Annotated in this window: 41 protein-coding genes (1 of these 41 running past the window's edge); 18 read left to right on the forward strand and 23 right to left on the reverse strand. The window is 46.4% G+C overall.

Going from position 1 to position 57671, the window contains the following annotated elements; all coding sequences use genetic code 11:
* Nucleotides 1-183: ATP-binding protein (locus tag QUA78_RS12100; RefSeq protein WP_333398817.1), on the forward strand; the 183-nt coding region annotated here is incomplete at its 5' end.
* A gap of 932 nt (nucleotides 184-1115) precedes the next feature.
* Here QUA78_RS12100 and QUA78_RS12105 read toward each other — a convergent pair.
* A complete protein-coding gene (locus QUA78_RS12105; protein ID WP_333301952.1) occupies nucleotides 1116-1646 on the reverse strand; it encodes a hypothetical protein in 531 nt (176 codons plus the stop codon).
* An 81-nt stretch (nucleotides 1647-1727) separates the two neighbouring features.
* Nucleotides 1728-4442, reverse strand: a complete 2715-nt coding sequence (locus QUA78_RS12110) for a cation-transporting P-type ATPase (RefSeq protein ID WP_333301951.1) — start codon at nucleotides 4440-4442, stop codon at nucleotides 1728-1730.
* Between the two features lie 438 nt (nucleotides 4443-4880).
* On the opposite strand from QUA78_RS12110, the gene QUA78_RS12115 reads away from it, so the two are divergent.
* Complete coding sequence (locus QUA78_RS12115) at nucleotides 4881-5285, forward strand: BON domain-containing protein (RefSeq protein WP_333301950.1); 405 nt, start codon at nucleotides 4881-4883, stop codon at nucleotides 5283-5285.
* A 130-nt stretch (nucleotides 5286-5415) separates the two neighbouring features.
* On the opposite strand, the gene QUA78_RS12120 is transcribed toward QUA78_RS12115, so the two are convergent.
* The 8 genes from QUA78_RS12120 to QUA78_RS12155 form a co-directional block, all read right to left on the reverse strand.
* Nucleotides 5416-5802: a hypothetical protein gene (locus QUA78_RS12120; RefSeq protein ID WP_333301949.1), complete on the reverse strand. Its 387-nt coding sequence runs from the start codon at nucleotides 5800-5802 to the stop codon at nucleotides 5416-5418.
* A gap of 206 nt (nucleotides 5803-6008) precedes the next feature.
* A complete protein-coding gene (locus QUA78_RS12125) occupies nucleotides 6009-6842 on the reverse strand; it encodes a sulfotransferase family protein (RefSeq protein WP_333301948.1) in 834 nt (277 codons plus the stop codon).
* On the reverse strand, nucleotides 6811-7722 hold the full coding sequence (locus QUA78_RS12130; protein WP_333301947.1) for a glycosyltransferase: 912 nt from the start codon (nucleotides 7720-7722) through the stop codon (nucleotides 6811-6813). Before QUA78_RS12130 ends, QUA78_RS12125 begins: the two co-directional genes overlap by 32 nt.
* A gap of 12 nt (nucleotides 7723-7734) precedes the next feature.
* Nucleotides 7735-8616, reverse strand: a complete 882-nt coding sequence (locus QUA78_RS12135; protein WP_333301946.1) for a glycosyltransferase family 2 protein — start codon at nucleotides 8614-8616, stop codon at nucleotides 7735-7737.
* Nucleotides 8617-8632: 16 nt separating this feature from the next.
* Complete coding sequence (locus QUA78_RS12140; RefSeq protein WP_333301945.1) at nucleotides 8633-9418, reverse strand: hypothetical protein; 786 nt, start codon at nucleotides 9416-9418, stop codon at nucleotides 8633-8635.
* 141 nt (nucleotides 9419-9559) lie between these two features.
* Nucleotides 9560-10666, reverse strand: a complete 1107-nt coding sequence (locus QUA78_RS12145; protein WP_333301944.1) for an inositol-3-phosphate synthase — start codon at nucleotides 10664-10666, stop codon at nucleotides 9560-9562.
* 31 nt (nucleotides 10667-10697) lie between these two features.
* Nucleotides 10698-11531, reverse strand: coding sequence for a DUF5672 family protein (locus QUA78_RS12150; protein WP_333301943.1), 834 nt, complete (start codon nucleotides 11529-11531; stop codon nucleotides 10698-10700).
* Between the two features lie 250 nt (nucleotides 11532-11781).
* Nucleotides 11782-13503, reverse strand: coding sequence for a carbamoyltransferase C-terminal domain-containing protein (locus QUA78_RS12155; protein WP_333301942.1), 1722 nt, complete (start codon nucleotides 13501-13503; stop codon nucleotides 11782-11784).
* A 714-nt stretch (nucleotides 13504-14217) separates the two neighbouring features.
* Between QUA78_RS12155 and rppA the strand changes: the two genes are divergently transcribed.
* From rppA to QUA78_RS12170, 3 genes are all read left to right on the forward strand, one after another.
* Nucleotides 14218-14895, forward strand: a complete 678-nt coding sequence (gene rppA / locus QUA78_RS12160; RefSeq protein WP_333301940.1) for a two-component system response regulator RppA — start codon at nucleotides 14218-14220, stop codon at nucleotides 14893-14895.
* 18 nt (nucleotides 14896-14913) lie between these two features.
* Nucleotides 14914-16194, forward strand: a complete 1281-nt coding sequence (locus QUA78_RS12165) for a HAMP domain-containing sensor histidine kinase (protein ID WP_333301939.1) — start codon at nucleotides 14914-14916, stop codon at nucleotides 16192-16194.
* A 78-nt stretch (nucleotides 16195-16272) separates the two neighbouring features.
* Nucleotides 16273-16824 (forward strand): DUF3124 domain-containing protein, encoded by a 552-nt coding sequence (locus QUA78_RS12170; RefSeq protein WP_333301938.1) that lies wholly within the window; start codon nucleotides 16273-16275, stop codon nucleotides 16822-16824.
* Nucleotides 16825-17340: 516 nt separating this feature from the next.
* Here QUA78_RS12170 and QUA78_RS12175 read toward each other — a convergent pair.
* From QUA78_RS12175 to QUA78_RS12205, 7 genes are all read right to left on the reverse strand, one after another.
* The gene (locus tag QUA78_RS12175; RefSeq protein WP_333186466.1) at nucleotides 17341-18621 is read right to left on the reverse strand and encodes a glycosyltransferase family 4 protein; all 1281 of its coding nucleotides are present in this window, start codon (nucleotides 18619-18621) and stop codon (nucleotides 17341-17343) included.
* 123 nt (nucleotides 18622-18744) lie between these two features.
* Nucleotides 18745-19473 carry a class I SAM-dependent methyltransferase gene (locus QUA78_RS12180; protein WP_333301937.1) on the reverse strand — a complete coding sequence of 243 codons (729 nt, stop codon included), beginning with the start codon at nucleotides 19471-19473 and terminating at the stop codon, nucleotides 18745-18747.
* Between the two features lie 119 nt (nucleotides 19474-19592).
* Nucleotides 19593-24944, reverse strand: coding sequence for a glycosyltransferase (locus QUA78_RS12185; RefSeq protein ID WP_333301936.1), 5352 nt, complete (start codon nucleotides 24942-24944; stop codon nucleotides 19593-19595).
* A 46-nt stretch (nucleotides 24945-24990) separates the two neighbouring features.
* On the reverse strand, nucleotides 24991-26511 hold the full coding sequence (locus QUA78_RS12190) for a methyltransferase (protein ID WP_333301935.1): 1521 nt from the start codon (nucleotides 26509-26511) through the stop codon (nucleotides 24991-24993).
* Nucleotides 26512-26526: 15 nt separating this feature from the next.
* Entirely contained in the window at nucleotides 26527-27939 is a 1413-nt protein-coding gene (locus QUA78_RS12195; RefSeq protein WP_333301934.1) for an ABC transporter ATP-binding protein, read from the reverse strand.
* Nucleotides 27940-28125: 186 nt separating this feature from the next.
* The gene (locus QUA78_RS12200) at nucleotides 28126-28974 is read right to left on the reverse strand and encodes an ABC transporter permease (protein ID WP_333301933.1); all 849 of its coding nucleotides are present in this window, start codon (nucleotides 28972-28974) and stop codon (nucleotides 28126-28128) included.
* A gap of 147 nt (nucleotides 28975-29121) precedes the next feature.
* Complete coding sequence (locus QUA78_RS12205) at nucleotides 29122-29661, reverse strand: hypothetical protein (RefSeq protein ID WP_333301932.1); 540 nt, start codon at nucleotides 29659-29661, stop codon at nucleotides 29122-29124.
* Nucleotides 29662-29732: 71 nt separating this feature from the next.
* Between QUA78_RS12205 and ruvB the strand changes: the two genes are divergently transcribed.
* From ruvB to QUA78_RS12255, 10 genes are all read left to right on the forward strand, one after another.
* Complete coding sequence (gene ruvB / locus QUA78_RS12210; RefSeq protein WP_333301931.1) at nucleotides 29733-30830, forward strand: Holliday junction branch migration DNA helicase RuvB; 1098 nt, start codon at nucleotides 29733-29735, stop codon at nucleotides 30828-30830.
* 3 nt (nucleotides 30831-30833) lie between these two features.
* Nucleotides 30834-31397 carry a Uma2 family endonuclease gene (locus QUA78_RS12215; protein WP_333301930.1) on the forward strand — a complete coding sequence of 188 codons (564 nt, stop codon included), beginning with the start codon at nucleotides 30834-30836 and terminating at the stop codon, nucleotides 31395-31397.
* 110 nt (nucleotides 31398-31507) lie between these two features.
* Nucleotides 31508-33262 (forward strand): DNA repair protein RecN, encoded by a 1755-nt coding sequence (recN, locus tag QUA78_RS12220; RefSeq protein WP_333301929.1) that lies wholly within the window; start codon nucleotides 31508-31510, stop codon nucleotides 33260-33262.
* Nucleotides 33263-34070: 808 nt separating this feature from the next.
* Entirely contained in the window at nucleotides 34071-37259 is a 3189-nt protein-coding gene (locus tag QUA78_RS12225; protein WP_333301927.1) for a GAF domain-containing protein, read from the forward strand.
* Between the two features lie 458 nt (nucleotides 37260-37717).
* On the forward strand, nucleotides 37718-38266 hold the full coding sequence (locus tag QUA78_RS12230) for an inorganic pyrophosphatase (RefSeq protein WP_333301926.1): 549 nt from the start codon (nucleotides 37718-37720) through the stop codon (nucleotides 38264-38266).
* A 158-nt stretch (nucleotides 38267-38424) separates the two neighbouring features.
* On the forward strand, nucleotides 38425-39768 hold the full coding sequence (locus tag QUA78_RS12235; protein WP_333301925.1) for a serine/threonine-protein kinase: 1344 nt from the start codon (nucleotides 38425-38427) through the stop codon (nucleotides 39766-39768).
* Nucleotides 39769-39788: 20 nt separating this feature from the next.
* Nucleotides 39789-41156, forward strand: coding sequence for a serine/threonine-protein kinase (locus tag QUA78_RS12240; RefSeq protein ID WP_333301924.1), 1368 nt, complete (start codon nucleotides 39789-39791; stop codon nucleotides 41154-41156).
* Between the two features lie 247 nt (nucleotides 41157-41403).
* Nucleotides 41404-41916: an inorganic diphosphatase gene (locus QUA78_RS12245; protein WP_006634582.1), complete on the forward strand. Its 513-nt coding sequence runs from the start codon at nucleotides 41404-41406 to the stop codon at nucleotides 41914-41916.
* 521 nt (nucleotides 41917-42437) lie between these two features.
* Nucleotides 42438-43346, forward strand: coding sequence for an MBL fold metallo-hydrolase (locus tag QUA78_RS12250; RefSeq protein ID WP_333301885.1), 909 nt, complete (start codon nucleotides 42438-42440; stop codon nucleotides 43344-43346).
* A 73-nt stretch (nucleotides 43347-43419) separates the two neighbouring features.
* Nucleotides 43420-43989: a diheme cytochrome C gene (locus QUA78_RS12255; RefSeq protein WP_333301884.1), complete on the forward strand. Its 570-nt coding sequence runs from the start codon at nucleotides 43420-43422 to the stop codon at nucleotides 43987-43989.
* A 112-nt stretch (nucleotides 43990-44101) separates the two neighbouring features.
* Here QUA78_RS12255 and QUA78_RS12260 read toward each other — a convergent pair whose 3' ends face one another.
* Both QUA78_RS12260 and QUA78_RS12265 read right to left on the reverse strand, forming a co-directional pair.
* Complete coding sequence (locus QUA78_RS12260; protein WP_333301883.1) at nucleotides 44102-45415, reverse strand: hypothetical protein; 1314 nt, start codon at nucleotides 45413-45415, stop codon at nucleotides 44102-44104.
* Between the two features lie 371 nt (nucleotides 45416-45786).
* The gene (locus tag QUA78_RS12265) at nucleotides 45787-46167 is read right to left on the reverse strand and encodes a hypothetical protein (RefSeq protein WP_333301882.1); all 381 of its coding nucleotides are present in this window, start codon (nucleotides 46165-46167) and stop codon (nucleotides 45787-45789) included.
* Nucleotides 46168-46535: 368 nt separating this feature from the next.
* Between QUA78_RS12265 and QUA78_RS12270 the strand changes: the two genes are divergently transcribed.
* Nucleotides 46536-47015 (forward strand): HPP family protein, encoded by a 480-nt coding sequence (locus tag QUA78_RS12270; RefSeq protein WP_333398819.1) that lies wholly within the window; start codon nucleotides 46536-46538, stop codon nucleotides 47013-47015.
* A gap of 136 nt (nucleotides 47016-47151) precedes the next feature.
* On the opposite strand, the gene QUA78_RS12275 is transcribed toward QUA78_RS12270, so the two are convergent.
* The 4 genes from QUA78_RS12275 to QUA78_RS12290 all read right to left on the reverse strand — a co-directional run bounded on the left by QUA78_RS12275 (nucleotide 47152) and on the right by QUA78_RS12290 (nucleotide 52313).
* Nucleotides 47152-47439 carry a hypothetical protein gene (locus tag QUA78_RS12275; protein ID WP_333301880.1) on the reverse strand — a complete coding sequence of 96 codons (288 nt, stop codon included), beginning with the start codon at nucleotides 47437-47439 and terminating at the stop codon, nucleotides 47152-47154.
* The gene (locus QUA78_RS12280; protein WP_333301879.1) at nucleotides 47436-48308 is read right to left on the reverse strand and encodes a phosphodiester glycosidase family protein; all 873 of its coding nucleotides are present in this window, start codon (nucleotides 48306-48308) and stop codon (nucleotides 47436-47438) included. Before QUA78_RS12280 ends, QUA78_RS12275 begins: the two co-directional genes overlap by 4 nt.
* Before the next feature lie 257 nt (nucleotides 48309-48565).
* Nucleotides 48566-51691, reverse strand: a complete 3126-nt coding sequence (gene ppc / locus QUA78_RS12285) for a phosphoenolpyruvate carboxylase (RefSeq protein ID WP_333301878.1) — start codon at nucleotides 51689-51691, stop codon at nucleotides 48566-48568.
* A 397-nt stretch (nucleotides 51692-52088) separates the two neighbouring features.
* Entirely contained in the window at nucleotides 52089-52313 is a 225-nt protein-coding gene (locus QUA78_RS12290; RefSeq protein WP_333301877.1) for a hypothetical protein, read from the reverse strand.
* 556 nt (nucleotides 52314-52869) lie between these two features.
* Here QUA78_RS12290 and QUA78_RS12295 point away from each other — a divergent pair.
* Together QUA78_RS12295 and QUA78_RS12300 are read left to right on the forward strand one after the other, a co-directional pair.
* Nucleotides 52870-56388: a hypothetical protein gene (locus QUA78_RS12295; protein ID WP_333301876.1), complete on the forward strand. Its 3519-nt coding sequence runs from the start codon at nucleotides 52870-52872 to the stop codon at nucleotides 56386-56388.
* A 106-nt stretch (nucleotides 56389-56494) separates the two neighbouring features.
* Nucleotides 56495-57671 carry the start of a zinc-dependent metalloprotease gene (locus tag QUA78_RS12300; protein ID WP_333301875.1) on the forward strand. Its footprint extends 1697 nt past the window's final position, so only the first 1177 of its 2874 coding nucleotides appear in the window; it begins with the start codon at nucleotides 56495-56497; the stop codon falls past the right edge of the window.

The following is a 57671-nucleotide window of genomic DNA, read 5'->3' on the forward strand; positions in this document are numbered from 1 at the left end:
AAGGGCATTGGTATTGGGTTGTCAATTTCCCATCAGATTGTAGTGGAGAAACACGGTGGTCAGCTCAATTGTATTTCATCTCCTAATCAGGGGACAAAGTTTATTATTGATATTCCAATTCACCAGCGAGTTTTAGCAAAAAATTTCATTACGATGTCTGAAACAGCTTTGGGAATTTCTTAGCGACACTTAAACCAAATTTTACCCAAATAAATTCAAAACTGGCTTTATAGGCAGTAAATACGTCTATATTTTCTTGCAACCAGCGCACAAATCTATAAAATATAGCTGTTCTCAAAGCTGACAAAGCATCAGTACCATGGAATTATAGCCTTTCTCAGTAACATGAGGTACTATCTGGCATAGGGCATAGGGCATAGGGCATAGGGCATAGGGCATAGGGCATAGGGCATACCTCACCACGCTTGAGAACCGCTATATATTGGTCGCAACTTAAGTCTTTTCTGCATAATTTTTTTCACCCAAAACAAAAATAATTGATACATTAATTGCCGGAGCGCTCGATTTAATCAATCCTCAATATAGCCTTTCTCAGAAAGATGAGGTACTATCCGGCATAGGGCATAGGGTATAGGGCATAGGGCATAGGGCATACCTCACTTTTTTGAGAACCGCTATATCTAAAAAACTGGTTTACTAAATGCTGTTACTGTCATCTGTAAGCTTGCAATCTGCTGTATGTGGGTGCGATGCCTGCGGGCATTGGTGACAATTAAGCTTAAGTTCCCCGCTTCGCAGGGCTGTTTCATTCTCTTGTAGGGGCAGCGTATAGGGGCTGCCCCAATCCCACCAAACACCTGTACGGGCAATCCCTCCGCAGTTGCCCTCATGGATGGGGAGGGTCGGTATTCTTGGCACTACCCGACAAAACCCTGGTTTTCCTGAGAATGAAAAAGCCCTGAGTTTAAAAGGATACCGTTGGCGAATTCATCAAAGAGAAACCAGAGCTATAGCAGTTCTCAATCTTGGTGAGGTATGCCCTATGCCCTATGCCCTATGCCCTATGCCCGCTTATCGAGAGCACCTCATGTTACTGAGAAAGGCTATAATTGTCTTGTCTGGGAGTAGGGTAATCGTCCTTTCTTACCTTGAATTTAGGTAGCATCACAGACACGCCACGTCAGAATCTCCCAACGTTTAAGGACAGGTTCAGCAATCACGATCTCATTTTCTCTTGCCTCTATGACGATCAAATAATCTCCCTGGTTAAATCTGTCATTGTACATTCTTGCTTGTTCTTCTGGCACCAACCATCCTTGAAGCGCGCCATATAGACCGCCAGCAGTTGCAGCAATCCCACTTCCAAAGAAAGTTGCTAAAATGCTTTCCACCGCTAATGCCTGACCAATACCGGGAATTAGCAGGCTGCTGAGTCCAACAATTAAGGCTAGTGAACCTAGTCGTATGCTGCCTAAGATCGCGCCTACTTGTGCGCCTGCTGCTCTTGTCATTAAAATTTGCTTCACGCCCAGAGAGTCCAAATCATCATTATTGTCAGAAGGTTTAGCAATCACTGAAATCTTGTGCATGGGGAAGCCCCTGCTTTTTAGCTCAACTAGCGCCTGCTTTACGTTTCGATCATTCGTAAATAGGCCGCTAGCACGTTTGAGGTTTTGGTAATTCATGAGAAATATTCAATATTCAACGCTACAAAATTGATAAATAGTGTGTAAAGCCGCTGTGAATGACCTCATCACAAAAACTACTTAGTTCAGAGGTGCAAAACGCTTTAGCAAAGCTGACAAAGTAATCATTGGCAGTCCGAATCCGATACAAATTAAGGCTTGGATTGTGTTCAATGCTTCAGTGTCAAATAACTGATTCATCACGCCCCATTGGCTAAACAGGAATTGGAGAATGAAAATAGCCCCAATGCCGATCGCTACCGCGTAGCCAACTGATTCATCTTTACCGCGTAGTTTGGCGACGAGCGCCGGAACGAAGCGACTGATACTTAACAGGTAAAAAGCTTCTGCCGCAACCAATGCTTGAATTGCCATCGTCCGGGCTAGAGCTTCATTGCCTGTGGTTTGGACGATCCATTCAAACATCCCAAAGATCGCAATCCAGTTAAATACCGAAACTGTCAGAATCCGAGCCGTCAGGTTGCGAGACAGAAGCGGTTCATTGGCAGGTCGAGGCGGCTGTTGCATGACATCGGGAGAGGGCGGCTCAAATGCCAACGGTAAGCTCAACGCAACTGAACTGACCATATTCAGCCACAGAATTTGTACTGGCAAAATGGGTAGCGGGGTTGCCAAAAGTACGGCAATCAAGATGGTCATGGACTCTCCACCATTCACGGGCAGGATGAAGGCGATCGCCCGCAGCAGATTCTTATAAACCGTGCGCCCTTCCTCAACTGCTTTCTCGATCGAAGCAAAGTTGTCATCCGTCAGAATCATATCTGCGGCTTCTTTTGTGACTTCAGTGCCCGTGATGCCCATCGCTACCCCAATATCAGCTTGCTTCAGGGCGGGAGCATCGTTAACTCCATCTCCTGTCATCGCCACAATCTCGCCCTTAGACTGAAGTGCTTCGACAATGCGGAGCTTTTGTTCTGGCGCTACACGAGCAAACACGCAGCTTTGTTCGACAGCATTGGCTAATTCCTGCTGACTCATTTGAGCGAGTTCTTGACCGGTAAAAACGGGAGCCTCTTGGGTTTGATGTAGTCCCATTTGGTGCGCGATCGCTGCTGCTGTTTTGGCATGGTCGCCGGTAATCATCTTCACCTGAATTCCCGCAGACCTACAGGCTTGAATCGCTTGAATCGCTTCGGGGCGGGGCGGGTCGATCATGCCTTGCAGCCCCAGAAAAGTTAACCCTTGCTCAATATCAGAATGCTCAATAGAAGATTGAGAAGCGGGTACAACTTTCTTGGCAAGTGCCAGAACTCGCAACCCTTTTTTCGCCATCCTCTCCACGGCTTGCTCGATCGGCGCGGGGTTGAGGGCGATCGCCTCTCCCTCTGCATCGAGCATCTGGCGACACCGCTTGAGAATTGCCTCAATTGAACCCTTGACATAAATCAACCGTTCTGGACGATCGTCATGTAAGGTTGCCATGTATTGAAACTGAGATTCAAACGGCAGTGTATCGAGCCGAGAAAGCGCTTCCTCGAGTTGCTCAGTAATTAACCCTGCTTTTTGGGCTACCGCAACCAGCGCCCCTTCCGTTGGACTACCGATCGCAGTCCAGTTCCCGTCTTGCACGTCTAGATAAGAATCGTTGCACAACAATCCTGCTTGCAGGCATTCATATAAAGCAGGTGCGTTCGCCAGGTCAACGGAGCGTCCATTTACAGAAATTTTCCCGTCTGGTGCATATCCTCCACCGCTAACCCGATATCGCTTTCCACCGGCATCAATTTCCTGAACAGTCATTTGATTCTGAGTCAAGGTTCCGGTTTTGTCGGAACAAATCACGGTGGTGCTGCCCAGCGTCTCAATTGCCGGAAGTTTGCGAATAATGGCGTGCTGCTTTGCCATTTGGGAAACCCCGATCGCCAGTGTCACCGTTAAAATCGCGGGTAAGCCTTCAGGAATTGCGCTGACTGCAAGCGCTACAGATGCCTTGAACACCTCAACCCAAGAAAATTTCTGGGCAATGCCTGCGACAAAGGTGAAGGCAGCCAAACCTAAAATGACATAGAGCAAGGTTTTGCTAAATTTGTCAATTTTGCGACTCAGTGGGGTTTCCAACGTGGTGCTTTGCTGCATCAGTTGGGAGATGTGTCCGGTCTCGGTCATCTCGCCAATGCTGACCACCAGTCCGCGTCCCTGTCCAAACGTTACCAGGCTTCCGGTATATGCCATGTTCGTGCGCTCGGCCAGCGGAGTGTCTGCGTCTAGCGCCTGGGATTCCTTCTCAACCGGGACAGATTCTCCCGTTAACGCTGACTCATCGACTTGTAAGTCACGGACTTCGATCAGCCGCAGATCCGCAGACACTTTATCCCCAGAAGACAGCAAGACGAGATCGCCAGGAACCAGTTCACTGGATGAAACGACTTGCTTTTGACCGTGGCGGAGAATCGTTGCCTCAGTTGCAACAGATTTTGCTAAAGCGGCGATCGCATTCTCTGCCTTTGACTCTTGAACGAAACCAATGGTGGCGTTCGTTAGAGCAACCCCCAAAATTACACCTGCATCAATCCACTCTTTCAGAAATGCTGTAACTATCCCAGCAGCTAACAAAATGTAGATTAGCGGCTGATTCAGTTGCTGAAAAAATCGCAACCAGGCACTTTGCGGCTTCTGAGCCGTTAGTTGATTGGGCCCGAGGATCTCGCGCCGTTCCGCTGCCACATCGGAAGATAGGCCTATTTCCAGGTCACTCTCTAAAAGCCGAGCCACTTTCTCGACAGAGAGGTCATGCCAAGAGTGTTCTACTAATTTTTCTACATTCGTTGCAGTCATAACGCTTCTTGTCAAGCCAAGTGCTTGTCTGTTGTTTCGTCTTGTTTCTAGCGTCATTGATGAATGTGAGCAAAAAATGATCGACTGATTTCTGTTACTCACATTTCGATCACATTTGCTCCGTCTACTTACGCAGAGAACCGATTGAGATAGCTTGTGAACTTGCAAACCTTACTTCACTAGATTTGATTTATTGTTGCCTTTTATTAAGAGGGTTGTCAAAAGCATTACTTTTGATAGATGAACTATCGTATAGCCTTTCTCAAAAAGATGAGGTATGAATTTTGACCTGGAAAGCTTGACAATACAGGGTTTCTGTATACCTCATTTATCTGATAATCGCTATACATTCACTGGTTAAGTTGAAACGATCAAAGACTTCATCCTGAGTTTTATCGGCAAAATTGCGTTTCAAAAAAAACAAAACAGACAAAGAGTATGGAATTATTAAAGCTATTTGCAAAAGGAATCAGCGTCAGCACTGTTGCAATTTTGGGTTTAGGTGCCTGCAACCCCCCCAATACTTCACAGACAACAGTTCCATCTACTTCTGCTCCCACAACCGCCACTGAAAATACGACTACTCCAACAGCTTCTGCGCCTGCAACCACAACCGCACAGACGGCTGACAATCAAAAAATTGACGATATTGCCGATCGCGTAGAAGATGCCTTGGACTCCGATAGCACCCTCAAGCAATTCGATTTGGACGCAGACGATCGGGCTAATGCGATTGTGTTAACAGGGCGCGTTCAAACGGCCGAACAAAAAGTATTGGCAGAACAAATCGCTCGGCAAGTTGCAGCGAATGTTTCCATCAATAACGAAATCGTCACTCAGTAGTTCCTAACAGTGAAGTGGCAAGCGCCAAAGGCTCTTGCCACTTAAAAAATTTGCGCGATCGCAGCTAGGAAATCAATGGATTAGCCAACCTTATTTGACTGGATGCGATCGCAATATTGAAACAATCAACTTAGTCAACGATCTCGTAACGGACTAACTGGCGAACATTTTGACGCGATAACTGTAGTTCTTGCGCGATCGCTGTCTCTATCTGGGTTGCGTCAGTCATTGGCAATTCTAATTGCAATCGCTTCAAAATGGGTTCTGCTGTTTCTACCGCAACCAGGGTGGTTCCTTGTTTTCGGTTAATCACCGCGTTGATCAGCAATATATTGACAGACACCGTTGCTTTAAGCTGGGTATCTGCCTGAAGTTTATTCTTTGCGATCTGGGGTTGTTGTAATTCTTGAGCCATTAGGAAACCGGAACCAACCCAAAACGCGATCGCCACAAACGGCAATGGCAACCAAAACTCTGCGCCTGATGCTTTTAGCCAACGTTTAGTAACCTGCCACATAAATTTTTTACCCCACCCCAACCCTCCCCGAACCCGCGGTTCGGGAGTAAGAAATTCACAAATGATTTAGGATTGCTATATATACATAGCTAAAATAGAACCATTATCCTTATTCCGGTTTTCCGTTCCAATGATTGTCGCTACCCAAAGTTGATGTAATCGTACTCATTGACTTTGGGTGGATTCATCCTTTGGTTCTACCGCACCTACCCTTTTTTCTCAACTGCGTAACTCCTGACGCCATCAAGCCAACTATTTTTCTCATAGGCATAAGTTTCAAAGTCGTCTTTGTATAAGTTATATACACGCTCTGCCAATTCCCAATCATAAACAGCAGCCAGCGGCAGCTTCTGAGTAGAACTTTGGTTCACAGGTTTAAGCAGGGTCGGCATCAATTCATCATCCACTCCAAGCCGTTGTAAAACCTGTCTAAAATCTTCCACAAAGTTCTCAAAATAACCAACGAAGTCATAATGAATCAGGTCAGGTCTGAGTCCCCAAGTCATTGTACACCAGTGATAATCTGGTTGTTGCTGGAGTGTCTCCTGCACGTACAAGACAAAATCTCGGAACGTCACTGTGGCATCTGTTCGCCCTGCCCGGAGAGTGTAATTATACATCTCACTGATTTGCTCTTTAATCTTGTTGTAGTAAGGTGAGGGTGGTGATGATTCCTGCATAATGAATGCTCTATATGCTGAAAACAACCTGTCGTAAGGATTACGCACGAAACAAAACCGAAACCACTGAGGCGAAGTCAATATCTCGATCGCCTCTTCTACAGGGAAGTCAGTCAGTTTTGGTACGAAAGCTTCATTGGCTTGCGATCGAGCATGGAGCCAGGGAAAAGGGGTTTCAATGACTTCATATCCCTCCAGGATGTGCAGGCTCAGTTTAATCCGGGTGCTTGCTGTTTTACCAAGTCCCACAAAGAAATATTTATGGATTGGAGAGACCCAACTACTACTGGATGGGTCTTTTTTATCCCACTCAATAAATTCGATAAGTTTATGGTTGTTGAGCATTGATGATGAGTTCATGAAAGTCTAATACCTCCTTATGGGTGATTTGCAGTGATACATCATTGGCATAAGCGTCAAAAAATAGCTGACTTTCAAATGTCTGAAACTTCTGATTAAAGTATTTGCAATTTTCATAACCCTGTTTTTCTTTAGCTTTTGAATCTGATGGAGACGGCAAATGCAAAACCGCTGCTTTTCTGCAAAGCACAATTTTTTTGTTAACCAGGTGTAGACGATATCCTAAATCCTGATCTTCAGCCCCCCAATTGCCGTCGTAATTCTCATCAAACAATCCAACTTCAAATAGCGACGTTCTCCTGATTGATAGATGCCCACCATAAAACAATGTCCAGGGTACAGTCATATTTTCGATTTGATAGTTGTACTTGTGAAAAATATTTTCCCGTATATCAAAGATGGCTTTCATCTCAACCAGTTTGGCGATCGAGCCATCCGCATCATTGGGATTAATCACTCTGTTTAACGCTGTTTCATCGGCACCCCAGCCGTAGGTGTAGCCAATAATTGCAACTTCATTGTTCTGTTGGTGATGGCCGTTTAAATGCTGAGCGAGACAATCACTCTTGACAATAATTCCTGAGTCAATAAACATACAAAATTTGCCATCGGCAACTCGAATTCCCAGGTTCCTTGCCGAGGAAACTCTGTATCCTCGATCGGTTTGATAGACATATTTAATATTAATCTGGTTCTCGAATGACTTAACAACTTGAAAGGTATCATCAGAAGAACCATCATCAACAACGACGACTTCATAATCTGATCGGCCAAGAGTCTGATTGACTAAAGATTTAAGCGTATAGGTTAGTTGTTGAGAGCGATTGTAGGTCGGAACAATTACAGAGGTTGAAAATTTATCATTCGCTTGGGTATTCATAGCTTTAGGATTTTAGTTACAGTTTTTTAACTGTCTGATATTTTTTGAGCCTGCTCGATAACCCAGTGATGTGCCGATACCATTCACCAGAAAATAGGAAGCACGGCGCAAGTGACCTTTAGAAATCTCTGACAGTGCATCCGCATAAGATACAGACTGTTCAAACTTTAGCAATGACTGAGGCAAGGTATGAGTCGCGAGAAAATATCCTTTCCCCAGTCCATAACCATATTCCCTTTGGATTTGTTGGCGGAAATTATTCTTCTTGAGTGGATTGGGGTGTCTGACAATCAAATTTGCGTCGTAGTAGAATTGGTAGCCCGCATTGAGGCATTGGAACAAATAATCTGTTTCGTCCCCACAACCCCAGGGCGTATCAGCGCCAGGCCCAAGCCTTTCATCAAATCGAATTTTTTCTACCACAGGCGCACGAAAGAACATGGCGCAGGAGACGCAAATCTTATATCCCTTGGCGTAATCAACCTCCTGAGAGCGATCGTCACCACAAGGTGCAAAAGCATTTTGATCTTCCTCTAAATCGTAAACTCGACCAATCACACCATCCAATTGGGGGTTATTGTCAAAAAACTGGGCAGTTAGAGTCAACAATCCATCTGGATAAAGACAATCATCATCGGGAAAAGCAACGATATCTCCTTTAACCTGGGAAAATCCGATGTTCCGGGCGCGGGATTGACCACGTTTTGATTCTCTCACGTGCAGAATTGGAAAATGTTGACGATAGGAATCGACCAATTTCACTAATCGGTCGTCTGGATTTTGGTCAACTATAATCACTTCAAGATTATCATAATCTTGAGCGACAAGCGATTGAAATAACCGTTTAGTTTCATGGACTCGATTAATCGTTGGCACAATTAGAGAAAATTTCATAACTGCTTATCTGCATTTAACCAAAAACGATTGATTCAACCTGGCAACACATTCTTGCATAATGAGTAAACGAACTTTGATTGCACACTAGGCGCACACACTCTCCCAGCAAAAACATCTCGATCAGTGCTTCCCCCAGCAAACGGTAGGAACCAATCCGATTTCTTGCTTCGATATATTCAGCCTTCTTTTCATCATTGCAAATAGACCATATATTATGACCAGGACCACAGTTCTCAGGCGGCATAAAACGATTCAAATGAATGACCCGATCGCCGTATCGATGTAGGCATTTCTCTAAAAATGAAGGTGTGTCTGTACAAACAAAGAATTGATCGCCAGGGTAAATATCCATTGTTGAAAAAAAACTTGTCCAGGGAGTTTTCATTCGATCTAAATCGGGCTGGTTTGATGCTTTTTCAAGTTCGCCATTGCCAAACCTGGCATGAATGCCGATACAAGAAGACACGACTCGTCGATATTGATTAAATATTTTCTTGTATTTCCCTACAAGTTTCAACTTGTTTTTCAGGTAACAGGATGTGTTTTCGTCAGCAACAGCAGGCAGTACATCATTTGCCCATACAAACTGAAAGGGAATATCTTTTGTTTGATTCACAGGTGCTTGATAAAAGATAACTCCGACCACTTCATTTGGGTACCGATCAATGATGCGATCTATTTCTGTAGGACTGTAGATGATTCTGTCAGTATCAAAGCCAAGAACCTGATTCAATTTTGATTCTTCATAGTGCCCTCCTGAGCTTGTAAAAAAAGCCATCTTCCTAAAATCGACAATCAATTTACAATCTACTTTGGTTACATAGTCTAATAACTGACTAATGTAAATAAATTGTGTCCCGATTCCATCTGGCTGTAAGAGGTAGAGGTAGCGAAAGGAATAATTGTTTTTGTCTCTCAGTCTTAGACTCATATCAAACTGTTAATCCTCACGTTCTCCGGCAATAAACTGCTCTAACATTTGGTAGGCTTCTTCATCCGTAAATTGCTGTGGGGGATGTTTCATAAAATAAGCCGAAGGAGAAGATAAAACGCCACCCTTTTTAGCGTTGAGTGCTAACTTGCAGCACCGAATTAAGTCAATTGCCACCCCGGCGGAATTCGGAGAGTCTTCAACAGAAAGGCGCATTTCCAGATGCATGGGAACGTCACCAAACAATTTGCCTTCGATGCGAATAAAGCAAACCTTGTTGTCCTTTTGCCAGGGAACGTAATCGCTGGGACCGATATGGATATTGGTGGAGTCAAGCCGTTCTCCCATCACGGCCTGTACGGCTTCCGTTTTCGATATTTTCTTGGAGGACAAGCGGCTACGGTTCAGCATATTCAGGAAGTCTGTATTGCCTCCGGTATTCAATTGATAGGTGCGCTCAATCTTGACACCGCGCTTTTTGAACAGATCCACTAAGGTTCGATGGGTAATCGTGGCACCTAATTGCGCTTTAATGTCATCCCCAATAATGGGAAGATGATTGTGTTTAAATTTGTCTGCCCAGAGGGGATTGCTGGCGATAAATACGGGAATGCAATTAATCAACGCCACCCCCGCATCGACCGCACACTCGGCGTAAAAATAGGTCGCTGCTTCCGACCCAACGGGGAGATAGTTCAACAGAATTTCAGCACCGGACTCTTGGAGGACTCGGACAACGTCTTCTTTAGACGGTTCTGGGTGGTCGCTGAGCACAAAGGTGGTATTGATGTCATACCCTTCCATATGCTCAGAAACACCATCTAAAACTTTTCCCATGCTGACAGCAACACCGGCTGGAGGGAGGGAGCCGCAAAAAATCGTGGTGCAGTTGGGCGGGGCAAAAATAGCCTCGTTAACGTCCTTTCCCACTTTCCGCCGATCAATATCAAAGGCCGCGACAACTTCAATGTCATAAGGCTTGTAACCCCCAATTTCCCAATGCATTAAGCCAACTGCGTCTTGAATGGTCTTGTCTTTGTAATACTCAATTCCTTGCACTAAAGAACTAGCGCAATTACCAACACCCGCAATTGCTATCCTAATTTGCTGAGTCAAGACCCGTCTCCTTTTCTATAGATTAGTCATGTCAAACTTTATATCCAAACTCGCCAATGAATGGACGCCAAAATTCCAAGTCATATTTCCACCAGGCATGACAGCCAAAGGGGAGGTTTTGGTTATTTAGCTCATAGAGATATTGAGGTTGAACTTCAAAGCTAAATTGTAAAGCTTCTTGGGGCTCAGGCACAGTGAACCATTCAAAATTTTGATTTACAGCTATCCCCCAAAACGGATCTTCCTGACGCATTCCTATCCAATCATTAAACCAGTGATGGGTATTATTTCTTATCGTTAATTTCTCAATCATATCAAACAGAAGATAGGGCCTTCTCGGAAATGGTGCGTTTTGGAATCGTTTCCACAGTTCAATTGGCTTTTCGATGTACGAAAATGAATATAGTGCTTTGATATGAGTCTGTATTTTTCGCAAGGAAAAACCACCATTACCTACTCCGTAAAAGGGAGCTCTTTCCTTGGCTTCGCTCCATCCTTCTAGCCATGGTGCCCCTACATAGTCATATCCTTTTTCACACCATTCCATTAGCTCATCCCGAAAAACGAAGGCATCTAATTCATAAAACAATATATGATCATATTTTCTGTAGCGCTCATATAGAAAAGGCATTGTTTTAAGCATTTGCACATTTTTATAGCTGCACTGCCATTGGGGCGAGATAAAATCAAAGGAAGCTTCTGGATTAATAGCTAAATATTCATGGATATTCAACCCCTTCGGACAAATAAATTTGATTGGGTAATGCCCTAATATCCTGAAGCATTGCTCCAATGAAATCCTTTCGTAAGCATCTAGATTTTCTTTATGAACAATAATTAAGATAACTACTTTTAAGTCTGCCATTTTAGATTTTCTTGGTGGAGAATTCTGAAACATTTTTCTATATAGGTCTGGGGGAAAAGTGTTTATTTAAGCTACGGCTTCTACGATCCTTCAAAGAATTGATCATCAGAATAATTATCCATCGATGAAAAGAAACGTTCCCATGGAATTTTCATTCGATCACGACTCTCCACTATATACTGTTCACCATTTGCCACAACTTTATCATAATTTTTGCTAATGATTCGATCAATTTCCACCGGACTGTAGATTATCCTTTCGTCTTGGTCAGATAAAATCCCTCAATCACCAGAGTTTGCACATCATCCCTGGTGGTGAAAATATCCAATACTTCCTCTGGCTTGTGAACCAGGGGTTGTCCAGCCACATTGAGCGAGGTATTGCAGACTAAGGGAATCCCCGTCTTTTCATAGAACCTATTGATCACCTGCCAATACAGTCCATCGTGGTCGCGTTGAACGAAATGGGGACGGGTGGTAAAGTCGATGTGCACCACGGCTGGGACTTTCGCCCGCCACTCAGAACGGACGGTGGCAACCCCCAACATGTAGCGATGTAACCCACGCTCCATCGAGCCTTCTAGCACCGTTTCTGCCTGCTCCTCCAGGATGCTGGGAGCCAGAGGCCGCCACATTTCCCGACCTTTAATCTGGTTTAATCGACCCAGGGCTTCCCGGTCAGCCGGATTTGCCATAAAGCTGCGCCGACCCAAAGCACGGGGACCGAGTTCGTCTTTACCTCTAAACCACGCCACAATTTTGTTATTTGCTAAATCAGCAGCGACTCGTTCCGCCAATTCACCCGGAAGCAATTTTTGAGGCGTAAGACTATAGTCCGCGATCGCAGTCGCAATGGCGGTGTCAGGGTAATCGCAACCCAAGGCAGGGGCAATTAATCTGGGTGGTGTCGTTACCGGAGGCTCCAGATAATGAGCCAGTGCCAAAGCCGCACCGATACTACAACCTGCATCATTGGCAGCAGGAAAAACGTAGATGTTATCAAAAATGTTTTGCCGACTGAGATAGGCATTCATGCTGCAATTGAGCGCACACCCACCGCTGAGAACCAGATTCTGTTCACCCGTGAGGCTTTTGATCCGTTTTGCTAGATCTAGGCAAATTGTTTCTAACTTGTGTTGGACAGAAGCTGCCAAATCCACGTAATGCATGGCATCGTACGCGGCAGACGATTCCTTGTTTTGCCGATTATAGGGATAAAAATGCTGCTGGTAATAATCATGCCAAAAGTGCCACATCTGACCGGCAAGCAGGGGTGTCGGCGCAACATCCACCGCTTTTTGGATGGCAGCAGGAAGGGTAAATTGTCCGGTATGGGCATCAAACGAAAAATCAATCTCCTGTCTGACTTGACCAAAGGGGGCTAACCCCATGAGTTTTCCTGGCCCGGAGTGCCCCCCTGGTCCGCCCAATCCAGCAACGGCTCCTGCCGCCGAGTAGAATACCCCCAACGAATAGCGCATGGGATAGCTTTCGAGTAATTCGATCGCGTTGCCCCTAGCGTGATAGAGGGAGATTGACTCCCCTTCTCCACGACCGTCAATCACCAAGACTGCCGCACTCTCAAAACCACTGGTGTAATAAGTGACGGCTGCATGAGTATGGTGATGTTGAACAAAATGGATAGTCGGTGGAGCGGTGTAGTTGAACTGTTCCGGGGGTAAGATAACGGGTGTCAGTTCGCTGGAGCTAGCAATATTGTTAGATAGCTTTGTACCGGATTTGAGGTCTGGAAGCCAGCCATAGGCAATGTAATCAATCTCTGAAAGCTGAAGTCCCGCTTGCTCCAGGCAGGCTTGAGCCGCATCCGCCGCACCCTGCCCAATGGCATACCGCGATCGCGTTAACCGTTCTTGTTCAATGGCGCAGACGATTTCACGATCGATGATTAAGGCGGCTGAGCCATCGTGGGACTTTGGCCGATCGGTTTGGCTGACAATTCCTAAAACTTTCATCGTGTTTACCAGTACCCATGCGTTAGATCAAAAACTTTACTCCTGTCTAGCGGAACTTAAACAAATTTTAAGCCCAAATAAACCCCAAACTCGCTTTATGTACAGCAAATACGTCGCTGTTTTCTTGCAGCCAAGCAACAAAACGATAAGATATATAGCAATCCTATATGATTTGTCAGAAGTTACCATCACTGTGAAGCTTGGCGAAATCAAATATCTGATAATGAGTAACTAACTTAAATATATATTTGACGGCAGCAAATGTCTTACACATATGATAGCACTCTCTAATCCATTTTTTAGCTTGTAACCAAATATCTTCAATTTGATTCTGAGTCGGATCGTTGGGTGCAAATCTCAAACAAGTGACTTTCCAATCATATTCTTCTTGCACGATAATTCACCAATGATAAAAACTTTTTAACCTCTGCTGAAGAATGATATTTAGCACCATCCCAAATTAATGCTATCCGCTTGTCGTTATATTGGCTCATCAGATACTTTAAATATTGAATAGTATGTTCTCCATTTCCCTTGCGAGCGCGACATTTAATTAGATCGGCATGACTTTTTTGGGTTCTATATTGTTCACTTAGTTCTTGTCAGTTACATCATACCTTATCTATCTGATCAAGGCTATACTGATTCTGGCTATTATCTCATAAATCATTTAGGATTGCTATATAAATGTTATAAGCCAAATTAAAGAAATATATGAGAATCCTACTTGTGGAGGACGACCCAAAGCAACTGATGCCGCTACAAACAGTGCTGTCTCAGGCAGGACATAGCGTAGATGGGGTAAAAGATGGAGAGACGGCACAGTGGCTGTTATCAGAAAAAGATTATGATTTGTTGATTTTGGACTGGATGTTGCCACATATCAGTGGGGTAAATCTTTGTCGTCAATATCGAGCAGCAGGGAAAACAGCTCCGGTTTTGATGATCACGGCAAGAGACACCACGCCTGAAAAAGTGATCGGGTTAGACGCAGGTGCAGATGATTACCTGGTGAAACCGATCGATTTGGTTGAATTCATGGCACGAGTCCGGGCATTAAGACGGCGATCGCCCCTTTGGCAAGGAGATACGCTCAGCCTTGAGGATCTGCACCTCCACCTCGATACTCTTACTGTTGAGCGACAAGGTGCAAGCGTTTCCCTCTCCAGTCGCGAGTTTCAGTTGTTGGAGTATTTTATGCGACATCCTCGACAGGTTTTGAGTCGGAATCAGATTGAACAAGCGGTGTGGGAATGGGGGACTCAACCAGAGAGCAATGCGATCACCGTTCTAGTTCGCAAACTCCGCCAACGCTTGCAGGCTGTAGGAGCAGCAGATTGGATTGATAGCATTTACGGTATGGGTTATCGCCTGACTTCCCCTGAAAAGTAACGATCGTAAAGGCAAGCCGTGTTCAATCAAAGTCGTCGCAATTTGGCTCGTTGGTTCACCCTCTCAATGGGGAGCATTCTCGTGCTGTTTGCGGGGGTGATTTACCAGATTGAGGTAAAAGATAAACTAGAAGCCGTTGACCTACTGCTATATGACAAAACTAGAGTCATGGCTGCCAGCGTGTATTATGAAGTTCGCCAAAACCAGAACCAGGTCGATCTGAGTCATGTCCCCTTGTTAGGCAGCGGGTCTCATCCCCTTGCAGAAGATCTGATTTATGTGCGCTGGTTTAACGCACAAAGGCGGCTCGTTCGTTTTTTTGGGACTCCTTCCCCAGAGCAGTTAAATACGCCCTTTGGTTATCTCACAGTTCGATCGACCGATCCACTTTTGGGAACAGGAATCTGGCTGCGTCAGGTGACATTACCAGTCGAAGGCAGAACCGGGGTGCTTGGCTATCTTCAGGTTGCAACTCCCCTGACAGAAACTCAAAACAGGCTCACTGAGCTTCTGATTGTGCTAACTCTCGCTGTCCCGCTGACACTGGGCTTAATTGCCCTCACAGGTTGGTTTCTCAGCGGGCTGGCAATGCAACCGATTCGGCAAGCCTATCAACAGCTTCAGCGCTTTACAGCCGATGCCTCTCACGAGTTGCGATCGCCCCTCTCTGCCATTCTCACTAATGCCCAGCTTGGGTTGCTCATCGCGGCTGATGATTCGCGTTACCATCCTCCCTTAGAAAACATTGTAGATAGCGCAAAATCAATGGGAGCCCTAGTGAATAATTTACTGCTGTTGGCTCGTCATCAGGGGCGACTTACGCCGGAATCGCTCAAGTTAATCAATCTCAACGAGTTGCTGAGCAATTTAGCAACCCAGTTTGTCGCACTTGCAGAAGCCCAAAATATCAAACTTACCTGCGAATCACCGGCACAACGGATTGAATTATTGGCCGATCCCGATCTGCTACGGCAAGTAGTCGAAAACTTGCTTTATAACGCGTGTAAATATACTCCCGTTGGCGGAACTATACAGATACGCCTAGTTCTTCATTCCAATTTGGCAGTCATTCAGATAATCGATACGGGAATCGGTATTCCAGAAGCGGACTTACCCTATATTTTCGATCGCTTCTATCGAGTAGACACCGAGCGATCGCTCGACAGTGGAGGCTTTGGACTAGGGTTAGCGATCGTCCAACAGATTGTCCAGGCCCATGGTGGAAAAATTCATGTGACGAGTGAAGTGGGCAAAGGCTCAACGTTTCAGATTGAACTGCCGCTCAAACCTTATGACTAAGCCGCCTCAAACGAGAGAGAAGGTGCACTCTGCTTTAGACGTAACTGCAATGTATGTGGTGTATTTGGATGAATGCCGATGAAGCTGAAACATGATTTCTGGGTTGGTTGGGCGATCGTCGCGATCGTCATTACCTCTTGTTCTGAGCAAACTACCTCACAAAGGCAACAACCTGATACAAAACGTGAAACCTCACTGCGATCGGTCACGTTAGATAAAACAAAAGTTGTGATGGGACAAACCGTATATGTCCCTATTTACTCGCATATTTATCACTACAATAGCCAGGATGATGTGATGGAGTTGTCAGCCACGCTCAGTATTCGCAATACGGATCTGACAAATTCGATTATTATCACTTCTGTGCGTTACTACGATACCGATGGGAAATTGATTAGGCAGGATATTAAGAGTCCTGTAGAACTCAAGCCGCTTGCTTCCACAAACTTTTTCATTGCAGCAAATGATACAAGTGGAGGCTCAGGTGCCAACTTTATTGTGGAGTGGGTTGCAGAAAAAACGGTTTATGAGCCTGTCATTGAAGCTGTCATGATTAGTACCTCTTTTTCTCAGGGCATTTCATTTGTTAGTCCCGCTAAAGTTCTCAAGCAACACAGGATGCCGAAGTGATTTTAGAGGATTAAATTATTGCTCTATAAGGTAGTTTCCGAGTACCCTAGAACAATCCTCCGGACAGTTTTTGGAACGATACTACAAGCTTACGCGGGGCAAGGAGCATAAAAAAGTCGAATTAAATGTAAGTCAGGGGTGGAGCTGACATTGATTTAATTATCCACAGCGGCTGAAAGTCAAGCGAGCATAAGCCATTGGGCCATATAAAAACTGTCCGGACTATTGCTAGAAGGGATTGACGGACTGCTGTCAAAATATTTAATATTAATTGCGGTTGCACTCCTGATGACACAGAGGAAACGGCAGTGCCGTTTCCCTACCCGGATTAATTGTAGGGAAACGGCACTGCCGTTTCCTGGCTGTGGGTTATACAGCGTATTGCAGGTTTATGAAGTAGTAGGGACACGGCAGTGCCGTTTCCCTACCGGGATCGAAGGATAGTGGGTGTTCCTGTGCGGTGTAGTCGCACAGGAACGCTTGTGACATGGGCTTTCGTCCTGACCAACTTTATTGCTACATTCTCACTGCAAAAGAGGCTGCTAATTCTCGTTCAGGTTGCATACCAACTGTGGGTGGCATGGAACGATTTGCTACTTGCTCGATCAGTTGTAAATGTTGCGGTAGCATTTTAGCTAAACTATATCGTTCTAATGCCGTTTGACGGGCTTTGACGCGAATTTCTGCCATGCGGGTAGGATGGTCTAAAACTTCATCAATGCGATCGGCTACTTGTTTCGGCGAGAAGTAATCGACTAGCAAACCGTTTTCTCCATCCCGGATAACTTCTCTGACTGGCCCGGTGTCGGAACCAATTACTAAACATCCTGTCGATAAAGATTCAATCATCGACCAAGATAACACAAAAGGTCGGGTTAAATAAACGTGTACGTCGGATGCTTGAATTACTTTTAAATACAGTCCGTAAGGTAGGGGGCCGACAAAGTGAACTCGCGACAAATCTAGCGGCACTTTTTTGAGCATATAGTCTTTGTAAGACTCGCCATTCGGTAAAGAACGCCCGTAACAAACTCTTTCTGAACCGACAATTACGACGTGACAGTTGGGGCGGCGTTCTTGCAAATAGGCGATCGACTCAATAAACTCTGGAAAGCCGCGGTAAGGTTCCATTCCGCGCGATACGTAGGTGACAATTTCATCAACGCCGGACAAGTCTAAGTTGGGCAAAACCAGTTTAGCACCTGGGTCTGGTTTGAAGTAATCTGTATCTACGCCGTCGTGGAGTACGGACAATTTCTTTTGTAATTCGGGCGGAAATTGCGATCGCTGCCAATAAGTGGGCGATAAACCCCAATCGCAAGAGTATAAATCTATCAGAATCGGCGCATTTTTAATTCTAATTCGAGCCATGTCGTCAACCGTTAAAGGTTCCGCTGGGTCAAAATCTGCGTCGGAACCAATAGCATGATAAAACCACTCGAAATAACACAAAAGCGGCGTATTTGGAAAAGCTTCTTTGACAAATAATGTCGGTCCCCAACCGGAATGTCCGCAGATAATATCGGGTACAAAACCATCAGCTTTGAGTTGTTCAGCCATTCTAAATACGGCTTGTCCGTAGATGACGGCACTTTCTAAAGGGCGGACGTATTGGTGAGTCTGCGGGTGGGGTTCGCGGCTGGGTGTAAATGCTGCTTTGCGAACGCCGGGAATGTTCCACTCTGGGCGCTCGTTTTTAGTGCCGAAAACAATTTGATTTTTCGGATCTGCGCCTAAAGCCGTGATAATGTGGCGGTATTGGGCGGGGAAGTTGGGATGGAGAAATAATGCTTTCATTGTCAGTTGTCTGTTGACTGTTGACTGTTTTCTGTTGACTGTTGACTGTTGTCTGTTGACTGTTGACTGTTGACTGTTGTTAGTTGGAATAAAATATTTTGATGCGGCTAAAAAGCTTTGGTTTTATTCATTGGGGGTTGGTGCTTTGCAGATCCAGACGCAATCTCGCGGTACGGAAGATGTATTTTTCAGGATGATTTCATAGTTTAAATGGTTGAGAAATTTTTCCATAATTGTATCAGTCATCACTGAAAATGCTGTGCCGTCTCTGTGCCCGAGCAAGTTTTTGTCCCACTCGCTGGCGAATTTTTGCCACCCTAATTCGCTAAAAATATTTGTGTGGTGAAACACGCAAATTCGATCGCCCCGCAGCAGTTTGGGAATGCGAGTCAGGTAGTTGAATATATCTACCGGCTCTACGTGTACCATTGTATCGTAACAAAAGCAGACATCGGCTGAACCTGGAGCGATGCCGTCTAATGTTAAACCGTCGAGTTTGACGTAAGAAACGCGATCGTCTCCCAAGCGCGATCGGGCCGCTTGCAGCATTTGACTGGAAATGTCGGCACAAATTAGTCGATCGCAATATTTCAGCAGCAGCGAACCTGTTTTTCCGCCGCCGATACCAATTTCTAAAACCCTATGTTCTTTTTTGATGTAGGGTGCAATAAATTGCTGTTCTATCAGCGCCTCGTATTCGGCTAAGGAATTAGCGGCACCGGCAGCTTTACCTATCCATTCGTCGCCAATATGGGCAAGTTCGGCATTAGTTTTTTGCCACTGTTGGGCGTAACTGTCCCATGCCCTTTCATAATCTACTCTTGGGCGATCGGTCATTTTTTCATCGTTCATTTTTGATTATTTTATAGTATTGATGGCTCAATTTTCAATATGTTCCGCAAGTCTTCGTTTCTCGTTCCCCTGTTCTACCAATTACCAATGCCCCATGCCCCATGCCCCATGCCCCATGATTAATGACTGCTGAAATATGCTTCGCAGAAAATATCTGCATAAGCTTGAGTCATTTCCTCAAAAGTATTAAGTGAATCCAAGACGTATTTAGCGTTTTCAGCTAACTGCTGCCGCAATGATTTATCATCCAATAAACTAATCAAAGCTGCAACTAATTCGTCCGGGCGATCGGGTGTATAAAACAAACCATTAATTCCCGGCCGCACTTGTTCTTTAATCCCAAAAACCGGCGATGTAACAATTGGCAAATCGCAGGCCATCGCCTCCAAAATTACTCTTGGAAAACTTTCGACCCGAGAAGTGCAAACAAAAATATCAGCCGATTTGTAATATTTTCCCGTTTCCCCAGTTTCCGGGACTACTGTCACCCTTTGCCGCAACTCTTCTGGCAATTGCCCCACCAAATCGGCTAATTTATTGCTGTAAATACTCGGGCGATCGCCCACAATAAAACACCTAATTTTATTGTGCCATTTGTCAGGCAAAAGTGAAAGTGCTTTAACTAAATCCTGCTGTCCTTTGCGTTCGCATACCGTTCCCAGCAGCAAAATAACCACATCTTCCGCTGCAACACCTAAACTTTTTCTAGCCAATTCACAATTCTCCGAATTTTCCAGTTTGCTCAAATCTAAGCCATTGTGAATCACCGTAAAATTGTGGTGGCTGTTGAGAGGCAAATACCTGTCCCGCGTTGCATCTGCCACAAAAATTACCTTGTAAGGAAAGCGAAAACATTCTAAAGCTCTCGCCGCAATCTCCGAACCAAACCTGTTAAAATAAGTTTGCCAAGGTTCGCTTTCGTGCACGTTCCACACCACAGGAATTCCGATTTGTCGCGCCGCATCAACTACAAAAAAGTTTTCTAAAGTATTGGCATAAATTGCATCTACTTTTAAACTTGCAATTTCTGTGCTAAAACTGCGGATGGCTTCATCATAAGCATCGCGCTGGTAGATGTGTTCGAGAGGATTGTCGCGCACAATTACTTCAATTCCCTGCTGTTCGTAAGCTTGACGCAGGGGCCCGTCTGAAACGCAAAGTACGATCGGCTTAATAACGCTTTCAGCCGCCAATTTCACCGCAATTTCGTACTGATGCAGCGGCGCACCAGTGAAATCCAGCGAATTGCTGCACATTAAAACTTTGATAGGATAAATCAGATTCTCTGCTACTGCTACCAACAAACCGGAATCGGAAACTTCTAATGTATAAGCTTCTTCCTTCTTCTTTACATCCGTTACAAAATCAGTTGCCGAATTTCCTTCTTCCTTCATAAAAAACCGTCGGGGTTTAATATGAAAATACTCATCTTCTAAAGACAAGTGAGGACTGTAAAAACTGTCAGTTTTTCCCGCATACTTGCGCCTAAAAGCCGCCACTTCTTGAGGATTGTCGGTAAAACCCCGAGAAGTTCCCTCTTTGTGCAATAACTCCGCATCTGGACAATATACGCACCGATAACCCAGTTCTAACAGTCGGTATCCGTAATCTGCATCATTGTAAGCAACAGCAAAATTCTCCTCATCAAAACCGCTCAATTCTAAGAACAATTGACGCGGAGTAATCGTGCAAGCCGCTGTTACCGCAGAATAATTTCGCGTTACCATCGCTTGAGACAGATAGCCTCGATTTTCGCTGTTCATCAGCTTAAAAGCGTGACCGGCCAAACCGTGATGCAGCCCGTGAATTATGCCCGCGTGCTGAATTCTGCCGTCGGGATATAACAGCCTCGCGCCGACTGCACCCACGCCCGCGATTTGAGCGTATCCCACCATTTGACTAAGCCAGCGCGGGTTAATTACTTCAGTATCGTTGTTCAAAAACAATACATATTCGCTATCAACTTGTTCGGCAGCGCGGTTGTTAATTGCTGCAAAACTAAACTTGCCGTCAGGATTTTTTATCCGCAAAACTTGGCAATTTAATTCCTTTAAATATTCCAGAGTTTTCGGGTCGTCGCTTTCGTTGTCGATAACGGCAACTTGATAATTTCTGTATGTTGTAGTTTCTAGAGAATCCAGACAGGCTTTCAGCAATTTTAGCTGATTTTTAGTAGGAATAATTACCGTTACTGATGGGCCGTTATCCGGGAAATCCTGGGCAAATATGCCCAAATTTTCTTTAATCGCCCATGCGTGCTGAGCGACATTGCCGTTAATTTTTCGGCGGTTTAGTGCGTCTTGTATGGCTTTTTGACCTGCGGCAAAACTGGCGGGTTTCGCGGCCCCAGATATGGCTGTAGAACCGGGTGCGGTTCGCCAGTGATAAAGCACTAGCGGGAGGTGCGCGACGTGGCGAGAAATTTCGGTTGCTCTCAAGGCAAAATCGTAATCTTGCGAGCCTTCCAAACCTAGTCGCAAACCGCCTATTTGTTCAAAAATGTGTTTTCTCACGGCGCACAAATGACCGAGATACATATAGGAAAGCAGCAGTTCCGGCGACCATTCCGGTTTGAATTGCGGTGCGAATCTGCGACCTTTGGTGTCGATTTTGTCGTCGTCTGAGTAGAGAAAATCGGTGGCTGGATGCGCGGCAAAATATAAGGCGACTTCGCCTAATGCGTCGGGAGTTAGTTCGTCGTCGTTGTCTAAAAACAGGATGATGTCGCCTGTTGCGAGGGCGGCGGCGCTGTTGGTTGCTGCGCTGATGTTGCCGTTTTCTGTACGAAATGTGATGCGGATACGATCGTCCTTTTGGGCCCAGTTTTTCAAATTTTCAGCAACAGTGAATTCGGTGCTGCAATCGTCGGCAATGCAGAGTTCCCAGTTTGGATAAACTTGATTGAGCACGCTAGCGATCGCACTTTCTAAAAAATCTATCTGCGGGTTGTAAACTGGCATTACTACCGAAATTTTGGGCAAGGGTTCCCGGCAGGATTTTAACCGAGAAATCAAGTAATCGCGCGCGCGATCGTTCCACTGATTCACCTCCAGCCAAGCGTCATACCTATCAATAGGTTTAGGCACCACAAAACCCGCAGGCGGCAGCAAATCTCCCGGCGCAGTAAACTGTTTTTGCTGCCGATAAATCTTCTCCAACTGGCGAATCACCTTCACAATTTCCCAAGGCATCGGCACAATTCTGCCGAGACGCTGTTTTCTCTCCCTCGCCCGCTGCCGGATTGCCTCTATCAAATTCGACAACTCATCAAATTTATCCGCACTTCGCTGCCAGATATGGTAGCGGCGCACGGTCAATTTTTTTGGCGCTTGAAAATACAAAATTTCCCCGCTTTCTAACTCAGCTTGCAGAGAAACGTGCCATTCGCCAGGAGACAAATCGACAAGGGCCTCAAAGCCGCTTTCTGAACTGTTAACCCAGTCGGGAAACACTTCGCCGACATCTTTTCGCCGCAAACCGTAGGCGCACTCTACAGAAGTATCGCCGCACAAAAGGCTTAATTTAGCAATTTTGCGATCGTGGTGACAGCACCAACCTGCAAACAAAATTTGACCCTGACGCTGTTCCCAGACCACTGGTACATCTAACGATGCTTGAATCGTTGAAACTAACAGCGGATAAGCTGCCAAAAGATGCCATTTACCTCGCTCGTCTTGCGCTTCCAGCAGCACTTCGTGCCGTCCGGCAGGCGCTTGCAATTCAATTGTAAAACCAGATTTATTCGCCGCCGGAATATTACAATGTGCTAGGGCTATATCGCTTCTTTCTATGCCGTAAACACCCGCGAAACTCTTGTCTTCAACTCGGGCGCGGACTGCTGTAATCTCTCTTTTTTTGTGAAAAACCCAGCCCGCAATTAGCAGATTGGAATCGCAAACTTGCCAAGTAGTGGGTCGATCTAACGAAAAAATAAATTTAGGGAACAAGTCGCGGATTCTGTGCTGAACTTCCCACCATTTTTCTTTGACTTTCCACCATCTAGAAGACTTAATTTTAGCAATTTCTGCTCGGAAGTTTTCATTCTCTTGGCGGGATTGTTCTAAATTTTCCTGAGTGTCCTTTAATTTTTCCTGAGTTTGACTTTGTGCTGTTTCTAACTGAAGTAATTCAGCTAACTTTTGCTGCAATATAAATTCAGTCTCTTCAAATTGTACCTGAGTTTGCCCTAATTCAGCTTCTAATTCTAATACTTTGGCTAAAGCTTCTTGAAATTGCGATTCTTTGCCGGCAAACTGTACCTGAGTTTGTCCTAATTCTGTTTCTAATCCGAGGAGTTTTGCTAAAGCTTCTTGAAATTGCGATTCTTTGCCGGCAAGCTGTACCTGAGTTTGCCCTAATTCAGCTTCTAATTGTAAGATTTTTGTTAAAGCTTCTTGAAATTGCGATTCTTTGCCGGCAAGCTGTACTTGAGTTTGTCCTAATTCTGTTTCTAATCCGAGCAGTTTCGCTAAAGCTTCTTGAAAATTTGATTCTTTGCCGGCAAGCTGTACTTGAGTTGCTCCTAATTCTGTTTCCAAGCCCAACACTTTCGCCTGGGCATGGTGAAATTGTTCTTGCCACTGTTTGACTTCGGAATTGCTGTTTTTTTGCTGTTTTTCCAGCAAGCGGATTTTCAACCAATCTTCAAATGGCCAGACTGGAGATGCTGGGAAATGAATAACTCGATCGATCGCGAATTTCGATTCGCTGCTCAGATTGCCAGCTTGGGTTTCCAAAAGTTCATATAGTTCTAATGCTTCGGGGAAATATTTTTCTATTAAACTCGGTCTGTGACTTTTGACAATATCGTTGACTAATAAAGATTCTTCAAAGTTGTCGCCCGGTATCGCACCTAAGTTAACATTAAATTTTTCGTTTATTCGCTCGATGAAAAGTTCGGGAGTGTTGCCGATCGGGTAAACGTTTGCTAGCAGACAGCGATCGGGAAAACGTTCGTAAAGTTCTAAAACTTTTTGATTGTAGTGAATCCACATTTTTACTGCCATTTCGGGATTTTGCAGCAAGCTGACATCGGTTCCCCGGCGGTACAGGGAATCGACTACTTCCCAGGGCGATCGATAAACGCAGATAAAATTAGCTTCAGGGAGCAAAGTCAGCCAAAAATCCCAAAAAAGGGTTGTTCGCGGGTCTTTCCAGCCCCAATGTTTGTGAGTTTGTTGATTTTGGTCGATCGCGCGTTTGGCGATTTCCACGTATTCTGCTGCTACCGGAATCGTTTTTTCAAACGTACAGCCGAGTTCATCAATACCGTGCGATCGCAAAACACTTTTGTGAAACTCCACAAAATCAACATTCTCGAAATGACCTTTCACATTTCCGTCGGCCGGGCCCACTAACTTTTTGCCAATATCAACCCCGACTTCCTGAAACAAAGAAGCTGTTAAAGACGTACCGGAACGGTGCATTCCGGTAACAATAAAAACCGACGGTTTGGTGTCATTTGTACTCACAATTTCTCTCCCTCGCCCTAATTCCCACACCAATTTTACTCGATCGCTAGTCTCCCGCTAAGCCGAGCGACCGCCTGACTTGAAACCAGGCGGTTCTCACCTTCCAGAACTTACTCGTTTCCATTGCCAAAACTCGATTGTGCGATCGCTCTAGTTTTTCCTTGAGATTAATTAGCTGATTTTGAGTTTGTTCCAACTGCATTTGGACAGATATTAACTGATTTTGAGTTTGCTCCAACTGCGTGTGAGCTGAAATTAATTGACTTTGAGTTTCTTGCAAATGCGTTTGAGATTCTTCCAACTGCGTTTGAGTAATCATTAACTTACTTTGACTTTGCTCCCATTCTATTTGAGCCGCAGCTAACTGAGTCTCCATTAGTTGGATTTTAGTCTGAGTAGACCCCAAAAGAGACTGCGATTGCCTTTGGCTCAGCAGCGATTTCACAGTGCAAGTTTCCATAATCCACTCCGCACCGTAGTTATTGATTGCTTTAACTATTAACACATCCTGTGGCGTCACAGTGTTTTTCGGTAAATAACAGCGCCAACCAGACTGCAAAGCAGCATCTGTTTTAAAGTATCCAGCCACATCCGATCTATTGTAAAAAGGCTCGCATCTCTCTACTAATTCGCCGTTTACCAGCACTTGCACCTCCTCAATGCGGCCCTCCTCGTTCACATCGGCAGCCCACCCTTCCAGATACAAATTATCCTTAGTAGTTAAAGCAGCAACATCAACATATCCTTCCGGGTGGTGACTGAATTTCAAACTAGAAAATTCTCTATTCAGTTGATTTGTAACCACATACAAATCCTGAAACCTGCATATGCCTTTTTCAATTCGATGCACAAATGCTTTGCCACCACTAACTCTCTCGACAATTTCTCTAACAAACTTTTCCGTTACATAAGTTGTGCCGTATTCTTCCTTATCTAAAGACTGACTTTCGCTATCTGCGCTAAACAGAATTCCTTTTGCCGGCATTTCTATGCTAGATTCCAGCAGACTCTCATCGTGAACACTGAACATCAAAATCCCGTCTTGAGTCAACAAATCGTACAAATTTTGCACCCAACTCGTAAAAGTTCTTTCCGGCATATGGCTGAAAAAAGAATTAGCCAGAATGCAGTCAAACTTTCGGTCAATTAAATAATTTTCTGGTTTTCCCGTCGAGACAATACCGCTGACGCCAAAGTATTCAGTTTGAAACTTAACCGCGTTAGCATAAATATCAGAAACCCAAATTTTTTCCGGCGGCATTTCCTGAATCAAAAACCGGGTAAATCGACCGTAACCGCAGGCAAAATCTAGAAAAGACGGTACATTTTCAAAACTCCCAAAATGCCAATCCACAACTTGTTTGACGGTATCCAGGATGCGACGCCCGATCGCATAATAGCGCACGAAAGCCCGATCGCGATCGTCTTTGACATTGCTCAAGCTGAACAAATACATTTCATCGTCTTCGCAGATATTCTGTTTAAAATCTTCGGGAAACTTAGCTTGCTCTCGAATAAATGCTTTGATTACGGGATTTTCTACTAAATCTAAATTGATATTGCTCATGGTTTTCACAGAATTTTAGATTACCTCGGTTGACGGCTCTTTCATCAGAGAATCAGGATTAACAACAGTTAAACACGGTTCGATCAGCAAGTCAACGATGCCGTTACCGCACGACTCAGTACAAGACTGAACTCTAAACATTGCCACATCAACGCAGCGATCCAGATAAGTTAAATCTCCATCTACCGTCCCCACAACCCCAGCATTCAGAAAATAAACCCCCGGATTCAGCAAACATTTAAACTGAAACTTCACTACTATTGTCGTTCCCGCTTCCACATACCGAACTGACTGAGTAGAACCCTTCAAAGAAGCACCCGCCAACTCAAAACCGCTAATCGTTTTAATCAACATTCCAAACCTAACTTTGGAAGTTGACCGCGAGAAAGTGACAGAGTAAGTGTAAATATAATCTTGACGACCTATCAAGTGATTTACCACATTTCCCTTCAGTGTCTCGATGCGGGGGTTGATAATTTCCGCTCCCCGAGATGGATACCTCACCGTATTCGACGGTATCATCCCCGGATCGTAAAATTCATCATAATGTTCCCTGGGTTTGGAGAGATGTTGCTCCGGTTTAAATTCCTTCTTTGTGCTTTCTAAACTAGCATCCTGAAGTTTTTCTTGACTTTCCTGTTTTGTTAGTTGGTTCAGGGTCCGAATATCTGACTTCAACCCTAGAACCTTATCCGGATCGGCATAAATCAGCTTTTGATACTTAGAAATTACCACCTTCGGCGTGTGAGCGAGCAGTAATTCACCGCTATCCATTAAAATCGCCGACGTACAAAGTTGCACAACAGAAGTAGCAGCATGAGAAACAAATAAAATCGTTCCGCCACCTTCCTGAATGCTTTGCAAGCGGGCAAAACACTTGCGCTGAAAAGCTTCGTCGCCGACCGAAAGCGCCTCGTCAACCACCAAAATATCCGGTTCGACGCTAGTCGCAACGGCAAAAGCTAGCCTGACAAACATACCGCTAGAATAAGTCTTGACTGGCTGTTCGATGAAATCCCCAATATCAGCAAAAGCAGCTATATCGTCAAACTTTTCTTCAGTTTCCTTTTGATTGAATCCCAGTAACTGAGCGTTAAAAAACACATTTTGCCGCCCGGTAAATTCCGGGTTAAACCCGCTTCCGAGTTCCAACAAAGCGGAGACTCGCCCTTTAACATCCACGCTTCCTGCGGTAGGCGTCAGCGTCCCCACAATTATTTGCAGGAGAGTGCTTTTTCCGGAACCGTTGCGACCGACTATTCCCAGAGTTTGTCCTTGAGGAATTTCTAGATTGATATCGTGGAGCGCCCAAAATTCGTCAGCGAGTTTTTTGCTGGGGTAAATAATTTCCTTTAAGCGGTCTCCTGGACGATCGTACCGCTTAAAGCATTTGGAAACATTTTTTAGTGAAATTACATTTTCTGTCATTGGCGGCAGTCAATCGATTTTAGATTTTAGTTTTTAGATTTTAGATTGACTTGAAATCTCAAACATATTTACAGCACAATCGATTTTAGATTTTAGTTTTTAGATTTTAGATTGACTGTAGATCTCAAACAAATTTACAGCACCCTCGATTTGAGATTTTAGATGGACTTTCGCTCTCAAACAAATTTACAGCACGTCAGCAAAAGCGGGACGCAAACGCCGGTAAACCGCCAAACCTCCACAAAATATAGCAGCAGAAATCAGCGTGGCGACACCCCATTCGCCCCAGTGCTTAACTTCTCCAAGCAGTATGAGGTCTCGATAAACCTCCGAGATGGCGGCCATTGGATTCAGCCAAAATATCCACGCTCGCCACTCTTGGGGGATTACTGATGCTGGGTAGACGATCGGCGTCAAATAAAACCAAAAATTTAGAATAACACCTAATGTCTGAGGAATGTCTCGCAAAAACACCGTCAAGCCCGCTGTCAAATATCCCAAACCCGCTGTCAGCAGCAACTGAGGAACCCAAACCAGCGGCAGCAAGCATAAAGTAGCGTTGAGCTTTTGCGAGGACACTGCTACTATGACAATCAAAGCTGCTAAACCCAGAGAACTTTCAAGAAAAGCTGTAAAAATCGGCACTAGCGGCAGCAAACCGAGGGGAAATACCACTTTTTTGACTAAATTCGGCTGCCCCACCACCGATACTCCCGACTTGATCAAACCGCTGGTGAAGGCACTCCAAGGCAACAAACCTGCAAACAGCCAGACTCCAAATGTAATGTCGCTGTTTTCTGGGAAGCCTGCAAGGCTGAGTTTTACCTTGAGGACGATCGAAAATACGTATGTGTAAATCACCAATTGCGATAGCTGATTCAGCAGCGGCCAGAAATTGCCCAGAATTGAGCCTTTGTATTGAGCTTCCAAGTCCCGGCGCACCAATGTTGCCAGCAGATTCAGCTTCGCCCAGCGCTGGCTACTTGCGGGCAGCCTGCCGCCCACCCTTCGGGCTTTTTGGGCAACTCCTTTCACCGTTCTATGCAATTTTTTCGCCCTCGTTCACTACCTTCACACCTAAATCAACTCAAGCTACAATTGTGCAGCTTTTGCTAAACCGCAATTATTCCACAGCCTCGTCGCTTTGATCAAGCATCTGCCACCTGGGCGAAGGATGCTATTTTAGCCGATCGCCGATCGAACTGCCGAACCGATCGCTAGTTTTTGCTCGTTGTCGTAGCCCCACCGCTGAAAAAATTCCCCGTACTCGCCGTGGGCATTCTGCAAACTTTCTAGCATTTGCGACGCTATAGTTTGACAGGCCGGCATTTGCAGGATTTGAATTAAATTGCGCGATCGCTCCTGCACTCTAGCAGAACCGGCCGCCATTTCCTCCTTTTGCTGGCGCGAATGATGCACGACCATTGCCGCCGACATCGCCAAATTTTTCACCAGCAGTTCTGCTACGATCTCAGGAGCCGATCGCAGCGCCTCGACTACTCCGGGTGACGGCCGCTCTGCCTCCTGTCGATCGTCCGTTAGATAGGTGACAAAAAACCCCCTAGCACCGTTTTGTGTTTTAACCAGAGAGGTAACAGCTTGCTCGATGTCTGCCTGTAAAAGTCGATCGGCCTCCATGAAGGACAGTAAAGATTCAGTCAGCTCGATCGCCCCCTCAAAAGTTATGCTTTCCGATGCTAATAAAGAAGATGGAATACTCATCACGAACTCAATAATTGTAAAGATTCTGCTAACAAGTGTAAACAATTCCCGCTGCCAGATCGCAAATAAATATGGCTATTATCTCCTCCAAACAACAGCCCCCCGACCCAAATCTACCCGAAGACATAGCCCCAGCCCGTCGCAAAAAAGCCGTCAAACCCCAGGCGGAATCTTTGCTAGAATCGCAAGAACTACCCGACGAAATTAACAGCAAACAAGACGACAAAATCCGGCCCCAGCGCTTAGCTGAATACATCGGGCAAAAAGACTTGAGAGAAGTTTTGGCGATCGCAATTGCAGCGGCCAAATCTCGCGGCGAACCGATGGATCACCTGTTACTCTACGGGCCTCCAGGGTTGGGAAAAACCACAATGTCGCTAATTCTAGCAGCAGAAATGGAAGTTGAATGCAAAATCACCACCGCCCCAGCTTTAGAAAAACCGCGAGATATTGTCGGATTGCTGATCAACCTCAAAGCAGGCGACGTGCTGTTTATCGACGAAATTCACCGTTTATCTAAAGTTACAGAAGAAATCCTCTATCCGGCGATGGAAGACTGCCGCTTAGATATTACGATCGGGCAAGGAAAAACCGCAAAAATCCGCAGCATACCTCTGAAACCGTTTACTTTAGTAGGAGCAACAACCAAAGTCGGTTCTCTAACATCTCCATTGCGCGATCGCTTCGGCTTGATCCAAAGATTGCGGTACTACGAAATAGACGAACTCAGTCTAATTGTCCAAAGAACCGCCCAAGTTCTCGACACTAAAATCACCCCAGAAGGAGCCACAGAAATTGCCCGCCGAGCTCGCGGAACGCCCCGGATAGCTAACCGCTTGCTGCGGCGAGTTAGAGACTACAGCGAAGTCAAAAACTTAAAGCCAATTGATGCCGAAGTTGCCTCACTCGCCCTGGAATTATTCAACGTCGATCCGCTAGGTTTGGATTGGACAGATCGGCGAATTTTGACAGCAATGATTGAGAATTTTAACGGCGGCCCAGTGGGCTTAGAAACCCTCGCGGCTTCTACAGGAGAAGATACTCAAACCATTGAGGATGTATACGAACCTTATTTAATGCAAATCGGATTTTTGCAGCGGACAAATCGCGGGAGAATGGTAACGGTTGCTGCTAGAAAACACTTGGGTTTTATCGAAGAGAAGGAGTAGAAAATGGTACAGATACAAACAAAAACACTAACTTTGTCAGAGTTTCTCAAACTGCCAGAAACAGAACCAGCTAGCGAATATATCAACGGTCAAATCATCCAAAAACCTATGCCACAAGGAAAACACAGCAAATTACAGGGAAAGCTAGTCACTACAATTAACGAAGTGGTAGAACCGAGAAAAATAGCCTTAGCTTTTCCCGAATTGCGGTGTACTTTTGACGGCAGATCGATCGTGCCAGATGTCACAGTATTTACTTGGGACAGAATACCTGTTGATAAAAATGGGGATGTTGCTAATGTATTTGAAACTTACCCAGATTGGACAATTGAAATTCTGTCTCCAGGCCAGAGTCAAACTAAAGTAACTGGGAATATTTTACACTGTCTGAAAAACGGCACTAAAATGGGTTGGCTGATCGATCCGATGGTGCGATCGATATTAATTTATCCCCCTGGAAAGCAACCGGAAATTTTAGCAAAACCAGAAGAATTGTTGCCGGTTCCAGATTGGTCAGCAGAATTGCGGCTGACGGTAGGAGATTTGTTTGGATGGTTGAAACTATAGAAGTCAGTTGTTATTTGTTATTTGTTATTTGTTATTTGTTATTGGGTACCAATAATTTTCCAGGCTCTGCCTCCAATTCCCAATTCCCAATTCCCAATTCCCAATTCCTCATGTTGCTATACCTCAGAATAGAAAACTTTGCCTTAATTGACTGCCTCGACTTAGAATTTGGCCCGAGTTTGAACGTATTTACAGGCGAAACTGGCGCTGGTAAATCGATTATCCTAGATGCGATCGATGCAGTGTTGGGCGGCAAGGTCGATCGCCGATCGATTCGCACCGGAGCAACGCGGGCAATATTGGAAGCTACCTTTGAATTGGACAAAGCCGCCGCTGTGTGGCTGGGCGAGCAAGAAATCGAACCCATAGACGGAAATTTAGCCGTTTGCAGCCGGGAAATTAACGCATCTAGCGGGGCTCTGCGCACCAGATCGCGCTTGAACGGAATTCTCGTCAACCGCCAGTTAATGGATCAACTGCGCGATCGGCTCGTCGAAATTACCGCCCAAGGCCAAACCGTCCACCTCGGACAAGAAACCCTCCAGCGAGAATGGCTCGACCTCTACGGTGGCAAAAGGCTCGCTGAAGCGCGATCGACAATCGCGTCCGCGTGGCTGGGAGCCAACAACGCCAAAACAGCCCTCAAACGCAGGCGTCAGTCGGAACAGCAGCGGCTGCAAAGACTTGATTTGTTAGAATACCAAGTCCGAGAACTCGGCGAAGCCCATATCGAAGATGCCGGCGAACTCGAACAGCTAGAACAAGAATCAATCCGGCTGGGCCACGTCGTCGAATTGCAGCAGCAGAGTTACCAAGTCCACCAAGCCCTGTACCAAAACGAGGGCGACACCGCATCAGCCGCCGACTTGTTGAGCAAAGCCGAAGTAATTTTAAGCGACATGGCCGTTTACGATGTGCAGTTGCAACCAATCCTAGAAATGGTCAGCGATGCTTTAGCTCAAGCCACAGAAGCCAGCAGGCAAATTAGCAGCTACGGCGAACAATTAGAAGCAGATCCCGAAAGACTCGAAGAAGTAGAAGATCGGATTCGCGAACTCAAACAAATTTGCCGCAAATACGGGCCGCTCAAAGAAGCGATCGCCTACTACCAAAGCATTCAAAACGAACTAAACGAACTTTTAGAAGGAGGCGAGTCAATGGAAGCCTTAGAACTCGCATATCAGACCGCTTTAGAGCAATTAAAAGACGCTTGCAGCCACCTCACTACCCTGCGGCGCGAAGCAGCCCTCAAACTAGAAACACACCTCGTAGGAGAACTTAAGCCGTTAGCAATGGAAAAAGTGCAATTTCAAGTCGAGATCTCGCCTTCTACCCCAACCGCTAGCGGTGCCGACCAAATCGCCTTTTGTTTCAGCCCCAACCCGGGCGAACCTTTGCAACCCCTGGGCGCGATCGCCTCCGGGGGAGAAATGAGCCGCTTTCTGCTCGCCATCAAAGCCTGTTTTTCCCAAATAGAAAGCGCCGGTACGCTGATTTTTGACGAAATCGACGCCGGAGTCTCCGGGAGAGTCGCCGGCGCCATCGCCAAAAAACTCTACCAACTCTCTGACAAACACCAAGTTCTCTGCGTCACGCACCAGCCGCTGATCGCCGCGATGGCTGATTTTCATTTTCGCGTCAACAAACAGACGATCGAAGCAAAACCGAGTATCGGCGAACCCGCAGCCGACTCCGAACCAGTTGAACGCACAGTAGTCAGAGTTGCCGCCCTCAACAGCGAGCAGCGGCGCGAAGAACTCGCCCAACTCGCCAGCGGCCGCTCAGCAACAGAAGCCATCGCCTTCGCCGAATCCCTACTCGTCGAAGCCGCCGGACTGCGCCAAACTCAGTGGGCAAAACCCTGAAAACACAACAATTGTTGGCGAACCGCCAGTCGAAAATAGTCCACTCCGCCTTCTGAGTTTCCAAAACCGATTGTCTTAAATCTTTATTGAGGGTTGAAAAAAGTATGGGAGTAAAAAAACCCGGTTTATGCGTCCAAGACGGGAAAAAAAGCTGCAACGGCAACCGAGGATCGAACGGCGTCAAACTCAGTTTTTCATACCCTTACCCGACCCTCCAGCCGATCGGGGGGCCAAAAGGCGGAGTTTTTCCGAGCCGGAGGTTACACTAAAAATGGCAACAGCAAGTTTTACAAAAAAAAAGCTGAAAGACCCGTGAGTTTAGTCACGGGACGAAAGCTAAGAGCAGCAAAATTGAGAGAAATTCTAGTTAAAAACCACAATTGTGTACAGAAGGGCACACATCACTAGCAACTGGTGGTGTCACAATTGCAGCTAGTCCCACAATGCCATCCCTCTTTCAGCAGTCCTCCCTGCAGTACGCATTCATGTTATTGCGGGCGATCGGATCGAAGACCAGCAGAACCTACTTAAACCAGGCACGCACAATGTCAAAATCAGTTAATAAACCATTTAAACAGGATTCGCATTCTCTAAAAAGAGTGCAGCAATGCCACAGCAGCGTTACCGTCGCACCAGCAGTTCACCAGCAATCCCAACTGAATTGCCCTTGCCCTGTGGCCGGAGTTCTGTAAACTGGGAAATACTTTCACACATACTTGAGTTTTGTGCGGCAGGTAACTCACTAATGAACTTGCCCGCTCTCCTAGCTTAGAGACTAACCCTTACACTTAAGCTTCTGTAAAGGTCTATGAAATCTGCATCTTCCAATCTGTCAGCTATGGAAAACGTGATAGATGTCACTCCTGTAAGTGAAAATCATCAGGAACAGCATTCTCATTATCCCTCTAGTAATAATCAAATCGTCAAAAGCCAAGGAAACTTCTCCAGTTTCCTCGCACCCTTAAACAAGGATAGTTTTAAAGGAGTCGCCAGGGAAGTAGAGGAAAAACTGAGGGTTGTCAATCAAACGCTGGGAATGCTCGACAATATCCTTGACAGCCAGGGATTTGACGCCATTCTTAACGAAATGTTGCAGTCGATTACCCTCAAAACAGGGGAATTGCTAAATGCCGCTCGCAGCACGATATTTTTATTAGACGACGAAAAAAATGAACTCTGGGCGATCGTTGCTAAAGACGAAAATGGCAACAACCTAGAGTTCCGATTTCCCGCCCATGTGGGCATTGCGGGAGAAGTAGCCACGGAGAAAAAAGTGGTGAACATTCCTTATGATTTTTATAACGACCCCCGCTCGGCTAACGCCAAAAAAACTGACGAAAGAACAGGATATCGCACTTATACAATGCTGGCGATGCCCCTGATCAACGAAGAAACAGGAGAGTTAGTAGCAGTCGTTCAACTGATTAATAAACTCAAGCCCAACCACGAACATTATGGTACTTTAGAAGCACAGATTGATAAGGTAGGTTTTACTCAAGAAGACGAACAAGTTTTTCGAGAATTTGCCCCGTCGATTCGCCTAATTCTAGAGTCTTCTAAATCTTTTTACGCAGCAACTCAAAGACAACGTGCCGCGACAGCGCTGATGAACGCCGTCAACGCTCTTTCTCAGAGCGGTTTAGACTTAGAAGATACCCTAAAGCGGGTGATGGATCAGGCCCAAGAACTGATGAACGCCGATCGCAGCACCCTGTGGCTAATTGACGAAGATAGAAATCAACTGTGGACAAAAATCCCGATCGCAGGTCAACTTCAAGAAATTCGCATACCCAGAACAGCCGGTTTCGCAGGCATCGTCGCCCAATCCAGTGCACCGCTGCTGATTCCCTTTGACGTGTACGACGATCCCCGCGCTGCAACTTCCAAAGAAGTGGATCAAAAGTCGGGGTATCGCACTTGCAGTATGCTGTGTATGCCGGTGTTTAACTCCAACCACAAATTGATTGGTGTCACCCAATTAGTTAATAAAAAACGACAAGGAGAATTTCCGCCCTACAACCCGGAAGATTGGCCGCACGCCCCCGAACAGTGGAAAGCGAGTTTCAATCGCAACGACATGGAATTTATGAAGGCGTTTAACATCCAAGCAGGAGTCGCCCTGCAAAACGCCAAACTGTTTGCCGAAGTCAAACAGCAAGAACAAAGACAAAAAGATATGCTGCACGCCCTGACTAACGGCGTGATTTCTACAGATAAAAAAGGCAATATAGTAGCGACCAATCCCAGTGCCCAAAAATTACTGGGTGTCAGCGAGGCAGAATTAGCCGAAGGTCAATCTTTGCGGGAGTTAATTAAGTTAGAAAAAGGCGATTTTGCCAAGTGGTTTGATGCGTCTTTGTCTCCCGAAGACGAGAACGACCGCCAGCAGTATTACCCGGATCAAGTTTTGCTGTCCTGTGAAGCAAAATCGCAGAGTATCAATCTCTCGATTAATTCAATGACCGACGCTACCGACCCCAGCAAGGTCAACGGCGCGTTAGTCGTCATGGAAGATATTAGCAGCGCCAAGCAAGTCAAAAACTTGATGTACCGTTACATGACCCCAAAAGTAGCTGAAGATTTGTTAGCTTCAGGGGATACTGGATTGGGCGGTAAGCGCAAAAACGTTTCCGTGCTGTTCTCAGACATTCGCAGCTATACCACACTTACGGAAAAATTGCAAGCCGAAGAAGTGGTAGTTATGCTCAATAAATATTTTGAAGTGATGGTAGATGTCGTATTCGAGTACGGAGGGACTCTCGACAAATACATCGGCGACGCTCTGATGGCAGTTTTTGGCTCTCCAGCACCCCTAGAGGATCATGCTTGGTGCGCTATGCAAACGGCAGTGAAAATGCGGGAAAAACTGGCAGAGTTCAATCAAGATCGCGTGGCCAATGGCGAACTGCCGATCGGCATCGGTATGGGCGTACATTCTGATGAAGTTGTCAGCGGCAACATCGGTAGTAGCAAACGCATGGAATTGACTTCGATCGGAGACGGCGTAAACCTCGCCTCTCGCTTAGAAGGCGCCAGCAAACAGTACGGCACCGACTTGATCATCAGCGACAATACTTACAGAGATTATGCCGATCGGCTCTACGTGCGAGAACTCGACTTTATTACTGTCAAGGGCAAAAGCGAACCCGTAATCGTTTACGAACTCGTCGGCATCCGCGAGGGATACTCGCCAGTGGGCAAGTCACTAACCGAGACACAGCAACAAATTATAGAACATTACACCAAGGGGCGCGAACATTACAAAGCTCCAGTCACCCAAAGACTCTCAGAAAGTGAGGTGAAAAACATCTTAAATGAGGTCGCCTCCATGCCAGAGGCAGAGATTAAGAAACTGCCCAACAATTTTGTAGAGCAACAGTTGGAACACGAGCTCAAGAACCTGTTACATCAACTGAAAAAGCTGTCAGAATACGACCCAAACAACCTGTCCGAAGCAGACCAACTCATCGTACTGTTGCAGCCAGAAATCCAACTGCTGAAATTGGAAGGCATCAAAAACCTCTCGGAAGACGAAGCCAAAATGCTGCTGCAAGCAAAAATCAAGCCCCTATCAGCACCCCTATCAGCAGATGATATTAAATACTTGCAAGAAGGCGAAGTCAAAAAGCTGTTGGAAGCAGACATCTTAGAACCATCAAATCCCAAAATCAAGAGGCTGAAACCCGCAGAGATCAGGCGGCTATTGCAGGCTAAAATAAAAAGTCGGGCCTCGGAGACAGTTGCAGAAATGTTAGATGAGGAATTTGAAAATCTCGGACTCGATCAAGTTAAAAAAGTGCTGAACGAGTTTAAGAAAGCCTTAGAACCAAAAGCCAAGCAAGCTTTTACAGACGCCGCACGCGAATTTGACGCCGTTCTAAAAGTTGACCCGAAAAACAAGGCAGCTAAATTGCACTTCGATCGCTGTATGTTATTTCAGCATGGGTTTTCAGACGCACTCAACTGGGATGGTGTCTGGAATCTCACAGAAAAATAACAGTGGCCCACAGCAAATGCTGGCGGTGGCGCCAGGGTTCCGGGGGCGGCGGGGGCAATCGCGATCGGGGTGCGCCTCCCATCCGACCACCCATTAACCTTAATATCCTATTGAGGTTAATTGTAAAGAAGCTCCAACAGGTATTATGGTTAGATAACCGGATTTGAACTCGCAAGCCAGATGCCTGCGTTTCGCCCTACCTGTTTCGTTCGCACTACCTACCGCAACAAACTTAGCACTTCTAGTATTTGAAGCGCTTAAAAATAGTTAGGACTTGCGGCAGCGTTAGCCGGTTTCTGAGAAAAATCTTGGAGAAAGGCTACGAAACATCCGCTCAAAAACCGGGTTTCTCAGTCCGCCCGGGTAAGTCTTAATAGCGTTAGCGGCTCCTAAAAAGAGCTTTCTTCGCAGATAGTCAATGTTCTAGTCTTAGATATAGAAAATCACTAGCGTCAGTTATGAATAATTGGAATTCGCAATCGGGAGATGTTGAGTGGGTAGATCAGGTTTACCAACTATTGCTGGAGATTGCTCGGAGCTCCCTGTCAGATATCCCCAGAATCCCGGAAAATATCACTGTTAAGGCCATCCCTCTGATCCAGAAGGTACAAAGCATTCAACAAAGACCTGACGGGCAAGTGTTCAAATCAGGTTCCTTTTCAGTAAACGATCGCGAATGGGTCGATAGAGTCTGCCAACTATTGGTAGAACTAACCAGCGCGTCTTTGTCCGAACAGCCCAAAATGCCGGAAAACCTTGCAGGCAGATCTTTAGCCCTGGCCGATAGAGCACAAAAAATTAAAGAAGATATCGAAGAAAATGCAGCCCAAACCCCAGTAGATGAAGATGACAATTCTTTACAGTCTCCAGACGCGCTGCTTTCCCTCTTGCACCACAGTTTGAAAGCTCAGCGCGCCAAAAGCTACAACCCCGAAGCCCCCGAATGGCAGCAAGTCTTGAGCCTGCTCGACGTAGTGCAGTCAATTTACAAGCAAATCCAAAATTAAATTCAAGCTTAACTCAGGCGCGTCTTTATTGTGCGATATCGCTGGCTCTTAAAGGCGGTTGGTCTGTGACAGAAATTTTTTTGCTGTAGCCCGAACATTTCCGATTATTGCACTTTTGTCAACTACACTAGGTTTAATCGGTTCTAGGGCAAGAGAACATGAGAGGAGAAAACATCGGCGATTTGTCAAAAGAAATATTAGCCGATCGCTATCAGTGCGATCGGCGGCTCGGCAAGCAAGCAGGAAGGCAAACTTTACTCGCCCGCGACTTAAAAACCCAACAGCAAGTAGTAGTCAAACTCCTCTCATTCAGCAGCGACTTTAACTGGGAAGACTTAAAACTGTTCCAGCGAGAAGTCGAAACCTTAAAATCCCTATCCCATCCCGCAATTCCCCGATATCTCGACTCCTTTGAAATCGACACCCCCAACCGCAAAGGATTCGCCCTAGTTCAGACTTACATCGCAGCCAAATCCCTACAAGAATATCTCTCAGACGGCCGCACCTTCAGCGAAAGCGAAGTCAAACAATTAGCCACAGCATTATTAGACATCCTCGCCTACCTGCACCAGCGACAGCCCCCGGTGATTCACCGCGACATTAAACCCAGCAATATTTTACTCAAGAATCGATCGGGTAACAGCGTCGGGGAAGTCTACCTAGTCGATTTCGGTGCAGTTCAAACTCTAGCAACCCAACAAGGGAAAACAGTAACCGTTGTCGGAACTTATGGCTATATGCCGCCCGAACAATTTGGCGGGAGGGCCGTTCCCGCTTCCGACTTGTACAGCTTGGGAGCAACATTAATCGCCTTAATTACCAAGCAGCATCCAGCCGATTTGCCGCAGCAAGATTTGCAGATCGAATTCGAGCAATTCACCCAACTGAGTCCCGGTTTTACCAATTGGCTGAAGTGGATGACACATCCCAGTTTAGAGCGCCGTCCCGCCTCAGTCCAGATTGCAAAAGAAGTTCTCGAAAAACCACAGACAATAAATAAATATTCCCTGCCATTGAGACAGGGAAAAACCGTGACCACCTTTAGCTTGTTCAAGAATGCGATCAGGCTTAGCACTGCGGCAGGAACTATAGCTGTAGGAATTTGTGCAGCATTTTACGCTACCTTTATGTTCCCGATTCTGGGGACAATTGCGGGAGGAATCCTCGGCTTTTTTCTCGGCGCGCTGCTGGGTTTGGAGAACGGAATTATCATCTCACTTGTGACGATCGTGTGGTTTTTTCCCCTAACTAATCCCCAACTTCACCGACAGGTTTTAACTGCGATAGGTATGGCAATCTGTACTTTTACAAGCATTCTCTTTATGAAGACGCTCGGTTTGGAGTCTCTTTTTTTTGGCCCTGGGGACGATACGTTTAGTTATGTACCCTCATTGACTGATTATATTTTTGTAGTTGTGGCACCATCGCTCATTGCAGGGCTATCAATGGGGATAGGTAGCAAGTCTTTTGCCCGGTGGTATCAAAAAGAAAGTGGACTTTAATTTAAATTAAGGGAAAAAACATGACTGGCAAAATATTAGCAGAACGCTACGAAATGCAGCGGCAACTGGGAAAAAAAACTGGCCGCCAAACACTGCTAGCTCGCGATTTGGAAACTCTAGAATTAGTTGTCATCAAACAGCTATTCCTCGGCAGCGATTTTGAATGGCAAGACCTCAAGCTATTTGAACGGGAAGCGGAAACTTTAAAAACGCTTTCTCACCCAGCAATTCCCCGCTACCTCGATTACCTGGAAATTGACGAACCAGACAGTAAAGGATTTGCCCTGGTACAGACTTATGTAAAGGGAAAAACTTTGGAAGAGCATTTGCGTTCCGGGCGTACTTTTAGCGAAATTGAGGTGAAAGAATTAGCGAAATCGCTGTTAGAAATTTTGATTTATTTGCACGAGCAAAAGCCGCCTGTCATTCACCGCGATATTAAACCCAGCAATATTTTACTGCACAGCAGATCCGGTCACTCGGTGGGACAAGTTTATTTGGTTGATTTTGGTTCGGTGCAGAACCAAGCTGCCAAATTTGGCGGCACAATTACAGTAGTGGGAACTTACGGATATATGGCGCCGGAACAATTTGGCGGGCGCTCGGTTCCGGCTTCTGACCTCTACGGTTTAGGTGCAACTTTAGTTTATTTGGTAACGGGTTTGCATCCCACAGAACTTTCGCAGCAGGATTTGAAAATTCTATTTGCCGATCGGGTAACGCAACTAAATCCTAATTTAATTGATTGGCTGGAGTGGATGACAGAACCGAGTTTGGAAAAACGGTTATCTTCGGCTGGGGAAGCATCGAACTCGCTCGCAAATCCCCGCGAGATATCCAAAAGTATTATGCCCGTGCAGCCGCGAGGCAGCGATATTAAATTAACAAAAAATTCGGAGTTGATAGAGATTGTAATTCCGCCGCATGGATTCGCTTTTGATTGGGTTTCCATACTTTCGGGTGCGGTTGCTGCGAGTATCGCATTGTGGACTAATTATTACCAAAGTCCGATAAATCCATTGGTTTTGAGGATGATATCAGGAAGTTTATTAGTAGCGGCTGGAGTAATGTCGATATTTGCACTATTTCGGGAATTGCATCTGGTAATCGATCGCCAGCAAATCTCCTATAGCAGCCATCTGCTGGGGTTGAGATGGAATCATTCCAAGCCAGCCCGCAGACAGGACATTTGCCAGTTGGAAATTGAACAAATTGGATACAAAGTTTCTCACATGATTATTCAAATCGGCAACCAAAAATATCGACTAGGAGTGAAGCAGGGGCTAAGTGAATCAGAAATCGAGTGGTTAGCGACAGAACTAAGCCAGTGGTTGGGATTGAAAATTCAAAGAACTTTGACAGACGGTAAAAAGAATATATCGATGTGAAAATATCTCTCTATCGCCAAAACAAAGCATTACCCTCTCAATGTGTGGGATGCGTTCCGCCCCTCCGGTGTATTTTCACAGCAGGTGGGACACCCCACAAGCCTCATCCTCAAATTGTGTAACCCCGATCGCCCCCGCTTTCTCTCAATCTCATGCAGCCGGAAGACCCGATCGCCCGTAAAATGCTATCAAAGGGATTTGGCAAGTAGCACTCATCCCAATCATCTGTTAACTTGGAGATATTGTTGTGGACTTATCGCTAATTCCGGCACAGCCGAAACCAGGACTGCTCAACGTCCTCATCGAAATTACGGCCGGTAGCAAAAACAAGTACGAATTTGATAAAGACTTGCAAGCCTTTGCTCTCGATCGGGTGCTTTCTTCCTCAGTCCAATATCCGTGCGACTACGGCTTCATACCCAATACCTTAGCCGATGATGGCGACCCCCTCGACGGCATGGTGATGATGGATGAGCCCACATTTCCAGGGTGCATAATCGCAGCCCGTCCGATCGGAATGCTGGAAATGATCGATGGAGGTGACAGGGACGAAAAACTTTTGTGCGTTCCCGACAAAGACCCCCGCTATGCTCACTATAAGTCCCTCAAAGACGTAGCCCCCCACCGCTTGGACGAAATAGCCGAATTTTTTAGAACCTACAAAAATTTGGAGAAAAAAGTCACGGAAATTCTGGGTTGGCAAGATGTCGATCAAGTCATGCCCTTAGTGGAAAAGTGCATCGCAGCCGATCGCAAATAAGCCCCTAGCCCGCACTCCTCGACTGCAACCCGACTAAAAACTCAGGAGGCCGAACTTAAGGCTACCGCTGCACGTCTAGGGATGTAGTCGAGGAACGGGTAGCTAGAAGGTCAAATCAGTCGTCAATGCCGAGTCACCTGAACGGCATTCCTCAAAACCCCGCCCCGACCCCAATCTTGAAAACAATACTACTCCTAGAGTAATATTAAGCGCAAATTATACCCCTGGGAAATGCGTTCTACGTTTGAGGAAATTTTACCCTAACACTTAGATAGATCGGCGCTATCTTAATCTCAGAACACAGAACACGCCGGGCAGCCCGCAGGGTGCAAAAAATAATCTCTCCAGCGTGACATCTCCTACACCAACCGGTACGGTTTAGGCTTTTAATAGCCCAAGTGTTGGGCACTCGGATGGTTCCCCGATAAAGCGCTTTATAGTACGGATTGCTAAAAACTAAAAACTAAAAACTAAACACTAAGATTTCAACTCCCAAGTTCCTGCCGCCAAAACTAAAAAAAATGCCAGATTCCGCACCCTCTCTACCCAATCCACAGCCTTCCGATCGCAAAGCCACTATGGAAAATAGTCCTTTGACCGAGTTTGTCATTCAGTTCTGGGGCGTGCGGGGCAGCATCGCCACCCCCGGCACCAAAACACTGCGCTACGGAGGGAACACCTCCTGTGTAGAAATGCGCTTGGGCAAAAAACGCCTGATTTTTGACGGCGGCACGGGTCTGCGAGTTCTAGGTCTCAACCTGCTGCGGCAAATGCCGGTGGAAGCCCATATGTTTTTCAGCCATACTCACTGGGATCACATTCAAGGGTTTCCGTTCTTTACTCCCGCCTTTATTCCGGGGAACTGCTTTCACATTTACGGTGCGATCGCCCCCAACGGCACTACAATCAAACACCGTCTTGCCGACCAAATGCTGCACCCCAATTTTCCCGTCCCCATCCAAGTGATGCAGTCAGACCTCAAATTCAACGATTTGACGCCTGGGGATATTCTAGAACTCGACGATGTGAAAATAGAAACGGCACTGCTGAACCATCCCAACACCGCGATCGGATACCGAGTCACCTGGGAGGGACACACAGCGGTCTACTGCACCGATACAGAACATTTTCCCGATCGGCTGGATGACAATGTGGTACACCTAGCTCGCGACGCCGACGTGCTGATTTACGACGCTAACTACACCAACGAAGAGTATTACGACTTCAAAACCCCAAAAGTCGGCTGGGGACACTCGACTTGGCAAGCAGGAGTAGAAATAGCGAAAGCTGCTGGAGTCAAAAAAATCGTGATGTTTCACCACGATCCGGGTCACGACGACAATTTTCTCGATCGCGTAGAAGCAGACGTGCAGGCCGCGTTCGCCAATGGCTGCTTGGCCCGCGAAGGCATGAGCATACCAGTGATTTAGGCAACAAATCAATGCAGGCTCAAAAACACCGCCGACCGAAGGCAAAAATTAGCAGCGAGAAGGCAGAAACACCATGAACCACAAAAACCCCCCCAAGAAGCGTCGCTCTCGTGGCTTGCGGGGGCTTTACTCAACTTTGCTGGTGTTAATAATTGTCTGCTGTACCGGAGGCGGATGGGTAGCAGCCCAGACAGCCGGGTCCAACACTCCGGCGCGACTTGCTCAAGTCTCTGCAATTGAGGATAATGGCACTGTCGATCGCATCCCCGAACGCTACCAACTCGGACAGCAACTGTACCTAGAAAACTGCGCCACCTGTCACATCGGTTTACCGCCGCAAGTCTTACCTACAGAAACCTGGCGCCGGTTGCTGCAAGATTCCCAACACTACGGGCAAACCATCAAACTGCTAGTAGACCCGCCCCGTCTGCTAGTCTGGAACTACCTGCAAACTTTTTCCCGTTCCCAAGCCAAAGACGAAGAGCTCGCCTATCGAGTCGCTAACTCTCGCTATTTCAAAGCTCTGCACCCCAAAGTCAAACTGCCACAACCCGCAAATATCAGCAGTTGCGTTACTTGTCACCCCGGCGCGTCTCAATACAATTTCCGCAAGCTTACCGCCGAGTGGCAAAACTCTCCGTAGGGAATGCAGGACTTACCCACAAACTATTGAGTAGGGGGGTTATGCGGGCTGATTGGGTGGTGGGTTTATCCGTCGAAAGCGGATGAGGAGATTTTTTGATTAGTTAGCTGACTTAGCCTTCTTCTTCCATCACAGTTCCCTTGAAATATGGGTAAGGGTTCAAGTCGAATTCCTGTCCGTGTAATTGAAAAAGCTTTTTCTTGATTTCTTTGTGTTCTTCTTTTGCTTTTCGGCGCTTATATACCTGATCATTTTTTTCAATTTCCTCAATCAAAAACACTATTGCCTCTTTATCAAAGAATTTAAGGTAAGGAGATATGGCTTCCTGAAATCGAGAGTCTGCCTCATCAAATCCTCTGCTAGCACAGTAATAACTAGATAGTATGTGACAAAATAAATGTTGCCACTCTTTTGTATCAGCTATCTCAAGCAAATCTTTTAATTCTCCCTTGGTAAAATTGAAGTTAATATCGTTTTCTATCAAAGATAAGATGTCTTGATAGTGTTTCTCTAAATTATTCTTTACAAACCATCCCCAGATTTTGCTTGTGTTAGTAGTTTTAACATTATGCTGTATTTTAAGTTTCGCATCTTCATTAAGAAGATCATAAATTTTAGGATTTTTTGACAAATAAATTACTAAATAATCCAAAGTGAGCGGAATCGATGAAACATCACTATAATAGTCTTTCTCTCCTTTTATTTGGTTGAGAATACTTTCGGGCTTCCGATTTCCGATTACCTCAAGTGTTCGCAAATTGATAACTCTGTTTTTTATGCACTCTTCGTTGTCCGCCTTAAATACCAACTTCCACAAAGTTCTATAAATAGAAAGTTCAACTTCAGGTTTAAGTCTACTTAAATATCGACTTTCTACATATCTTTTTACTTTTTGTCTAGTATTAAGTGCTGGCGCTGATTCCGCAATATCCTCTAAAAATTCCTTAGTTATTTTTTTCGTGTAGAAAGGTGGCTTTATAAGCAAATCCTCCAGAGTATTTCTAATCAGCGCCCTCACAATTTCTTTGTTAGGTGTATGTAATTGTCTATCTGAGTCTAATATAGGGTGAGCGGATAGATGGCGTTGCTGTTGAAGATATACCAGATTTGCATATTCTGAGTTATCCAACAGATTTGTATGTTCATGGGTATGCTTAATCAGTTTAAGTTCCCAAGAGGATGATTTGGAATCCTGGTTTTGTAATGTTGTAAGCTCATCAAGAATTGATTTTGCAACTGCGTCTTGATATAAATCAACAAGATACTGAAGTTTATACACTATGTCACAAACAGCGACAGACCAAAGCATTACCACTGCGGAACGATAGTTGCCATTGTGGTACGAAGATAGAACTTCTTGAAAATAATCTTTTGTCTTGCCGTAATGTATTTTTTCGGAAAGATTTTCTAAAGAGAATTCTAACATTACAAATAATTTCCTCAATTATAGCTTTCTGGTGAAACAGCTAAGAGCATTTCACATTTTCTTCTTTCGCTTCTTTTTGTTCTAATAAGCTCATTAATTTCTGAGCAGCATCACCCTAATTATAAGGCGATCCAACACGATAATCAGCCCCATTATCCAATGGTTTTAACATTTCTTCTTTCGCCAATTCAGCCATTAATAACTGCATTATTTGAAACTTCTCAGAAGGGGATAACTGCCGAAGTTGGTCTAATAATTCAAGATTTGAAATAAAAGGCCATTGAATTCATTTCTCCATTTTACCACGACTTTGACATTTAAACCACTCCCAAACATCTTGGTTTTAACTCTTTATCTGCGTTCATCTGCGTTTATCGGCTCCATCTGCGGTTAAAGCTCAAACACAAACTAAACAGGCAAAACAGTTCAGAAAAACTAATTTCAATCTCAGGAAAAGCTAGCATTCTAATCGCAGCATTATCTGCAACAACTATCTCAGATTGATAGCCTCCCGGTGCAGGATTCCGGTAAATATATGCCTCCCGTGCCTTGCAGATTTCCGAACTCTGGCTGCAACAGTAGGTCAACGCGAAATACCAGCAGGTGGAGAAAAAAGTGCCAGTGCGCCCAAAGCCGAAACGCCGTCTGAGGATGCAGATGGATGAGCTATCGTCCTTGGTGAACCACTTCCGGCAACAAGCAGTGGGTTTGGGCATCGGCTGGCCACACCCGCTCTCCAAGTCGGCGTTCATATTGGAGAGCGCAACTGGGCATCCGCTGGCTGTTTGTGGCAGGCGCGGCAGAGGCTTTACCGTCAATGTGCGGTGGTCGGAGCGTGATTTATGGTCAGGCTATGCAGAGGTTTTACCCAGTAAACGACACCGTGCAGTGGGCAAAGAAACTGGTTAGCTGCTCCTTGAGTGGCATAGAAGTAAAAAATCTGTGCCTTTAACTACTTTTTGACAAATTGTTATGATATCTTAACTTTACCGGAGGCTAGTTCAGACAATTTAAGAAGCTTGGTTATCAAGTAACCTGATTTATGATTGACAGTAAAAAAATTCGACTGAAATGGGAAAGTTATTGCTTTAAAACCTTTGGGAGATGGCGATCGTGTTCATTGACCTGCCCAGTAGACAGACCTCATCCTCGGCATATTTTTTGGAGTTGGATTGGCAGCTTTTTGGCAATTACTGCAACGTCCTATCTTGCTGTAAAAACTAATTCTCCTTTACTAATGGCTCCGTTTGGCGCTACAAGCGTTCTGATTTTTGGTGTCCCTGACAGCCCTTTGGCTCAACCCCGGAATGTCATTGGGGGCAATTTCTTAGCTGCTCTCACCAGTTTAATAATTCTGCAATTTCTCGGTTCTTCTCCCTGGGCCATGGGAATGGCTGTTTCTAGTGCGATCGGAATTATGCAGATTACCAGAACTCTACATCCGCCTTCGGGAGCAGTTGCCTTAGTCGTCATGATGACCAAACCAGACTGGAAATTTTTGCTAACACCTGCTTTTGAGGGATCAATAATCTTGGTCTTGTGCGCCGTAATCTTTAATAATTTAGCCGCAGACAGGACGTATCCCAAGCACTGGTTATAGCATTGTCTCTAATTCTCTCATCCTTCCCTCGGGAGCACTACCCAAAATCGGGATGCTCCCTCGATTCCTTCTTCCTTCTTTCTTCCATCCGTTACATCCCGATTCAGTGCGCGTTGCCGAACTTCCTTCTGCTAAATCAATCAAAAAAAACGGACGGATCGGGGGAAGGTCGAGATCCCTTTTGAAAGCGTTCCCAGGACTGCTTTAACTGAGCCGGCGCCGGATATTCGCGATCGTAAACCACCAGGACATTCGTCAAATTCCGTCCCGGCGGCAATAAAATCTGCCCCTGATGAGCCAAACCCACCGAAGCGCCTCCGTCCAAATTCATCGCTTCAAAACAGCCGTAGCTTGCGGGGCGGGACGCCATCGCCTGCATAACCTTAGCTTCTGCTTCCAAAGACAAACTATCAAGAAAAGTCACCAAAAATAACTTATCTCTGGAAGCTGGAAAGCCGATCGCCGTTCTCGAACCCACCCCAAAACATGAGCATCTTTAAAACCTTCCGATAAAGGAGACAGCCCAACTTTCCCCCCTTTAACCAATCTCGGCCCGCAAGTCAGAGAAAACCAATGTTGACTCCAATCCGGCTTACCTTCGATTCTAGCCGTCACCATTTCCAATTGATTTCCGGCTTTAATTCCCAAAGTCGTGCCGTAATTTTCCCATCGGCTGTATTTTAGAAACTTACCCGCCGCCACCATATTTCCCAGCACAGATTTCTGCTCATCTTTACCAAAAAAAGTCCCGTTAGCAACAATAGCAGCCCGGTAACGCGCCACCATATTTTCAAAAGGTTCATCGCCCCGCGTTACTTTAGAAGTATTTGCAAAATCTGCATTATTAGCTAACCCAATTGTGATATAAATTTCCGGGTCGGCGAGGTCAATAGTTGTGAGATAAAAACTGGCGCCAGCTACATTTTGGCTGCTGAGTTGTACAGGTTTTGCTTGCTTAGCAGAACTTTTGATAATTTGAGGTTGAGACGGCTGCGCTGCGGGAGAATTTTCTGGCGATTTTACAATAGGATTACTCGGCAGAGGTTGATTGGTTTTTCCAGATTTTATAATGGGATTGTTAGCGAGAGGTTGAAGAGTTTGATTTGATTGTATAGTTGATAAAAAAGCGAGTGACTTTTGCCACAGTTGACCCGCAAGAGTAAAGAAGCTATCTCGGTTTTGGGCGATCGCAAAATAGTCAGCCGCAACCCGCGCCAAAGCGATGCCCGTTAAAAATAAAAAAGTGCGCCGCAGCATCGGGCGACAACCTTCAGACTGTTTGCGTTTAGACATAAAAAAATCTCACCTAGGATAGCGAACAGTTTTCTATGGCTGTGACTACAATGGGCGCGCGAATTCTGAAACCACCAGTAGCAGGGTGCGCTAGAGCGCACCTCACCACTAATTCAAAACTCAAAACAATTTCCGGCGTTGCTGAATACAGCTAGGAATTCAAGATTTCCCAATTGCTATAAGCCCGCTTGAGGGTGAGTTTTGTAACTTCAAGCGACAAGTTGATTCATACCGTGAATCAGCAACGCCCAATTTCCCTAGCCCGTATTCCGCATCCCCGCAGCAATTCCATTAATCGTCAGCAGAGCTCCCCGCAACAATTCACCCTTGCTGTAACGCGAGTGAATCACCCCCGGAACCCCGCCACTACCGTGCTGCCGCAAGCGTTTCAGCAGCGAAACCTGCAACAAACCCAAAGGCACAATCGTAGCATTTCGCAACTGCACCGAACGCTGCAATGCCGGATCTCCGTCCAACAAACGCTGGTGTCCCGTAATAGTTAAAACCAAACCCCGAATCAAATGAAATTCGGCAGCAATTTGCTCAAATAAAGTCTGAAAACGCTCCTTGTCAGCCGGCAAAGCTAACTCCTGCACGTAGTGTTCTGCAATCTGCAAATCTACCTTAGATAAAGTCATTTCCACCTTAGAAATTACCATTCTAAAAAACGGCCATTTCAAGTAGAAATACTGCAAAAGTTTCAAATGTTCTTCCGGTTCCTCCAGCAAAAACTCTTGCAAAGCTGTGCCGACACCGTACCAAGAAGGCAGCAAAAAGCGGCTTTGAGTCCAGCTAAACACCCAGGGAATTGCTCGCAAACCGCTGATGTCTTTTTTGCCACCGCGACGCGCGGGGCGAGAACTAATCTGCAACTGGCTGATTTCTTGAATTGGGGTAACTTGGTGGAAGAAATCGACTAAATCCGGCTGTTCGTAGATTAAATGGCGGTAGTGCGATCGCGATCTCACCGACAACTCCTCCATAATCTCATTCCAAGGGTCGATGCCATCAAAACCAGTGTGCAGCAAACTAGCTTGAATTACCGCCGCCGCCACAGTTTCCAAATTGTAAAGCGCCAACTCCGGCAAAGAATATTTAGAAGCCAAAACCTCGCCTTGTTCGGTAATCTTAATTCGCCCGCTAATACTCTTTCCAGGCTGAGCTAAAATTGCCTTGTAAGCAGGCCCGCCACCGCGCCCTACAGAACCGCCTCGGCCGTGAAAAATCCGCAATTCTACATTGTATTTTTCCGCAACCATTTGCAAAGCCTTTTGAGCTTTGTGGATTTCCCAATTGCTGCTGAGGAAACCAGAATCTTTATTGCTGTCGGAATAGCCCAGCATCACTTCTTGCAATTTGAGAGTTTCGATTGAGTCTTTGAGATTTTCTTCACTTTTTTCCGCTAGTTCCTGCGCGTATCCTCCTGTTAGCAAAGCTCTATAAAGTGGCAGATCAAAGATTTGCTGCATTACTTCCGGCGCTTTTTTTAAATCTTCCACCGTTTCAAACAGGGGAACTACTTGAATGCTGCTAATTCCTGTAGCCGGATCGTAAAGTCCTGATTCTTTTGCTAACAACAAAACCGCCAGTAAATCGCTGACATCGTGGCTCATGCTGATGACGTAAGTTTCGCAAATTTCCGGACCAAACTCCTGCTGCATTTGCCGCAATATTCGGAAGGTATTAATCGTCTCGCAAGTTTTGGGAGAAAAGGGCAATTCTGCGGGAATTAAAGGGCGACGAGTTTGCAGTTCAGTTGCGAGCCAAATAATTCGATCGCATTCCGACATTTCATTGTAAGATTTGGGCAAAATTTGCAAGTATTCAGCAATTTCGCTCAAAGCGTCGGAGTGTACTGTTGACTCTTGGCGGATATCTAGGTAAGCCAAGTTAAACCCGTAAATTTCTACTTGGCAGAGCAGATTTTCCAAATCCCGACAGCTCAAACCTGTTTCAACTAAATTGTGCTCGATGAGCTGCAGTTCGGTCAAAAACTCAGCGCCCGATCGATAAAGGCCGGTCATTCCGGGATGTTCCGACAAAGCTTCGCGCTCCCGCTGCAACTCGTCTCCTTTGTAGAGCCGCCAATTGCGATCGCGCGTATTTTCCAGCCGCTGCAGCACGTAAGCCAGCTTCAACCGATAAGGTTCTTGGCGGTAGCGGATCGCCCACTGCTCGTAAACCTCCGGAAATTCCGATCTGTCGCGATCGAGAGATTCGAGCAATTCCGGCAGCACGTCGCTCCAGTGCAGCGACAAACTCAAAAGTTCGTTCAGCCGCTTCACCGCGCCGATGTATTTTTCTAGCACTAAGTGGCGCTGATAGCAAGCCGTTTGCCAAGTAACTTTCGGAGTCACAGAAGGGTTGCCGTCCCTGTCGGAACCCACCCAAGAACCGAACTTGCAAAAATTGTAACTAGGCGCTTTCAGATAAGGGTAAGAAGCGTGCAGAGCTTGCTTTAAGCGGTGGTAGAGTTCGGGAATAGCATCAAACAGAACTTCCTCAAAGTAGTGGAGAGTGTATTCCACCTCGTCAAGGACAGTCGGCTTGAATTGGTGCAGTTCGTCAGTGCGCCACCAGAGGCGAATTTCTTCCATCAGTTGCTCTTGGAGAGCGGCCGCTTCCCAGCAAGACACCGGGTAGGGGCTTGGAGAGTCGCCCCCGAACACCTGAAATTTCTCGTCAACTTGGTCTAGCTGTTGGAGAATCTTCGCCATTCGCCGCTGCTTGGTGCGGATCGTGTGGCGGACAATTTCCGTCGGGTGAGCGGTGAATACCAAGCGGATGTCCAACTGATCGATCAAGCGCTGGATTTGCTGGCTAGGCACGTTCAAGCGCAGCAGCATGGGAAACAGTTGGTGAAAAGTTCCGGCATCTCGGGCGATCGTCTCGCTGCTGTCTGCCTTGCTCAGAGCCGTTTGGGCGGGGCCTGGGCCTTCCCTGTGGCGCGGGCGATCGGGGGCATCCGTTGCTTGTCCCGGCAGCTTAGAAAACATCCGCCCACCAGCGTCGTTACTGCTAGAGTAAGCTAGCTGTTGGTCTCGCTGTTCGTAGTGCTGTTCGACAATGTTGATCAACTGGAAATACAGTGCAAAAGCCCGAGCAGCGCGAATGGCGGCGTTGAGGTCGAGCTTTTCTATTAGCTGTGCGACATTCGACTCGCGAAAGTTAGTGGCCTGTCCCTCGGCGGAATTGACCGATCGCATTTGTTGGAGCAAATCCACCAATTCCTGCCCGCACTCCTGTCGCAGCACCGATTCCCACAAGTCCTCTACTACTTTGAGGCGATTGCGCAGAAACAGGTCTGATTTTGAGTAAGCGGGAGAATGGGAAATAGATGTTGCATCAATAGCCTGTTCTGAAGACTGGAGGACTGAACTCATCGGGCTGTTCCTCAATAGCTGCGGGTGTCAAGAAAATTGTATGGTTTAGTTTCGCCTAAAACACTTTTGTTTGCAGTCAAATTTGAGACAACTTATTGCAACGTAGAAAGTAGAAGGCACTTATGTACAAGGTATAAAGAAAGACCAATTTTAACAGCACGGATTTTACCGATTGTCAAGCTTTAAGATTGGTTAACCTGCGATTTTAGATTTTCGGCGCGAGACGTTCGGCGAGCACTGAGTCGAACAATTTTAGATTTACTCCAAAGATGAATCTGGGAGGTTGAACTAGGGTTGACAATTTTGATCTCTCCCCGACAGGAGTCGGGGCTGGTATCCGTTTTTGGGCTGGGTAAAAAAAATTAACTTCTAGTTGCAGCATCCTTCCTTGGGCATTCTAGTCCTGTGATTGAGGAAAGTTGAGCACGGGGAGGCGCGAGCCGCGAAAGACTTCTTCGCTTTCAACGCCGATCGACGCAACAAACTCAGCAGCAGCTTTAGCCACCACCAAGCCGCCCAGCATGGGTAAGGCGACCAAGCTCAATAAAATTTCTGAGGGAACTGGCAACTTTGGACTGTTAGGTGTTTGAGTTTTGAGCAAGTCTTGGTTTTCCGATGGCATAAATTCCTCCTGTGTCAATCCGTAATCCTCAGTTTACAAGGCAAATAATCATCTTGACTGCTGCCTTGTGACTAATGACTTCTGATATCAAATCCGGTGACATCCGAATGATATCCTGCAAGCGATCGTCCCCGCGTAGGCCAGCCTAGACATATCGGGCGAGCTCTTAAGCTCGCACTCGGAAAAAACGCTTTGTATAAAATCGGGATACTCTCCGAATATCGAGCGTGCGACTGTCTCCGCGCAGCTAAGCGAAACCACAGCACTACAATCCGAAAATGATTATTCCGATGCAAACGGAAACGGTATCAGGAATAACGAATAACTTCTTGCTAGGCTTAATTTGGGTCTATCTGTGCCAAAATGTCGAGGTAGTATTATCAAAACACTATTCCCCAACGGATCGAAGCCGAGGGATACAAGGCAAGACACTAAGTCCAGCACGGCTTAAACCAAATAAAACGGTTAGGCTCGGCAAATAAAATAATTGTCTGTAAAATCTGTAACTGTGCTATTTCTAGAAAACAAAACCAGCTTTGGCAAAATTTAGAGTTTCATGTTGAATGCGAACGGGAGCATATTGGCAGATAATCGATCGAGCGCGTCGCAGTGGGCGCAAGAAGCTTTAGGGCTTCCCGAAGTTCAAGTACAAGCGCGTTTGCGGGGAAATCACCTGCACATTTTGTGCGAAGCAGCGCAGTGTCCGTCTCAAGAATTGGTGACGGCGAGATTTACCAACGCCCTCGAACAAACTGATTTAACGCGACTGCTGCCCGATCGACCTAAAATTTACCAGTTGTTTCTGTGCGGCCGCAAACTCGGTTCCCGACAAAATGACTGGACAGTCCGGCTCGATTGCAGCAGTCCCCAGCGACACCAACAGCCACAGCAACCGGAACCAAAAGTTGCCGAAGTGCCGCCGCCAGAGAGTCCCGCCGACGGCGAACCGCCAGCAAGCCCTAAAAAAGGCGGATTTTTCGGCAAATTCAAGAATGAAAACCGCAAACTCAAAGAGACACCAAAACCGGTAGAAACAGCGGCCCACCCGCCGCAAGTACGGGAAGAACTTGATTTTGACGCCGAAAGTCTTCCCATCGCCTCGCGGATTCAATACCCAGAAGCTTTTGAAACTTCCCCCGTGACGATCGACACTTCGGCTGCTGCGACGCGGGAAGCTTTTAGTTCCGCCGTTCCCCCGCAGCACAAAGCGAACCGCGGCGCGGTGGCTTTGATTCAATCCCCCGAAGCCGACTCAGGCGAGGGCGATCGCGGTGGAACATTGACGGTTTCGCCGGAAACTTTGGCGCGCCGGGGCTATCCAGATGCGATCGCCAGCTATCTCAGCGAAATCCTCGGGCCGATGGGAGTTTCGGTGAAAGTAAGCATTCGCGAAAAAGAACTCAAAAGCAGCCGGGAAAACCTGCCGGCTCAGGCGCCAGAAAATATCAAGCCCAAGGAACGCCGGCTGCTGGTGCTGTGCGAGTCAGCTTACAGCCCCGACCCTTCGTTGCTGGCAGAACCCATCGCCGGCCGGCTGCGGAAACTGCAACTAGAGGATTTCCGGGAAGCACTGATCGGCAGCCAAGTGAGCGGCGAAGCGAAGCCGGACTGGCTGCTGCGGGTGGATTTGACTTCGCCGGACAAAATTCTCAAGGAATGGGCCAGGTGGGGAGACGTACCTGCGATCGCCAAACTGCTAAACCAACACTTGGCAGCATCGAGAGTCGAAGTGCGGGCCACCCTCAAAGAAGCAACCCTCCACCTGTTTTGCAGCAAAACTGCCAAAAAAGGACAAAAGCCTAAACGGCAAGAATACCCCGACAAGCAGCAAACCACCGACACGATCGCCCCTTTGTTAGCTTCCTTCGCGCCCCAAGGCATCCGCGCAGCTACTATCTACGGCGTAGAACCAGCCAAGGAATCTCAGGCGGCGCCGGAGTCGCCAGTGTGGATAGACTGGGTGGACTTGCCTGCTGCCCACCACCCCGACTTGGCTGCAAGCGCCAGAACGCTGGCGGCCGAGGGCGACCAATTGGCTCTGACTTTTTTAGCGAACAGGTTGCTCAACCCCAGTCTCAGGCGCAAGCTGGAAACAGGAGGGATTCGCGCTGTCGTGCTGCAAAAAGCCGACGTGCTGCACGTCATGACTGAAGCTCTGACTTGCCCTTCTCAGTCGAAGGTAGGGCCGCCGGTGGCTAAATTCTTGCGGCAGTTACAAATTCCGGGAGTGGCAGGGGTGCGAGTCTACGGGCGTCGCGCCGGCCAGAAAGTGCCGCTGTGGCGCTACGCAATTGACCTCAGAACGGCGGTTGACGAGGAATCAGCGGCGACTCCGGCACCGGCTCCCTCGCAATTGGCTGTCTTGGCAAAGGAACCTGTGCCCGAGTTTGCGGCGGATGATGGGGCTTTTTCGGGTTTGGGCGAGAATTTGGTGTTCGATGCGCCCGGGCCCAACTCCTGGCGGCCCCGCTTCAAAATCAGACTCCCCGGATACAATCTGGGCGAGCAGTTAGTTCAAGCTGCGGTGCAACCGCTTGTGGCTTCGGGTTTTTTTGTTCCCAACGATGGTTTGTCAACAAATGCTGCTGCGCCGGGGGGCGTGAGAGCCGATCGCGCCGCCGGCATGGCTTTGATTTGGGCGATCGCCGGCTGTCTGCTGACTTTCAATACCGATTGGCTCCTCGGTCTATTTCTGCAATCTGCGACGGTCAGTCAAGCTCCTAGCACTTCCGAAGTTTGCAGCGGCCCAAATTGTCAAAAGTCATCCCCCAAGGCTTTTGGCGACGTTACAGCCCGACTTCCGAACGAAACCGCGAACTCCGTTCCCCCTTCAGGGGAGGTAAATTTGCCTCGAATTCCGTTGCAGCCCTCGCCGGAAGCTAACCAGGAAGAGGCTTTCAATGGCTCTGGGTTTACGAAACCGGGAAATATTAGCGTTCCTGTAGCTGATGTTTCTGCTCCTCCGGTGTTCCCTACTTTGAGGAGCGAGCAGCTTGACGACCAGATAGCGCGCTATCAAGAGTACATCCACCTGCACAAAAAACCGCCGGATATTTTAATTGTCGGTAGTTCGAGGGCGCTGCGGGGTATCGACCCGGCGGTTTTGGAAACAGCTTTGGCAGCTTCCGGCTACCCGGGCCTGAGGGCTTACAATTTTGGGGTTAATGGAGCTACTCTCCAGGTTGTAGATTCGATCGTCCGCCGGATTTTGCCGCCGCAACAACTGCCAAAATTGCTGGTGTTGGCGGACGGGGCGAGGGCTCTCAACAGCGGGCGGCCGGATTTGACTTTTAGCGCGATCGCTTCTTCGGAAGGTTACAGGCAATTGTCCCGGGGTAGTTTTCTGATCCGCACCAATGAATTAGATGCCGAAGGATCGAAAGAGAGTGCCAACAATCCGGTGGCGACTGCCACTGAATTGGTGGACAATTTGGAACAAGCTCAAGCTAACGTTCAGCAATTGGTGAGTCAAAAGTTTGTGGAGGGTTCTGCAACTTACAAAAAGCGCGATCGGCTCAAAGGGTTTTTGCGATCGCTCGCCAATCCATCAGCCCCTGTTGCCACCGAGATCCCTCAAACCGCAGCCCTCGGCCCAGAAACAACGGAAAATGCCCAGCCAACTGCTGCGAGTAAACCAACCAGCGAGTTTCAACCAAATGGCTTTTTGCCGATCGATATACGCTTCAATCCTGATACATACTTTCAGAATCACCCGAAAGTATCTGGCTACTACGACTCCGACTATCAAGATTTTAAATTGATAGGCGAACAAGCTCTAGCACTCAAAAATCTGATCCAATTTACTAAGGTTCGCAACATCAATCTCGTGTTTGTGAATATGCCTCTGACCGAAGATTATTTAGACCCGGTGCGGACAGGTTACGAACAAGAATTCCGGCAATATATGCAACAATTAGCAGCTCAAAGCGGACTAATTTTCCTAGATAAGAGTTTATTGTGGCCCCAGGCGCGGGAATCTTTTTCCGACCCCAGCCACCTCAACCGTTACGGTGCTGTTGCAGTTTCTAAACGGTTGGCTCAAGATCCCATGATTCCCTGGCCAGCGAAACAATAGTTTTGAATTTTGAGTTTTGAGTTATTTTAGAAGTTAAACGATCCCAACGTTGCGAGTGCGGCGCGACTATCTCAAAACTATTCTTTCCTGCGGCTGGATACTGAAAATGAAAAGATTGATATTTCCTGAAAATAGCAAAAATACACAGATAAAAAGTGCCAGAAAAAATCTGCCTTTGATATTTTTTATATTATCTTTAGCATTTTTCTGTTGGAGTTTGTATAAAGGTTTCTTTTTACCTTTAGCTTTATCATCTGGGCCGCCCAGCAACGAACAAAGTAGCGAACAGCAAACTCTGGCGCCCTTTGAAGAGGTTGTCAAAGACGCAAAAAAGTTAGAGGGACTATTTACCCTTTACCGCAATCAAGCAACTAATAAAGTTTATCTAGAAATTACACAGCAACAACTAGACAAAAAATTCCTGTGTTTCGTGACATTGGCTTCGGGTTTGGGGGAAGGGGGCATTTTTAGCGGATTGCCGATCGGCGATTTCTTGTTTCAACTGCGCCGAGTCCAAAATAACGTGCAGTTTGTGATACCAAATATCAATTTTCGTACCAGTCCGGGCGACCCGCAAGCTGGTTCGGTGGAAAGGGCATTTAGCGAGTCGATTCTCTATTCTTTGCCGCTCAAAAGCATTCATCCGCAAAGACAAACTCTGCTGATCGATTTAGGCGATTTGCTGATGAGCGAAAAGCGCGACTTACCAGGGGTAAAAGCGATTTTGCCGATGATTTTGGGCGCTTCTTACTCGATCGATGAAGACAAGTCTTATTTTAAAGATGTTAAAGCGTTTCCGCTGAATGTAGAAATTGCTTCTATTTACGGTTTTTCTAGCGATAATGACAGCGCGGTTAACTATTTACCTTCGGTTCCTGACAGTCGGGCTTTTAACCTCCGCATTCACTACAGTTTCTCGGAAGTGCCGCTAAATAACGGCTACCGCCCCAGACTTGCGGACGAGCGAGTGGGCTATTTTCTGACAGCATATAAGGACTTTTCTGACAAGAGCAGCCGGGAGCCTTTTGTGCGCTATATCAATCGCTGGCATTTGCAAAAGCAAATCCCGACGGCGCCGATGTCGCCTCCGGTGCAGCCGATCGTCTTTTGGATTGAAAATAATGTGCCTGTGGAATACCGAAACGCAATTCGCGAGGGCGTTTTGGAGTGGAACAAAGCTTTTGAAAAGGCAGGTTTTACTGAGGCAATTCAGGTCAAACAAATGCCGGACAATGCTAAATGGGACCCGGCTGATGTTCGATACAATACTATTCGCTGGTCGA

This window comes from Microcoleus sp. K4-B3, assembly GCF_036704615.1.
Lineage (GTDB): Bacteria > Cyanobacteriota > Cyanobacteriia > Cyanobacteriales > Microcoleaceae > Microcoleus.

Bases quoted from the DNA above. Each gene is read 5' to 3' on its own strand.
- QUA78_RS12235 (WP_333301925.1), top strand. From the start codon at position 38,425: ATGAGAGGAGAAAACATCGGCGATTTGTCAAAAGAAATATTAGCCGAT.
- QUA78_RS12280 (WP_333301879.1), bottom strand. From the start codon at position 48,308: ATGTCTAAACGCAAACAGTCTGAAGGTTGTCGCCCGATGCTGCGGCGC.
- QUA78_RS12190 (WP_333301935.1), bottom strand. From the start codon at position 26,511: ATGAGCAATATCAATTTAGATTTAGTAGAAAATCCCGTAATCAAAGCA.
- QUA78_RS12295 (WP_333301876.1), top strand. From the start codon at position 52,870: ATGTTGAATGCGAACGGGAGCATATTGGCAGATAATCGATCGAGCGCG.
- QUA78_RS12255 (WP_333301884.1), top strand. From the start codon at position 43,420: ATGAACCACAAAAACCCCCCCAAGAAGCGTCGCTCTCGTGGCTTGCGG.
- QUA78_RS12195 (WP_333301934.1), bottom strand. From the start codon at position 27,939: ATGACAGAAAATGTAATTTCACTAAAAAATGTTTCCAAATGCTTTAAG.
- QUA78_RS12135 (WP_333301946.1), bottom strand. From the start codon at position 8,616: ATGAAATTTTCTCTAATTGTGCCAACGATTAATCGAGTCCATGAAACT.
- QUA78_RS12260 (WP_333301883.1), bottom strand. From the start codon at position 45,415: ATGTTAGAATTCTCTTTAGAAAATCTTTCCGAAAAAATACATTACGGC.
- QUA78_RS12155 (WP_333301942.1), bottom strand. From the start codon at position 13,503: ATGAAAGTTTTAGGAATTGTCAGCCAAACCGATCGGCCAAAGTCCCAC.
- recN (WP_333301929.1), top strand. From the start codon at position 31,508: ATGTTGCTATACCTCAGAATAGAAAACTTTGCCTTAATTGACTGCCTC.
- QUA78_RS12225 (WP_333301927.1), top strand. From the start codon at position 34,071: ATGAAATCTGCATCTTCCAATCTGTCAGCTATGGAAAACGTGATAGAT.
- QUA78_RS12170 (WP_333301938.1), top strand. From the start codon at position 16,273: ATGAAGCTGAAACATGATTTCTGGGTTGGTTGGGCGATCGTCGCGATC.
- QUA78_RS12110 (WP_333301951.1), bottom strand. From the start codon at position 4,442: ATGACTGCAACGAATGTAGAAAAATTAGTAGAACACTCTTGGCATGAC.
- QUA78_RS12150 (WP_333301943.1), bottom strand. From the start codon at position 11,531: ATGGCAGACTTAAAAGTAGTTATCTTAATTATTGTTCATAAAGAAAAT.
- QUA78_RS12130 (WP_333301947.1), bottom strand. From the start codon at position 7,722: ATGAATACCCAAGCGAATGATAAATTTTCAACCTCTGTAATTGTTCCG.
- QUA78_RS12125 (WP_333301948.1), bottom strand. From the start codon at position 6,842: ATGAACTCATCATCAATGCTCAACAACCATAAACTTATCGAATTTATT.
- rppA (WP_333301940.1), top strand. From the start codon at position 14,218: ATGAGAATCCTACTTGTGGAGGACGACCCAAAGCAACTGATGCCGCTA.
- ppc (WP_333301878.1), bottom strand. From the start codon at position 51,691: ATGAGTTCAGTCCTCCAGTCTTCAGAACAGGCTATTGATGCAACATCT.
- QUA78_RS12215 (WP_333301930.1), top strand. From the start codon at position 30,834: ATGGTACAGATACAAACAAAAACACTAACTTTGTCAGAGTTTCTCAAA.
- QUA78_RS12290 (WP_333301877.1), bottom strand. From the start codon at position 52,313: ATGCCATCGGAAAACCAAGACTTGCTCAAAACTCAAACACCTAACAGT.
- QUA78_RS12105 (WP_333301952.1), bottom strand. From the start codon at position 1,646: ATGAATTACCAAAACCTCAAACGTGCTAGCGGCCTATTTACGAATGAT.
- QUA78_RS12230 (WP_333301926.1), top strand. From the start codon at position 37,718: ATGAATAATTGGAATTCGCAATCGGGAGATGTTGAGTGGGTAGATCAG.
- QUA78_RS12240 (WP_333301924.1), top strand. From the start codon at position 39,789: ATGACTGGCAAAATATTAGCAGAACGCTACGAAATGCAGCGGCAACTG.
- QUA78_RS12265 (WP_333301882.1), bottom strand. From the start codon at position 46,167: ATGAACGCCGACTTGGAGAGCGGGTGTGGCCAGCCGATGCCCAAACCC.
- QUA78_RS12120 (WP_333301949.1), bottom strand. From the start codon at position 5,802: ATGTGGCAGGTTACTAAACGTTGGCTAAAAGCATCAGGCGCAGAGTTT.
- QUA78_RS12115 (WP_333301950.1), top strand. From the start codon at position 4,881: ATGGAATTATTAAAGCTATTTGCAAAAGGAATCAGCGTCAGCACTGTT.
- QUA78_RS12180 (WP_333301937.1), bottom strand. From the start codon at position 19,473: ATGAACGATGAAAAAATGACCGATCGCCCAAGAGTAGATTATGAAAGG.
- QUA78_RS12205 (WP_333301932.1), bottom strand. From the start codon at position 29,661: ATGAGTATTCCATCTTCTTTATTAGCATCGGAAAGCATAACTTTTGAG.
- QUA78_RS12250 (WP_333301885.1), top strand. From the start codon at position 42,438: ATGCCAGATTCCGCACCCTCTCTACCCAATCCACAGCCTTCCGATCGC.
- QUA78_RS12175 (WP_333186466.1), bottom strand. From the start codon at position 18,621: ATGAAAGCATTATTTCTCCATCCCAACTTCCCCGCCCAATACCGCCAC.
- ruvB (WP_333301931.1), top strand. From the start codon at position 29,733: ATGGCTATTATCTCCTCCAAACAACAGCCCCCCGACCCAAATCTACCC.